Annotated in this window: 63 protein-coding genes (1 of these 63 cut by a window edge); 43 read left to right on the top strand and 20 right to left on the bottom strand. The window is 39.0% G+C overall.

The window, feature by feature from the left end; all coding sequences use genetic code 11:
• Positions 1–31: 31 nt before the first annotated feature.
• From IGJ14_RS10520 to IGJ14_RS10505, 4 genes are all read left to right on the top strand, one after another.
• A complete protein-coding gene (locus IGJ14_RS10520) occupies positions 32–718 on the top strand; it encodes a DUF969 domain-containing protein (RefSeq protein ID WP_023520114.1) in 687 nt (228 codons plus the stop codon).
• A 10-nt stretch (positions 719–728) separates the two neighbouring features.
• Positions 729–1,673, top strand: coding sequence for a DUF979 domain-containing protein (locus IGJ14_RS10515; protein WP_029594256.1), 945 nt, complete (start codon positions 729–731; stop codon positions 1,671–1,673).
• 245 nt (positions 1,674–1,918) lie between these two features.
• Positions 1,919–2,563 carry a pyroglutamyl-peptidase I gene (gene pcp, locus IGJ14_RS10510; protein ID WP_019724428.1) on the top strand — a complete coding sequence of 215 codons (645 nt, stop codon included), beginning with the start codon at positions 1,919–1,921 and terminating at the stop codon, positions 2,561–2,563.
• Between the two features lie 250 nt (positions 2,564–2,813).
• Positions 2,814–4,079 (top strand): hypothetical protein, encoded by a 1,266-nt coding sequence (locus tag IGJ14_RS10505; protein WP_430607737.1) that lies wholly within the window; start codon positions 2,814–2,816, stop codon positions 4,077–4,079.
• Between the two features lie 148 nt (positions 4,080–4,227).
• On the opposite strand, the gene pnuC is transcribed toward IGJ14_RS10505, so the two are convergent.
• The gene (pnuC, locus tag IGJ14_RS10500; RefSeq protein ID WP_019723707.1) at positions 4,228–4,974 is read right to left on the bottom strand and encodes a nicotinamide riboside transporter PnuC; all 747 of its coding nucleotides are present in this window, start codon (positions 4,972–4,974) and stop codon (positions 4,228–4,230) included.
• Between the two features lie 279 nt (positions 4,975–5,253).
• Here pnuC and gloA2 point away from each other — a divergent pair, with 279 nt between their 5' ends.
• From gloA2 to IGJ14_RS10475, 5 genes are all read left to right on the top strand, one after another.
• Positions 5,254–5,634 (top strand): SMU1112c/YaeR family gloxylase I-like metalloprotein, encoded by a 381-nt coding sequence (gloA2, locus tag IGJ14_RS10495; RefSeq protein WP_019723706.1) that lies wholly within the window; start codon positions 5,254–5,256, stop codon positions 5,632–5,634.
• A 91-nt stretch (positions 5,635–5,725) separates the two neighbouring features.
• On the top strand, positions 5,726–6,235 hold the full coding sequence (locus tag IGJ14_RS10490; RefSeq protein ID WP_019723705.1) for a hypothetical protein: 510 nt from the start codon (positions 5,726–5,728) through the stop codon (positions 6,233–6,235).
• An 80-nt stretch (positions 6,236–6,315) separates the two neighbouring features.
• A complete protein-coding gene (locus tag IGJ14_RS10485; protein ID WP_019723704.1) occupies positions 6,316–6,495 on the top strand; it encodes a hypothetical protein in 180 nt (59 codons plus the stop codon).
• A gap of 53 nt (positions 6,496–6,548) precedes the next feature.
• Positions 6,549–7,118, top strand: a complete 570-nt coding sequence (locus IGJ14_RS10480) for a GNAT family N-acetyltransferase (protein ID WP_019723703.1) — start codon at positions 6,549–6,551, stop codon at positions 7,116–7,118.
• Between the two features lie 279 nt (positions 7,119–7,397).
• Positions 7,398–9,302 carry a hypothetical protein gene (locus tag IGJ14_RS10475; protein ID WP_019723702.1) on the top strand — a complete coding sequence of 635 codons (1,905 nt, stop codon included), beginning with the start codon at positions 7,398–7,400 and terminating at the stop codon, positions 9,300–9,302.
• A gap of 174 nt (positions 9,303–9,476) precedes the next feature.
• Here IGJ14_RS10475 and IGJ14_RS10470 read toward each other — a convergent pair whose 3' ends face one another.
• A complete protein-coding gene (locus tag IGJ14_RS10470; RefSeq protein ID WP_010734759.1) occupies positions 9,477–9,992 on the bottom strand; it encodes an LURP-one-related/scramblase family protein in 516 nt (171 codons plus the stop codon).
• Positions 9,993–10,018: 26 nt separating this feature from the next.
• Positions 10,019–10,888, bottom strand: a complete 870-nt coding sequence (locus tag IGJ14_RS10465) for a Cof-type HAD-IIB family hydrolase (RefSeq protein ID WP_019723701.1) — start codon at positions 10,886–10,888, stop codon at positions 10,019–10,021.
• 123 nt (positions 10,889–11,011) lie between these two features.
• Between IGJ14_RS10465 and IGJ14_RS10460 the strand changes: the two genes are divergently transcribed.
• The 4 genes from IGJ14_RS10460 to IGJ14_RS10445 all read left to right on the top strand — a co-directional run bounded on the left by IGJ14_RS10460 (position 11,012) and on the right by IGJ14_RS10445 (position 13,935).
• Positions 11,012–11,692: a uracil-DNA glycosylase gene (locus tag IGJ14_RS10460; protein ID WP_430607734.1), complete on the top strand. Its 681-nt coding sequence runs from the start codon at positions 11,012–11,014 to the stop codon at positions 11,690–11,692.
• A gap of 155 nt (positions 11,693–11,847) precedes the next feature.
• The gene (gene pta, locus IGJ14_RS10455) at positions 11,848–12,828 is read left to right on the top strand and encodes a phosphate acetyltransferase (protein ID WP_010734762.1); all 981 of its coding nucleotides are present in this window, start codon (positions 11,848–11,850) and stop codon (positions 12,826–12,828) included.
• Between the two features lie 113 nt (positions 12,829–12,941).
• On the top strand, positions 12,942–13,415 hold the full coding sequence (tsaE, locus tag IGJ14_RS10450) for a tRNA (adenosine(37)-N6)-threonylcarbamoyltransferase complex ATPase subunit type 1 TsaE (RefSeq protein ID WP_019723276.1): 474 nt from the start codon (positions 12,942–12,944) through the stop codon (positions 13,413–13,415).
• On the top strand, positions 13,408–13,935 hold the full coding sequence (locus IGJ14_RS10445; protein ID WP_019723275.1) for a GNAT family N-acetyltransferase: 528 nt from the start codon (positions 13,408–13,410) through the stop codon (positions 13,933–13,935). The genes tsaE and IGJ14_RS10445 overlap by 8 nt, the downstream gene beginning before the upstream one ends.
• A 123-nt stretch (positions 13,936–14,058) precedes the next feature.
• Here IGJ14_RS10445 and IGJ14_RS10440 read toward each other — a convergent pair whose 3' ends face one another.
• Positions 14,059–14,592 (bottom strand): 3'-5' exonuclease, encoded by a 534-nt coding sequence (locus IGJ14_RS10440; protein WP_019723274.1) that lies wholly within the window; start codon positions 14,590–14,592, stop codon positions 14,059–14,061.
• 153 nt (positions 14,593–14,745) lie between these two features.
• Positions 14,746–15,498, bottom strand: a complete 753-nt coding sequence (locus IGJ14_RS10435; RefSeq protein ID WP_019723273.1) for an exodeoxyribonuclease III — start codon at positions 15,496–15,498, stop codon at positions 14,746–14,748.
• A 105-nt stretch (positions 15,499–15,603) separates the two neighbouring features.
• On the opposite strand from IGJ14_RS10435, the gene IGJ14_RS10430 reads away from it, so the two are divergent.
• The 3 genes from IGJ14_RS10430 to IGJ14_RS10420 all read left to right on the top strand — a co-directional run bounded on the left by IGJ14_RS10430 (position 15,604) and on the right by IGJ14_RS10420 (position 18,088).
• Positions 15,604–16,524 (top strand): Gfo/Idh/MocA family protein, encoded by a 921-nt coding sequence (locus IGJ14_RS10430; protein WP_019723272.1) that lies wholly within the window; start codon positions 15,604–15,606, stop codon positions 16,522–16,524.
• Between the two features lie 70 nt (positions 16,525–16,594).
• A complete protein-coding gene (murB, locus tag IGJ14_RS10425; protein ID WP_430607732.1) occupies positions 16,595–17,500 on the top strand; it encodes a UDP-N-acetylmuramate dehydrogenase in 906 nt (301 codons plus the stop codon).
• A gap of 18 nt (positions 17,501–17,518) precedes the next feature.
• Positions 17,519–18,088, top strand: a complete 570-nt coding sequence (locus tag IGJ14_RS10420; RefSeq protein WP_019723270.1) for a GNAT family N-acetyltransferase — start codon at positions 17,519–17,521, stop codon at positions 18,086–18,088.
• 20 nt (positions 18,089–18,108) lie between these two features.
• Here the strand turns inward: IGJ14_RS10420 and IGJ14_RS10415 are convergent, their stop codons facing one another.
• On the bottom strand, positions 18,109–18,954 hold the full coding sequence (locus IGJ14_RS10415; RefSeq protein WP_019723269.1) for a hypothetical protein: 846 nt from the start codon (positions 18,952–18,954) through the stop codon (positions 18,109–18,111).
• 280 nt (positions 18,955–19,234) lie between these two features.
• On the opposite strand from IGJ14_RS10415, the gene IGJ14_RS10410 reads away from it, so the two are divergent.
• Entirely contained in the window at positions 19,235–20,746 is a 1,512-nt protein-coding gene (locus IGJ14_RS10410) for a flavocytochrome c (RefSeq protein WP_019723268.1), read from the top strand.
• 53 nt (positions 20,747–20,799) lie between these two features.
• On the opposite strand, the gene IGJ14_RS10405 is transcribed toward IGJ14_RS10410, so the two are convergent.
• The 6 genes from IGJ14_RS10405 to IGJ14_RS10380 form a co-directional block, all read right to left on the bottom strand.
• Positions 20,800–21,786 (bottom strand): NAD(P)H-quinone oxidoreductase, encoded by a 987-nt coding sequence (locus IGJ14_RS10405; protein WP_019723267.1) that lies wholly within the window; start codon positions 21,784–21,786, stop codon positions 20,800–20,802.
• 2 nt (positions 21,787–21,788) lie between these two features.
• Entirely contained in the window at positions 21,789–22,439 is a 651-nt protein-coding gene (locus IGJ14_RS10400) for an NAD(P)-binding oxidoreductase (protein ID WP_010734773.1), read from the bottom strand.
• Between the two features lie 143 nt (positions 22,440–22,582).
• Positions 22,583–23,197: an ECF transporter S component gene (locus tag IGJ14_RS10395; protein ID WP_019723266.1), complete on the bottom strand. Its 615-nt coding sequence runs from the start codon at positions 23,195–23,197 to the stop codon at positions 22,583–22,585.
• Positions 23,198–23,213: 16 nt separating this feature from the next.
• Positions 23,214–23,765: a phosphopantothenoylcysteine decarboxylase gene (gene coaC, locus IGJ14_RS10390; protein WP_195339216.1), complete on the bottom strand. Its 552-nt coding sequence runs from the start codon at positions 23,763–23,765 to the stop codon at positions 23,214–23,216.
• A 13-nt stretch (positions 23,766–23,778) separates the two neighbouring features.
• The gene (locus IGJ14_RS10385; RefSeq protein WP_019723758.1) at positions 23,779–24,507 is read right to left on the bottom strand and encodes a phosphopantothenate--cysteine ligase; all 729 of its coding nucleotides are present in this window, start codon (positions 24,505–24,507) and stop codon (positions 23,779–23,781) included.
• On the bottom strand, positions 24,504–25,493 hold the full coding sequence (locus IGJ14_RS10380; RefSeq protein WP_019723759.1) for an acryloyl-CoA reductase: 990 nt from the start codon (positions 25,491–25,493) through the stop codon (positions 24,504–24,506). The genes IGJ14_RS10385 and IGJ14_RS10380 overlap by 4 nt, the downstream gene beginning before the upstream one ends.
• A gap of 230 nt (positions 25,494–25,723) precedes the next feature.
• Here IGJ14_RS10380 and IGJ14_RS10375 point away from each other — a divergent pair, with 230 nt between their 5' ends.
• From IGJ14_RS10375 to IGJ14_RS10345, 7 genes are all read left to right on the top strand, one after another.
• Entirely contained in the window at positions 25,724–26,266 is a 543-nt protein-coding gene (locus tag IGJ14_RS10375; RefSeq protein WP_019723760.1) for a helix-turn-helix domain-containing protein, read from the top strand.
• 17 nt (positions 26,267–26,283) lie between these two features.
• Complete coding sequence (locus IGJ14_RS10370; protein ID WP_010734779.1) at positions 26,284–27,369, top strand: ABC transporter ATP-binding protein; 1,086 nt, start codon at positions 26,284–26,286, stop codon at positions 27,367–27,369.
• An 11-nt stretch (positions 27,370–27,380) separates the two neighbouring features.
• Positions 27,381–28,187, top strand: a complete 807-nt coding sequence (locus IGJ14_RS10365; protein WP_019723761.1) for an ABC transporter permease — start codon at positions 27,381–27,383, stop codon at positions 28,185–28,187.
• A complete protein-coding gene (locus IGJ14_RS10360; RefSeq protein WP_019723762.1) occupies positions 28,184–29,014 on the top strand; it encodes an ABC transporter permease in 831 nt (276 codons plus the stop codon). Before IGJ14_RS10365 ends, IGJ14_RS10360 begins: the two co-directional genes overlap by 4 nt.
• Positions 29,011–30,084 carry an ABC transporter substrate-binding protein gene (locus tag IGJ14_RS10355; protein ID WP_019723763.1) on the top strand — a complete coding sequence of 358 codons (1,074 nt, stop codon included), beginning with the start codon at positions 29,011–29,013 and terminating at the stop codon, positions 30,082–30,084. The genes IGJ14_RS10360 and IGJ14_RS10355 overlap by 4 nt, the downstream gene beginning before the upstream one ends.
• Positions 30,085–30,400: 316 nt before the next feature.
• Positions 30,401–30,748 (top strand): type II toxin-antitoxin system RelE/ParE family toxin, encoded by a 348-nt coding sequence (locus tag IGJ14_RS10350; protein ID WP_019723764.1) that lies wholly within the window; start codon positions 30,401–30,403, stop codon positions 30,746–30,748.
• On the top strand, positions 30,748–31,023 hold the full coding sequence (locus IGJ14_RS10345) for a helix-turn-helix domain-containing protein (protein WP_229048851.1): 276 nt from the start codon (positions 30,748–30,750) through the stop codon (positions 31,021–31,023). Before IGJ14_RS10350 ends, IGJ14_RS10345 begins: the two co-directional genes overlap by 1 nt.
• 222 nt (positions 31,024–31,245) lie before the next feature.
• On the opposite strand, the gene IGJ14_RS10340 is transcribed toward IGJ14_RS10345, so the two are convergent.
• From IGJ14_RS10340 to IGJ14_RS10330, 3 genes are all read right to left on the bottom strand, one after another.
• Positions 31,246–31,389 carry a putative holin-like toxin gene (locus tag IGJ14_RS10340; protein WP_019724701.1) on the bottom strand — a complete coding sequence of 48 codons (144 nt, stop codon included), beginning with the start codon at positions 31,387–31,389 and terminating at the stop codon, positions 31,246–31,248.
• 313 nt (positions 31,390–31,702) lie between these two features.
• Entirely contained in the window at positions 31,703–31,849 is a 147-nt protein-coding gene (locus IGJ14_RS10335) for a putative holin-like toxin (protein ID WP_065096901.1), read from the bottom strand.
• A gap of 296 nt (positions 31,850–32,145) precedes the next feature.
• Positions 32,146–32,259, bottom strand: a complete 114-nt coding sequence (locus IGJ14_RS10330) for a putative holin-like toxin (protein WP_229048857.1) — start codon at positions 32,257–32,259, stop codon at positions 32,146–32,148.
• A 783-nt stretch (positions 32,260–33,042) separates the two neighbouring features.
• On the opposite strand from IGJ14_RS10330, the gene IGJ14_RS10325 reads away from it, so the two are divergent.
• The 8 genes from IGJ14_RS10325 to rhaM all read left to right on the top strand — a co-directional run bounded on the left by IGJ14_RS10325 (position 33,043) and on the right by rhaM (position 43,316).
• A complete protein-coding gene (locus tag IGJ14_RS10325; protein WP_019723564.1) occupies positions 33,043–35,868 on the top strand; it encodes a GLUG motif-containing protein in 2,826 nt (941 codons plus the stop codon).
• A gap of 384 nt (positions 35,869–36,252) precedes the next feature.
• A complete protein-coding gene (locus IGJ14_RS10320; protein WP_019723563.1) occupies positions 36,253–36,885 on the top strand; it encodes a response regulator transcription factor in 633 nt (210 codons plus the stop codon).
• Positions 36,886–38,016 (top strand): sensor histidine kinase, encoded by a 1,131-nt coding sequence (locus tag IGJ14_RS10315; RefSeq protein ID WP_019723562.1) that lies wholly within the window; start codon positions 36,886–36,888, stop codon positions 38,014–38,016.
• Between the two features lie 65 nt (positions 38,017–38,081).
• The gene (locus IGJ14_RS10310; protein WP_019723561.1) at positions 38,082–39,017 is read left to right on the top strand and encodes an ABC transporter ATP-binding protein; all 936 of its coding nucleotides are present in this window, start codon (positions 38,082–38,084) and stop codon (positions 39,015–39,017) included.
• 11 nt (positions 39,018–39,028) lie between these two features.
• A complete protein-coding gene (locus tag IGJ14_RS10305) occupies positions 39,029–40,129 on the top strand; it encodes an ABC transporter permease (protein ID WP_430607720.1) in 1,101 nt (366 codons plus the stop codon).
• Positions 40,129–41,259, top strand: a complete 1,131-nt coding sequence (locus IGJ14_RS10300; protein ID WP_195274322.1) for an ABC transporter permease — start codon at positions 40,129–40,131, stop codon at positions 41,257–41,259. Before IGJ14_RS10305 ends, IGJ14_RS10300 begins: the two co-directional genes overlap by 1 nt.
• 265 nt (positions 41,260–41,524) lie before the next feature.
• Complete coding sequence (locus IGJ14_RS10295; RefSeq protein ID WP_019723906.1) at positions 41,525–42,595, top strand: hypothetical protein; 1,071 nt, start codon at positions 41,525–41,527, stop codon at positions 42,593–42,595.
• A 397-nt stretch (positions 42,596–42,992) separates the two neighbouring features.
• Complete coding sequence (rhaM, locus tag IGJ14_RS10290) at positions 42,993–43,316, top strand: L-rhamnose mutarotase (protein WP_019723905.1); 324 nt, start codon at positions 42,993–42,995, stop codon at positions 43,314–43,316.
• A gap of 73 nt (positions 43,317–43,389) precedes the next feature.
• Here the strand turns inward: rhaM and IGJ14_RS10285 are convergent, their stop codons facing one another.
• Positions 43,390–45,330, bottom strand: coding sequence for an ABC-F family ATP-binding cassette domain-containing protein (locus IGJ14_RS10285; RefSeq protein ID WP_430607717.1), 1,941 nt, complete (start codon positions 45,328–45,330; stop codon positions 43,390–43,392).
• 215 nt (positions 45,331–45,545) lie between these two features.
• On the opposite strand from IGJ14_RS10285, the gene IGJ14_RS10280 reads away from it, so the two are divergent.
• Positions 45,546–46,202 carry a redox-sensing transcriptional repressor Rex gene (locus IGJ14_RS10280; protein ID WP_010734798.1) on the top strand — a complete coding sequence of 219 codons (657 nt, stop codon included), beginning with the start codon at positions 45,546–45,548 and terminating at the stop codon, positions 46,200–46,202.
• Between the two features lie 252 nt (positions 46,203–46,454).
• On the top strand, positions 46,455–48,698 hold the full coding sequence (locus IGJ14_RS10275; protein WP_195339219.1) for an ATP-binding cassette domain-containing protein: 2,244 nt from the start codon (positions 46,455–46,457) through the stop codon (positions 48,696–48,698).
• Positions 48,699–48,749: 51 nt separating this feature from the next.
• Here the strand turns inward: IGJ14_RS10275 and IGJ14_RS10270 are convergent, their stop codons facing one another.
• The gene (locus tag IGJ14_RS10270; protein ID WP_019724229.1) at positions 48,750–49,100 is read right to left on the bottom strand and encodes a thioredoxin family protein; all 351 of its coding nucleotides are present in this window, start codon (positions 49,098–49,100) and stop codon (positions 48,750–48,752) included.
• Positions 49,101–49,378: 278 nt separating this feature from the next.
• On the opposite strand from IGJ14_RS10270, the gene IGJ14_RS10265 reads away from it, so the two are divergent.
• Complete coding sequence (locus IGJ14_RS10265; RefSeq protein ID WP_430607714.1) at positions 49,379–50,302, top strand: permease; 924 nt, start codon at positions 49,379–49,381, stop codon at positions 50,300–50,302.
• A gap of 10 nt (positions 50,303–50,312) precedes the next feature.
• Positions 50,313–51,152 (top strand): TIGR03943 family putative permease subunit, encoded by an 840-nt coding sequence (locus IGJ14_RS10260; protein WP_019724227.1) that lies wholly within the window; start codon positions 50,313–50,315, stop codon positions 51,150–51,152.
• 158 nt (positions 51,153–51,310) lie between these two features.
• Here IGJ14_RS10260 and IGJ14_RS10255 read toward each other — a convergent pair whose 3' ends face one another.
• Positions 51,311–51,784 carry a threonine/serine exporter family protein gene (locus tag IGJ14_RS10255; protein WP_019724226.1) on the bottom strand — a complete coding sequence of 158 codons (474 nt, stop codon included), beginning with the start codon at positions 51,782–51,784 and terminating at the stop codon, positions 51,311–51,313.
• A gap of 15 nt (positions 51,785–51,799) precedes the next feature.
• Entirely contained in the window at positions 51,800–52,552 is a 753-nt protein-coding gene (locus tag IGJ14_RS10250) for a threonine/serine exporter family protein (protein ID WP_023520080.1), read from the bottom strand.
• Positions 52,553–52,776: 224 nt separating this feature from the next.
• On the opposite strand from IGJ14_RS10250, the gene IGJ14_RS10245 reads away from it, so the two are divergent.
• From IGJ14_RS10245 to IGJ14_RS10215, 7 genes are all read left to right on the top strand, one after another.
• Positions 52,777–53,166: a TetR/AcrR family transcriptional regulator gene (locus IGJ14_RS10245; RefSeq protein ID WP_019723840.1), complete on the top strand. Its 390-nt coding sequence runs from the start codon at positions 52,777–52,779 to the stop codon at positions 53,164–53,166.
• Between the two features lie 3 nt (positions 53,167–53,169).
• Positions 53,170–53,550: a hypothetical protein gene (locus IGJ14_RS10240; protein ID WP_019723841.1), complete on the top strand. Its 381-nt coding sequence runs from the start codon at positions 53,170–53,172 to the stop codon at positions 53,548–53,550.
• A 283-nt stretch (positions 53,551–53,833) separates the two neighbouring features.
• The gene (locus IGJ14_RS10235) at positions 53,834–54,553 is read left to right on the top strand and encodes a DNA/RNA non-specific endonuclease (RefSeq protein ID WP_010734807.1); all 720 of its coding nucleotides are present in this window, start codon (positions 53,834–53,836) and stop codon (positions 54,551–54,553) included.
• Between the two features lie 258 nt (positions 54,554–54,811).
• Positions 54,812–55,078 carry an IreB family regulatory phosphoprotein gene (locus tag IGJ14_RS10230; RefSeq protein ID WP_002290885.1) on the top strand — a complete coding sequence of 89 codons (267 nt, stop codon included), beginning with the start codon at positions 54,812–54,814 and terminating at the stop codon, positions 55,076–55,078.
• Positions 55,075–55,506 carry a Holliday junction resolvase RuvX gene (ruvX, locus tag IGJ14_RS10225; RefSeq protein ID WP_019723844.1) on the top strand — a complete coding sequence of 144 codons (432 nt, stop codon included), beginning with the start codon at positions 55,075–55,077 and terminating at the stop codon, positions 55,504–55,506. Before IGJ14_RS10230 ends, ruvX begins: the two co-directional genes overlap by 4 nt.
• A gap of 21 nt (positions 55,507–55,527) precedes the next feature.
• Positions 55,528–55,833: a DUF1292 domain-containing protein gene (locus tag IGJ14_RS10220; protein WP_010734809.1), complete on the top strand. Its 306-nt coding sequence runs from the start codon at positions 55,528–55,530 to the stop codon at positions 55,831–55,833.
• A gap of 150 nt (positions 55,834–55,983) precedes the next feature.
• The gene (locus tag IGJ14_RS10215; RefSeq protein ID WP_065096778.1) at positions 55,984–56,418 is read left to right on the top strand and encodes a GNAT family N-acetyltransferase; all 435 of its coding nucleotides are present in this window, start codon (positions 55,984–55,986) and stop codon (positions 56,416–56,418) included.
• A 62-nt stretch (positions 56,419–56,480) separates the two neighbouring features.
• Here IGJ14_RS10215 and IGJ14_RS10210 read toward each other — a convergent pair whose 3' ends face one another.
• A protein-coding gene (locus IGJ14_RS10210; RefSeq protein WP_195476052.1) for a 2-hydroxycarboxylate transporter family protein crosses the window boundary here: on the bottom strand, positions 56,481–57,283 show its 3' portion. Its footprint extends 520 nt past the window's final position; the window shows 803 of its 1,323 coding nt (coding positions 521–1,323); its start codon lies off the right edge, out of view; it ends in the stop codon at positions 56,481–56,483.

Raw genomic sequence — 57,283 nt, 5'->3', positions numbered from 1 at the left:
AAATATCATGTAATTTTTAGGAGGAAAACGGATGGAAAATTATCTTAGCCTTTTAGGCGTACTGATTGTTATTCTTGGTTTTGCTTTCAAGTTAGATTCGATCTTGATCGTCATGGTTGCGTTAGTCGTGACCGCATTTACTGGTGGATTAGGTCTTGAAGGTATGCTAGAAACATTAGGTACAAGTTTTGTGAATAACCGAGGAATGGCAATTTTTATTATCATTATGTTAGCAACTGGTACGTTAGAACGCAATGGTCTGAAGGAGTCTGCTGCAACGTTGATCAAACGTTTCAAGAAAGTGTCAGCTGGAATGATCATCGATATTTATGGTGTTTTCCGAATGATCTTTGCAGCTTTCAATGTCAGCTTTGGTGGGGTTGCCGGCTTTGTACGTCCAATCATCATGCCAATGGCGTTAGGTACCGTTGAATCAAAAGGATTAACCGTCAATCCGGAACATGAAGAGGAATTAAAAGGAATGTCTTCAGCGATGGAAAATATTTGTTGGTTCTTTGGTCAAGTACTATTTATCGGTGGGGCAGGTGCTCTATTAGTACAATCCACATTAAAAGACTTAGGCTACGAAGTAACTCTTGGTCAGTTGGCACTGGTGCAAATACCAGTCGCAATCACAGCTCTAGTCGTGGCGAGTGTCTATTTCTATTTAAAAGAAAAGAAATTAGCGAAGAAATACTATTCAGGAAAGGAGAAATAAGATGGATTTTTTGACCTTTTTTACAAATTCTGAAGTATTACTAAGTGAAAAATTATTAGAAATCTTATATATCCTGATGGGACTAGTCTTGATCTATACGGGTCTTCGTAATGCCTTTGATAAAAGTAACCCGCATCGATTTGGTTCTGCCTTTTTCTGGACAGTTTTAGGAGTCGTGATTGCTGCTGGACGTTGGATATCTCCAACTTACAATGGAATCTTGATTTTCGCGATGACGATCCCAGCAATCACCAAAAGAGTGAGTAAAGGTGCAAGTCGTTTGCCATCAAAAGAATACATGGAAAAGATGTCAGATAAGTTAGGGATGAAAATCTTTATTCCGGCATTGAGTATTGGGATCTTTGCCATTTTATTCGCACTATTCACTGATTTAGGTGCTTTAGTCGGTGTAGGTGTTGGGGTATTTGTAGCGATGTTGATCTTGATGTTCTTTTCAAGAGATAATCGACCAACGACTTTCTTGGATGATGCTTCAGACATGTTAGGTACAGTCGGTCCTTTAAGTATGTTACCGATGCTATTAGCTTCATTGGGTGCGGTCTTCACGAGTGCAGGCGTTGGTACCGTGATTTCTAGTGCAGTCGGTACGATCGTTCCAGAAGGAAATGTCAATATTGGTATCATCATCTATGCGCTAGGAATGGTTCTATTTACAGTGATCATGGGGAATGCTTTTGCGGCAATCACCGTCATGACAGTCGGAATCGGTGCTCCTTTTGTCTTTAGTCAAGGGGCTAACCCAGCATTGATCGGTATGGTCGCGTTGACATGCGGTTTCTGTGGAACGTTGTTGACACCGATGGCTGCTAACTTCAACGTGGTACCAGTGGCGATGTTAGAAATGAAAGATAAATACGGCGTGATCAAGAATCAACTATTCGTTGCTGTATTCATGCTGGTTTTCCAAATCGTGTATATGATTTTATTTAAATAAGTTTATTGATCGAAAAAGAATCAACGATTTCCATAAGATATGGGGAAGATTGATTCTTTTTCTGAACAGCTAAGCGTTTCATTATTGAATGTTTTTTGTTAAAATAGACAGACACTGAGTCACTCTATTTTGAATGACTTAACGTGTTAAATATAATAGTGATGAACAATCAATTTTTGTTGTTTAAATAAATCTTTGAATGATGAAATGAACGATCATTTTATAGAATAATGGAGGAATGAAAAATGAAAGTACTCGTAACTGGTTTTGATCCATTTGGTGGAGATAAAGTAAATCCTGCCTATGAAGCAGTCAAAAAAATGCCGTCTGAAATTGCCGGTGCAGAAATCATCAAATTAGAAGTTCCCACTGTTTTTGGTAAAAGTGGTCAAGTCGTAAAAGAAGCGATCCAAGAACATCAGCCAGAGATCGTGATTTGTGTGGGGCAAGCGGGTGGACGTTCAGCAATTTCTTTTGAACGCGTAGCAATCAATCTAGCTGAAGCGCGTATTGCAGATAATGAAGGCAACCAACCATTTGATACGCCGTTAGAAGCAGATGGCCCAGCTGCTTACTTTACTTCATTACCAATCAAAGCAATGACAAAAAATGTCCATGAACATGGTTTACCAGCATATATTTCTTATACAGCTGGTACGTTTGTTTGCAACGACATCATGTATCGATTGTTACACTTGATCGAAACAGAGTTCCCAACGATTCGTGGAGGCTTTATCCATGTGCCATTCTCACCAGATCAAGTCATCGACCGCCCTGTAGGGACACCGGCAATGTCACTTGATGATATTGCGGCTTCATTGACTTATGCGATAGAAGCGGCAGTCAACAACAAAGAAGATATTTCAGGTAACGCAGGAACAACTCACTGATAGTTAGCCGAATCGAAGCAAATGGTAGATGAGGTCTAGGACGTTAGGCATCTTGTGCCCATACAAACAGATAAATGGTGTTCCAGAAGCTGACCTCCAACAGTAAGATCAAGACACTGCTGTCACAGCCGCAGCTTCACGTATGAAAAAAGCGAAAAGCCGAAAATAGCTCACATTATTTTCGGCTTTTTTGTTGCTCTTTGAACGTATTTATTTTTACTCTCTTTATTTAGAAAGGCAGGTGAAAGGTATGAATGAAAGTTGGCAAGCAATTTTTGACGAATGGTTCCCAAAAGAAATCAAGCAACACTACCCAATAAAAATCTCCAAACAATATACAAGTAGCCAACGATGGGAAATCTATGAACGATTGACGAAACAACAACGAATCGTCATTGATCAACATCGTCGTTATTTGATCCACTCGCGTTTTTTGGAAGAAAACTATTTAGCAGCAACGGATTGGATTTTTTCTGACTTTAAGATCAATCCATTTTATCGCACATCACGCAGACAACAAAAACTTTATTGTGAATGTGGCCGTGAACTGAAAGTCCAATATATCGTTCGTTCACCTAAAACGGGTAAGGAATTAAAACTAGGGATCAATCATTTTGCAGAACACTTGCACGTTAGTCCAACAGTTGCCGTGTCGATCAATCAGGGAATGACTAAAGTGGATCTAGCGCTGGATGAGATCCTTTGGCTGAAACAACAAAATATTGCCTTTCCTGAACGACTCTGGCAAGAATATTGTCTAATGTTGTATCATAATCGTCGGCTGAAACAACCAATTTTACCAGATAAAAAGCGAACTACACGAATCGCCGAATTTCGTCATGCCCAGTTACCGATTTATCTGGCAGACTATCAAGCAATGGAAAAGTACATCCAACAAGTTAGCTATCAGGCAAAAGAAAAGCCGAAAAAAATCCTTGAGAAAAAATCATTATTTGAGGATTTTTCAGAAGAGTTGACTAAAGATGTTGAAGCGTTCTTGACTAACTATCAACTATTTCTCCAAAAAGATTGGTCGTCTGTTTCATTGGCAGAGACAAGCCAACCATCTGTCGCTTTTTTTGAAGAGTTCATCGCTAATCTACGAGAAGGATCGAAGAAAGAAGCTGTAGACGTCGACCGATTAGCAAAAGAACAGCGTTTTATCCAACCGAAAATTTATCACTTAGTCTGGCAACAGTATCAACGCTATGGATTTACGACCGGTTTTTTCGATAGTATTCCTCGTGTGATGAGAAATGGTTTTCTAAAGATTTTACGCAAAGAACGCGAAGAAAAACAGCAAGCTACAACAAAAACTGTGACAGAAACTGAATGGCAAGAACTTGCAAAGAAAATCAAAAAACAATCAGTCGCCTCTTTGATCCAAGAATATGAACAAGCAGACTATGTATTTACTTCAGAACAACAGCTTGCATTAAAAAAGTTCCAAGAATTGGAATCAGTGATACAAACGATGGATGGAGACATTAGAATGTTGCTCAAGGATTTGATTTAGTTGACTCGAACCGCTGAGAGAATCTTGGTATGACGATACCTAGAACCAAGCGAGAAAAGTCCCATCCTATTTTGGGTGACTTTCTCGCTTTAGTAAGAGGTTTGAAAAACAAACCAATTTCTAGTACAAGTTTATTTATTGTTTTCCATCAAGAAACATGGTGCGAAAAATATTCTGCTTCCATGCGCTGCATACGCACTCTTTCTTTTTTGTTGTACCAAGGGGAGACAGTAAAAGCTAATAAGTCATTGATCAAGTAAACAGAGCTATTGATAAACATAGCTAAACTAGCAGATCCATGGGTATAGGAAACATACCATAAGACCATTTGTGCAAGACCAGAAGCAAGCCACCAATAATATTGATTGTTGTAGCGAAGGAAGCTAATGATACCAGCAGAAAGACTGATTGAAAAAGCAATAGCATCGATCCAAGGACGAGGATCATCTGTGTACGTACCAATCAAGTAACCTGAGACCAAGTAAACGAAAACAGTCCCGGTTAATGCAATCAACCAACTTTTTCCACTAAATTCTCGAATTTTGGAAGCCATATTATGATTCCATTCTTTACTTAATAAAACTGGGATATCTAATGTGACCATATAGGCAATTTGCTCGCCGATACTCAAGTAGTTTTTGGCAGAAAAACCGACGATGATAAAACAAATGGCAGAGAGAATTCCTAGAATACCGTTGACTGATTTGGCGGCATTGATTGATAAAATGCACAACACCCCCAGATTTGTCCCGATAAAGGTAATGATCGACAACCAAGTGATTGGCTGATTCACAAGAGTCATGACTTGGCAGCCTAAACTAAAATAGAATAGATAATAATTCTGTTGAGGCCAGCCTTTTAATTGATGGAACAAAAATCTGAAATAATTACGCATAAATAAAAACTCCTTTAAACACAATATATAGTGTTCGATTATTTTTAGAGACACAAATTATTGTATTCCTTTGAAAAAATATTTCTAGTCTTTCATTTTAAAAAAATATGTGTTATTATTCGATTTGATTGTTTTCTGAAAAACATTTACTTTCCAAACGACGAAAAGCAGGCGGCCACTTGATGTGGTTCCTGTTTTTTTGTGTAGCGGGAGAAAAATCTTTGCTATGTCTAAAACTATTGATAAGATAAAGGAAACAAAAAGATTGGAAGTGTGAGAATGAATTTAACAACGGTTCACCATGTTGCGATCATTGTGTCAGATTATCAAAAGTCACGTGCTTTTTATGTTGATTTGTTAGGTTTTGAAGTTATCCGTGAAAATTATCGAGAAGACCGTGACGATTATAAGTTAGATTTAAAACTAGGGGATATGGAGCTTGAGATTTTCGGTATCAAAGATGCACCTAAAAGACCGAGTTATCCAGAAGCTTGTGGTTTGAGGCACTTAGCGTTCAAAGTGGAACAAATCGAAGAAACAGTCGAGGAATTACAAGAATTGGGTATTGAAACTGAACCGATCCGTATTGATACCTTTACAGGTGAAAAAATGACTTTCTTTTTTGATCCAGACGGGTTGCCGTTAGAATTACACGAATAAAAGTAACAACTTTGTCACTTTTTCTTCCGTTCATTCGATTTTTCTCTTTTCTATTTCTTGTTATTCTAGAAAAAAACGAGGAGAGAGTGGAATGAAAAAAATAATCATTGCAACATCGATTGCTATCATTGTTAGCTTAGCGGCTTCGTTAGGACTATTGGATGCAAACTTTTCTTTTGATGACATCAGTGACCAAGAATATCAAATCTCATTGCAAAAGGCAGTAGCTATTTTGCGAGATGAGTACCATGAAGAGAAAGTCAGCCGTATCCAGTTCAACCAAGTAAATGAAGAACAAAGTAATAAAAAGATGTATGAATATATTTTTCATACGCCCGATCGAGTGATCACGGTGAACCCAATCTCAGGAAAGACGATGGTAGTTGAGGAAAGTCGGCAAGAACTAGGGCAATTGTTTCACTTGAAAGCAATCCATCAAGTGAAACATCCACAGGCAGCAATGAAAGAAGCAGTCCATAAAGTCGGGAAACATCACGGAAAAGCAAAAAGTTGGGAAATCACGACAAAAAGTGGTCAGTTGTATTATTGTGTAGCCGTAGATGGAACCAATCATTTAGAAGACGTATTGATCAGTGCTTGAAGGAGAAGTGGTTTCACTTCTCTTTTTTTCTAGTTAAGAGTAATCTAAAAGTGTAAAATAAAGAAGGGATTGAGGGAATCATGCAAAAAATGATTTGTCCAAACTGTGGAAAAAAATTCACCTATGAAGAAGTTAACCATATCGTCGAACACGTAAAAAAAGAGATGCCGATCGTTTGCCCTTATTGTCGTTTTGAAGCAAAAACAATCGTTTCGAATGGTTATTTCGTGACACAAAAAATTGAAGATTATTTGAATTAGCTGTTTTGCTCTGAGATTTCATTGTGTTAAAATGAAAAAAAGGAGTGTCAGAAATGATTCGTAATGCAAAAAAAGAAGATGCGGCAGCTATCGCTCCGCTTATTTTAGTTATATTGAAAGATATGGAACTACCGTTTCTTTTGAAGTACGGTGAAGAAAAAACATTGGAGATCTTGGAAGAAGCCATTACAGATCCAGACTATCGCTACAGTTATACAAGAGGGATCGTTGATGAGCGAGAAGGCAAAGTAGCAGGGATCGTTTACGGTTATACAGACGAAGAAGAGCCAATCATCGATCAGCCGTTTGAAAAATATTTACAAAAGCACGGTATCCATGAACCTGTTCAAATGTTTACGGACAAAGAAACGTTTCCTAACGAATGGTACCTAGAGTCGATTTGTGTTGCAGAAGAGTTCAGAGGTCAAGGCATCGGTTCGTCCTTGCTCGAAGCGTTACCAGAAATCGTAAAGAAATATAAACGCCAAGTGATCGGCTTAAGTGTAGATAAAGGAAACCCGAAAGCTCGAAAACTGTATGAACGCCATGGATTCAAAGTAGTAGGGCAACGAATGATCAGTGGACATCTTTATGATCATATGCAAAAGAAAATTACCGAGTGATATTTTTAGTCAATTGTTCATTAACCGATTAATAAAATAAGGCATGCCTGAAAAGGCGTGTCTTTTTTTTACCTAAAAAGTGAGGACAATCACATAAAATAAAGAATAGCAATAATAGAGCATGAGAATCATACGTTATGTTTAATGATAAATCTATGAAATTGATGTAATTTTCGGGAATGTTTTCAGAAAACCATTTCTTTTATCACTTTTTAGGACTATAATAGCAAATGTTTTTATGTTATTAAATTTCATATATTGATGAAAAGAGATGAAATAATGTTTAAGAGTAAGTTTGTGAATCTTTCCCTAATTTCTGTTTTGTTACTCCATTTAATTTTCCCGATCCAAGTAATTGCCGAGACATTTCTTCCACAAGATCCAGGAAGTGTTTATGATGATTTAACAGGTGATTATGGGATATTGGGGATTGCTTCTCAGTTCCATGTATTCGCAAAAGAGAAGACCACGATCAATGCGCATACAGAGGGTAATGTAGCAACGGGTGTGTTATCAGCCACGAATAATTTCGGCACCTCGATCACTACGGGAGATTTAAACAACGAGATCAATTATGCACAGGTTATTGAGACTATTAGTAGTTCAGTAGAAACTTCTGCTTCTGATACTCGAGTGAATGAATTTATTGTGGGTTCGGGAAATGTGGTCACGAGTGAAAATGATAAAGTAGTGGTCAATGGAACGAGATTGGATCATTTAACACCAGATGAGTTCTATCAAGATCAACCGGGTTCTCAATATATTGATTTTGAAAAGGAATTTGAACAGTTGGTTGAAGCTTCAAATAAACTGATGTCATCAGACGCAGCAAAAACATATACAACTGCTGATTTTCCTGACATGAATAATCGAGTGATTGATTGTACAGCTGTTGAAGGAGATGGGTCTTTAATCATCAATGTCGATGCTTCTGTTCTCGCAATGAACACACCATTACGAATCAATAATCCTGAGGAAAAAGTGATTGTAATAAACGTAGTGAATACACCAGCAGATTTCACCGTACACTCACAAATTCAATATAATAATCGGACAAACCATCAAACAGAAGATTTTTCTGATGCCAATATTTCTTGGAATTTTGGGACTGGATCAGAGAAATTGACAATCGATGCACCATTTCAAGGGACGATCATTGCGCCTTGTTCGGATATCACTGTCAACCAAAGTCAGGATGGAACGATCATCGGGAAAAATGTTACTTTGAACGCAACAACAAATCGTTGGGATCCAAATGAAATCTTCCTTGCAACAGACACGGATGATAACACGAGTGAAAGCAGTACAGAACCAAGCACGAGTGAAAGCAGTACAGAACCAAGCACGAGTGAAAGCAGTACAGAATCAAGCACAAGCGAAAGTAAGAGTAGTACAGAATCAAGCACAAGTGAAAGCAGTACAGAACCAAGCACGAGTGAAAGCAGTACAGAGCCAAGCACAAGCGAGAGTAGTACAGAATCAAGCACGAGTGAAAGCAGTACAGAGCCAAGCACAAGTGAGAGCAGTACAGAACCAAGCACGAGTGAAAGCAGTACAGAACCAAGCACGAGTGAAAGTAGTACAGAACCAAGCACGAGTGAAAGCAGTACAGAATCAAGCACAAGCGAGAGCAGTACAGAACCAAGCACGAGTGAAAGCAGTACAGAACCAAGCACGAGTGAAAGCAGTACAGAGCCAAGCACAAGTGAAAGCAGTACAGAACCAAGCACAAGCGAAAGCAGTACAGAATCAAGCACAAGCGAGAGCAGTACAGAACCAAGCACAAGTGAAAGCAGTACAGAAACAACCACGAGTGAAAGCAGTACCTATCCAGGTAAAAATGGGAAGCAATCAGATACAAGTACCACAACCAATACCACAACAAGTAGTTCTAGTAGTGTTTCATCAACAAACGAGTCTGACAAGCCTGTTATCAGTGGAGATGGGACAGTTGAAAGCGATGAATCAGGTACGATGCAAATGAACGATAGACGTGAAAATAAAGTAGCGCTAGCCGTTGAATCAAACACCAATAATGATGATCCTTCGACCAAGAATGAACAATCACAAAATCAAGAGCTTTTCCCTAAAACAAATGGGGAAAGAAATAATTTGTGGATCATGGTAGGTGCAGTGCTTATCTATGTAGTGACACTTCTTTTCTATAGAAGAAAACATGTGTAAAAAAAAAAACGAAGCTGTGACATCGATTGTCTGATTCCTTTAAACCTGAATAAACGATGTTCCAGAAGTAACTCCTTTAAAAATAAGCCAGAAAACTCCAAAAATTTGAAAGACAATTTTCGGAGTTTTCTGGCTTATTTCTCGGAGCTGGACACTTCTGTCACAACCTTGTTTTTAGTTGACATCAAAGCGATAAGAAAGGGGTGTTTCTTTGTCTTTGTTTTTTCGATAGAGCCAATAATCAAGGACAGCAGCAATACAGATACAGATAGGTGCATTTTCTTCACAAGGGATATCAAGGACATAATAATCACCGGTAAAGAGGGTTGCTTTGTCCATTTCCATGATTGGTTCATTGAAATGCTGGATCTGATAGCGATGGTTATAGATATCTCCTTGAACAGTCCAATGCAATCGGCGAATATAATAAAAATCTCCTGGCCAATTGAAAATCTTTTGCATCGTACCGACTTTTTCGAAATCTTTGTAAAGTTCAAAGCGTGTCCCAAATGTCAGACTGATTTGTTTGATATGTGCGACTAGATCACCATTCATGGCATAAAGAGACAAGGCATCTCCTTTCGTTCCCCAGCGGCCGACCATCAAAAAAAGTGATTTGCCTTTTTCGTCTTTGACGATCGTCCGAGTAGCACGACTCAGCTGTTTTTCCTGAATGAAAAATTCTGACATATTTGTTCCCCTCTTTCTTCAAACAACTATAGGTTTTCGTTGATTGCGCGTAAGATGGCTTTGCCAACACCTGATTCAAGATTCGTGTCTGTTAAGTATTTAGCGTAATCTTTGACTTCGATCTCTGCATTTCCCATGGCGAAACTAACGCCAGCGTTTTGTAACATGCTGACATCGTTAAAATTATCACCGATCGTCATAACTTCATCTAAAGCGATCCCTCGTTCATGAGCGACTTGGGCAACTGCGATTCCTTTTTGGGCATTTTTATGATTGACTTCAAGATTGTTTTGACCAGAAGAGGTCACTGCTAGTTCGCCTAAATTACTGATTTCTTTCCCTACAGGGCCTAAAATACGTGGGCCTTCAGTATGGAAACAGATGATTTTTAAGACTTCAAGTTTTTCATCAAGTAATAATTCACGTATGCTGTCAACATAAGTGATGTGTAAGAGTTCAAGATTGGCTGAAGCCATGGCGATCGCCATTTTGTAAGTCAAATGGGGCATATGGGTCGCAATGGAAGAAGCAAAGCTTTCGATCCTTTTTGGTTGGCTTTCCGAATACAATCCTTGGTTTGTCGCTACCTCGTAGTAAATACCATTTGCATCTAGAATATCCATGACTGTCATGGCTTGGGGACTTGGAATTGGCACTGTAAAAAGCGACTTGCCGGATTTGTCAAAAACTTGCGCGCCATTCAAAGTGATCATCGCACAATCGATTCCTGCTTCATCTAAGGCTGCTCGTGCTTCTTGTGCGTTCCGTCCAGTAGCGACCATAAATTCAATGCCCAGCTCATTTGCCATGCGGATTGCTTCAGTATTTTCTGTTGAGATACTCATATGTGCATCGAGTAAAGTGCCGTCCATATCAGAGGCAATTAATTTGATCATGTGATTACCGTTCCTTTCCTTTTCTCCCTCCTAGTTTAACATACTAATACGAAATACGATGGAAGATTTTGACTTGTTAACAAATAATTTGTGAGTTATTCTGGAAAATAGGAGGTGGGAAATTTGAAGAAAATCATCCACAATAGTTGGCAAGAAGTATTAGCTGATGAATTTGAAAAAGATTACTATCAGCAGTTGAGAATTTTTTTAAAGAATGAGTACGCAACTCAAAAGATCCATCCGGATATGTATCATGTTTATGAAGCGTTAGAGCTGACTCCCTATGAAGAAGTCAAAGTCGTGATTCTAGGACAAGACCCTTACCATGGAGTAAATCAAGCGCATGGGCTTTCTTTTTCCGTCCAACCAGGAGTAAAAACACCACCGTCTCTAGTCAACATCTACAAGGAATTGAGGAATGACTTGGGGATGGAACCAGTTTCTCATGGGAATTTAGTGACTTGGGCCAAACAAGGTGTGCTGCTTTTGAATACTGTACTAACTGTCAGAGAAGGGCAAGCTTATTCACATCGAGGAAAAGGATGGGAACAATTGACTGATGCGATCATAGAGAAGCTGAATGAACGAGACAAACCGATCGTGTTTATTCTTTGGGGGAAACCTGCACAAGAAAAAATGAAAATGATCGATAAAAGTCGACACATTATAATAACAGCCCCACATCCAAGCCCATTATCGGCACATCGTGGCTTTTTCGGCTCAAAACCATTTTCAAAAACGAATGATGCGTTGCTTGCGTTGGGAGAAACGCCAATTGATTGGCAACTGCCTAAAACAGTGTAGTGATACAGCGCTTTCCTGTTATAGTGCAGTTTTTCCGGATTATGTGAAAAACTTAATTATTATCCATTATTTGACTGATACAGAAATTTAAAACTGTTCTTTTTTTTGATAATAGTGTATCATGGTAGTTAATAAAAATAACTGGGGGTCATCTTGTGGAATTGTTTGATAGTTTAAGATTTAAAATTGTACGTCGCGGCATCAAAATCGTGTTTCCAGAAGCAACGGATGCAAGAATTTTAGGAGCAGCAGCACGTTTAAAAGCAGAAGAATTAGTTGAACCGATTTTGATCGGTAGTAAAGAAGAGATTGAAGCAGCAGCAAATGCACGTGGTATCCAAACATCTAACTTCACGATCATCAATCCAAATGATTATGAAAAATGGGATGAAATGGTCGAAGCTTTTGTTGAACGCCGTAATGGAAAAGCAACAAAAGAACAAGCAGAAAAAATCTTAAAAGATGTCAATTACTTTGGAACAATGCTTACATATATGGGCATTGCTGATGGTATGGTTTCTGGAGCGATCCATTCAACCGGAGATACAGTACGTCCAGCACTACAAATCATCAAAACAAAACCAGGTGTAAGTCGTACAAGTGGTGCTATGATCATGGTTCGCGGTAGAGATCAAGAAAAATATGTCTTTTCTGACTGTGCGATCAACGTGAATCCAAACGCACAAGAATTAGCTGAAATTGCTGTGGAATCAGCAAAAACAGCAGAACTATTCGATATCGATCCAAAAATCGCGTTGATGAGCTTTTCAACAAAAGGTTCTGCAGCAGCTCCTGAAGTGGATAAAGTCGTTGAAGCAACAAGAATCGCGAAAGAATTAGCGCCTCAATATACGATCGATGGCGAATTACAATTTGATGCTTCTTACGTTCCAGCAGTTGCACAATTGAAAGCCCCTGATTCTAAAGTGGCAGGTCAAGCAACAGTCTTTGTTTTCCCTGAATTACAATCAGGAAACATTGGCTACAAGATCGCTCAACGTTTTGGTAACTTTGAAGCAATCGGACCAATCTTACAAGGATTGAACAAACCAGTAAGTGACCTTTCTCGTGGCGCTAATGAAGAAGATGTCTACAAATTAGCGATCATTACAGGTGCGCAAACATTATTAGATTAATCGAACAGTAGATCTAAAAGAAAAGGGCTAGGGAGCTGAGGATTCCTGACTCTTTTCTTTTTTTTTGTTGGATTACACGTTATACTGACAAAAAAGAATGAGGAGAAGTGAAGATGATTGAATTAACAAGTGTAGCGATGACGGATCAATTAGCAGAAATCATTGGAAAAGTCGCTCATCCAGGAGATAATCTAGTCTTGACCGGCGACCTAGGTGCTGGAAAAACGACTTTGACAAAAGGAATTGCGAAAGGACTAGGTATTGATCAAATGATCAAGAGTCCGACCTATACGATCATTCGCGAATATACACAAGGAAGATTGCCTCTATATCATATGGATATTTATCGTGTTGCTGCTAGCGGGGCTGATTTAGGATTGGATGAATATTTTGAAGGCGACGGACTATCGGTCATCGAGTGGGGAAATCTATTAGAAGATGCTTTACCTGAAGATTATTTGGAACTGATTATCGAAAAAAGTGATACAGAATTAGAGAAAAGGTATGTGAAATTCCAATCATATGGATCGAATAGTCAAGAATTTGAAAGACGTATCTGTGAAGCATGGGCGAACTCTCATGGCTAATGACGTTGAACTGACGCTAAAAGAAGCGGATGGATCAGATGCTCGAGGATTGATGGTGATGTTACGGCAAGCGAAACGAGAGACGGATTATTTTGTTATGGATGAGCATTCACTTGGTATGAGTGAAGAGGTACTTGCAACTGAAATGTCTCGAATAAAAGAAAGTACAGAACACTTATTATTTTTAGCCTGTGCCAAAGAACAGGTGGTAGGTGTCGTTTCTGTTGCCCCGAAACCTGACTTACCGCAACGTGGCGAAATAGGGATCAGTATCTTGAAAGAATATTGGGGAATGGGGTTAGGTACGATTCTTTTAGAAGAGGCAATCATTTGGGCTACAGAAAATGCACGATTTAGTACGTTGGTTCTTGACGTATTGGCGGCCAATCAACGAGCCATCCATCTTTATCAAAAAATGGGGTTTCAAGAAGAAGGCCAGAGTGCTGACTATTCGAGAGAACAAGGTCAATCTTTGCCAATACTCAAGATGAAACGAACGATTGAGCATGAAATAAGCTGAGTTTACAAACAAAGAACCTGAAAAGCGGACGACTGCTTTTCAGGTTCTTTACTTATTGCAAAAGATGATTCATTAGTGCGTAAGGAACATTAATGAATCATTCGATTACTTTAGCTAATTGAACTATTTCACTGTGACTAATTTTTTCAATGGGTCTGTCCCAAAATATTTTTCCTGATATAACAAGATTTCCGCACAAGCTCGACTATCTTCTAACGCATCATGGTGATTTTTCAACGTGATATCTAAATTTTTACAAACCGTATTCAAGCGATGATTTGGCATCTCTGGAAACAAGCGACGGCTTGTTTTGACGGTACACAATGAGAGATAGTTCGGTTGAGGCAACTGATAGTAATCTAAACAACCAGCCAATACTTTTGTATCGAATGCGGCGTTATGCGCTACGACTAATCGGTTTTTTTGGAAATATTTTCCGATCTTCTGCCAAACATCTGGAAATTTAGGTGCCTGTTGGACATCTTCGGGTCGGATGCCATGGATCTGGATGTTACGCCAGAAAAATGGCGTTTCCGGTTGGATCAAGGTATAAAATTCATCGACAATCTGACTGTTCTCCACTTTGACAAGGGCTAAGGAGCAAGCACTATGGGATTGGTGGTTCGCAGTTTCAAAGTCCATCGCGATAAAATTCATTTTCAAATAAGCCTCCTTTAAAAAATAAACCATAACATAGATTCGTAAGAAAAGAAATAACTTTTTTCAGACTATGTATAAAGTAAATATGGTGCCAGTTAAGGATCAAGGGAAGAAATCGGGGCAACCCAATTTCTTCCGTTGCTGTCCTTACTATTTGATAATCAATTCGACAGGGCAGTGGTCACTACCTAGAATCGATGTATGGATTTTTGCATCAACCAAACGAGGTGTCAAATCTTCACTCGTCAAGAAATAGTCGATACGCCAACCTGCATTGTTTTTTCGAGCATTGAAACGATAACTCCACCAAGAATAGACACCTTCTAACTCTGGATAGAAGTAACGGAAAGTATCTACAAAACCATTATCAAGTAAATGGGACAATGCGTTTCGTTCTTCGATCGAGAAACCAGCACTTTTCTGATTGGTTTTCCAATTTTTCAAATCGATGTTCTCATGGGCGACATTTAGATCCCCACAAACGATCACCGGTTTTTGTTTTTTCAACTCTTCTAAATAATCATAAAAAGCAGATTCCCATTCTAAACGGTAATCGAGACGTTTCAATTCATTTTGTGAATTTGGTGTATAGCATGTCACTAAGTAGAATTCAGGATATTCTAACGTGATCAATCTGCCTTCTTGATCATGGACATCAATGCCCATTCCATAAGAAACGTTCAATGCAGGTTCTTTGGCAAAGATCGCTGTACCTGAATAGCCTTTTTTGACCGCATAATTCCAATATTGATGGTAACCTGGTAAATCCAAGTCGATTTGACCTTCTTGTAACTTTGTTTCTTGCAGACAGAAAAAATCCGCATCAAATTCCTTAAATGTTTCTAGAAAATTTTTGTTGACGATGGCTCTTAAACCATTGACATTCCACGAAATCAGTTTCAAAAAAACACGCTCCTTTTTCTATCAAGTCTGTGCGATTATATTGTACCTCATTTTTATTAAAAATAGTGTAAGATAAGAGTAATAACAGATAGCAGGAGGGAAACCATGAAAATTGGCGTAGTAGGGGTTGGTAATATTGCCGAAAAAGCATATTTACCCACATATGCAGAGAAACAAGGAATGTTTGATTTTTATTTTGCGACACGTAATCAGGTAACGAAAGATCGTCTGAAGAAAACCTATGGATTTACTCATTTGTATGAGTCACTGGATGACTTAATTGAAGAGGAAATCGAAGCATGTATGATCCATGCGGCAACAAGCGTCCATTTTCAATTGGCAAAAAAATGTTTGGAACATAATATCCATGTTTATATCGACAAGCCTTTAAGTGTCAACCTGAAAGAAATCCAAGAGTTACAAGAATTGGCAGAACAACACCAAGTGATTTTAATGGTGGGCTTCAACCGACGATTCGCCCCAATGGTCGAAGAATTAAAAGCGATTCCAGAAAAACGGTTGATCCAGTTACAAAAAAATCGCATTGCGGCAAAAGAAACGACCGCTTTTGTCATTTACGATCTATTCCTACATTTGGTGGATACAGCTGTTTATTTATTGGACGAACCATTGATCAAAGCAACTTCCCATATCCGAGAAAAAGAAGGATTTATGGAAGTAGCGATGTTGCAACTTGAAACCGCGAACCAAATGGCGATCGTGACGATGGATCTTGTAAGTGGTGCGAATACTGAAACTTATCAAGTGACGAGTAAACAAGGAACCTACGAGTTGAGTGATCTGACAGAATTAGTTATCCGTAAACCAGATACGGTGGAAATGAAAAAATTTGGTGACTGGGAAACAACGCTGAGTAAACGTGGTTTTGTACCAATGGTCGAACGATTTTTTGAAGAAATCCAACAACCGACACCAAATAATGAAAAGTTGAAACAAACCAACATTTATGAGAGCCATGCACTTTGTGAGGAAATGCTGAATAATCTTTATCGTCATCAGCTTTGAGCAAAACTGGCAAGATTGTTTTAAGCGTGATAGAATGATGGGGACGTTTGAAAAGAAAGGAAAGTCCTCAGTGAATAAAGAAGAAATCGTTAAAAAAAATCCAGAATTGAATCTGTTGCTTGATGAACCGCTAAGCCATTATACATTTACTAAAACCGGTGGACCGGTAGATGTTTTAGCTTTTCCAAAAACAAAAGCTGAAGTTAAGCAGTTAGTTGATTATTGTCGAGAAAACCAAGTGCCGTGGTTGGTATTAGGAAATGCAAGTAACTTGATCGTCCAAGATGGTGGGATACGTGGCGTGGTCATCATGTTGACGGAGATGAATCAGATCCGTGTAGAAGGCACGATGGTGATTGCAGAAGCAGGGGCAAAATTGATCGATACGACATATGCAGCCTTAGCAGAATCTTTGACAGGATTTGAATTTGCCTGTGGGATTCCTGGAAGTATCGGCGGTGCAGTCTACATGAATGCAGGAGCTTACGGTGGTGAGATCAAAGATGTATTTGCAGAAGTCGACTTATTATTAAGTGATGGGACGATTCAAACCCTGTCAAATGAAGAAATGGCCTTTTCTTATCGACATAGTGAATTACAGAAGATGGATGCCATCGTCTTAGAAGCTCGTTTCCAATTGACCCCTGGTGATCATGAGATGATCAAAGGACGAATGGACGAATTGACAGAATTGCGTGAAGCGAAACAGCCATTGGAATATCCCTCATGCGGTAGTGTCTTCAAACGACCTGTAGGACACTTCACAGGACAGTTGATCCAAGAAGCAGGATTACAAGGCTTGAAATGGGGCGGCGCACAGATCTCAGAAAAACATGCCGGCTTTATCGTCAATATCGATCATGCAACAGCGACTGATTATACAGAGTTGATTGCCCATATCCAAGAGGTGATCAAAGAGAAGTTTGATGTCACATTAGAAACAGAAGTACGGATCATTGGTGAAAAAAGAAGTTAAAAGAAAGTAGGTGGTGTGATGTTGGATAAGCAATTGCCCTATGCAGAGATTTGGATGACACGGCCACTTCATGAAGAATTGCCTTCTTATCCCTTGAATGAGCAGTATCGCTTTGAAACTTATCAACCAGGAGCAGAGCAGGATTGGGCTATCATTGAAACTGCGGTCGGTGAATTTGACTCTGTGGAGAAGGCATTGGCTTACTTTGAAAAAGCTTTTGCCCCTTATCCAGAAGAACTAGCAAAGCGCATGTATTTTGTGGTCGATGAACAAAATGAACGCATTGCTACATGCACTGCTTGGTGGAAGCTTCGTGAGAAAGAATATCCGCTTTTTCATTGGTTAGCGGTCAAACCTGAGCATCAAGGAAAAGGGATCGCCAGAAGTTTGACGATCGAAGTGCTTCGTTGTTTCCAACAAGTAACGACACAAAGCCCGATCTATTTACACACACAGACGTGGAGTCACCCAGCTATCAAACTTTATCAAAGCTTAGGCTTCACGTTCATCTCTGAAAAATTTGATGGAAGTGTGAATCCGGAGTATCAAAAGGTATTAGAGATTTTATCCTCGAAAACAAAAAAATAAGGAAGAGCAAACGCTCGACCTTATTTTTTTTGTTTATTTCCAGCAGTATCCATCCGTGTAGTCACGCCTTTTCTTCTAGGGATGAAGTTCCGGATGAAGGTGAATTTCCGATAATCGTTTTGTGTATAAAGATAGCCGAAGATGCTGAAAACAAGGGCTCCGATAAAATTGACGAATAAGTCTTTCATCGTATCTAAGATCCCAATGTCCAAGTACCCGTCTGCCATGACATACTCTTTGGTATTGCCATTGTCATCTTTGTATGTGACCGTTGTTTTTTGGATGTCTTTGATCTTATATACGGTGTTGCCATCCTCGCTCAATTTGACACTGTTGATCTGATCAACATAATTATCTTTTTGCATATCCATCTGTAAGACTTGATCCGCAGAGAATTCGATAAATTCCCAAAATACACCGACAGTCATGGAAAAACAAAATGACACTAGTGCGACTAGTAATGGCGTCAGATTCATTGTTTTCGTATTTTTGTTCAAGAGGTAGACAAGAGAAAAGCCAACACCGCCAGCAAGAAAGCCGCTCAGTGCATGTAAAGCTGTGTCCCATAGTGAAAAGTAGCCATAAAAGTCACTTAATTCACCCAAGACAGTGGCACTGAAAATAAAGGATAAGATAATGATTTCCAGTGTGTTAGGGATTTGGATCTTTAGTAATTTTTCTAGTAAATAGGGGATTTCAAACAATAATAACGTCAATAATAAGAGCATGATGTTCCCCATGTTTCGGTCGATCAGTTGGTCCACTAGCATGACCACTACAATGATACGTAAAATAATATAAATCGCATGGGTGACCTTCCCAGCAGACTTACTTCCTTTGGAAAAAAAATGTTTGATAACTTTCATAAATGAACTCCTTCGTGTTTCATATCGATTATACTTGTCTAATGAAAAAAGCCCAAATCTTCTGTTTGTATCAAAAGAAAAAAATTTTTTTATTTGGCTATTTATTCAAGAAATTCAGCTGTTTTTCGATAGTTACTAACGAAAACTTGGAAATTTGAGATATTATTGGTTATTTATAAAAGAAAAAGATAGCGGTAGTCGAAAAAAAATAAATTGTTGGTTGAATTTGTGAATGCTATCACTTATGATGGGATAAGTGTTAAATTTTAGGAGGACAACTATGAAGAAAACAATTAAAGGGTTACTGACAGTTACAGCAATTTTTGCCTTAGGTGCCTGTACGCCTGATGAAAAAGAATCTGCATCCAGTAGCTCTTCCACAAAAGAATCAACAGAAGTATCATCCGGAGCGTCTGCTCAAACTTACACAAATCCAGCTGATATGAAAGAAGAATATGATTTGATCATCGTCGGCGGAGGAGGAGCTGGTATGGCAGCTGCAATCGAAGCAAAAGATGCAGGCTTGAATCCAGTCATTTTTGAAAAAATGCCAGTTGCTGGTGGAAATACATTAAAATCTTCAAGTGGAATGAACGCATCTGAAACAAAATTCCAAGAGGAAGAAGGTATCACTGATTCGAACGACGCCTTTTATGAAGAAACATTAGCAGGTGCGAATGGCACAAATGATAAAGAAATGTTACGCTATTTTGTCGATCATTCGGCTGCTGCAATCGAGTGGTTAGATGAAAATGGCATTAAATTAGATAACTTGACGATCACTGGTGGAATGAGCGAAAGACGAACACATCGCCCTTCTGATGGTTCTGCTATTGGTGGCTATTTAGTCGATGGGTTATTACGAAATGTCCACGAACGCCAAATCCCGATTTTTGTAAATACTGAAGTGACAGATATCCAAAAAACGGGAGATACAGTTAACCAAGTAACAGTCCAAGTCCAAGGGGAAGAACCAAAAGAAATCACTGGTAAGGCTGTAGTTGTTACAACTGGTGGATTCGGTGCGAGTGAGGAATACATCCAAACTTACCGTCCAGATCTGGAAGGATATGTAACAACGAATCAAGTGGGATCAACAGGCGATGGTATCAAGATGATTGAAAAATTAGGCGGTCAAACGGTCGATATGGATAAGATCCAGATCCATCCAACGGTTCAACAAGACGAAGGATTCTTGATCGGGGAAGTGGTACGTGGTGAAGGAGCGATCTTAGTCGATCAAGATGGCGAGCGTTTCGTCAACGAAATGAATACACGAGACAAAGTATCAGCTGCAATTACTGCATTGCCAGAAAAATCTGCTTATTTGATTTTTGACCAAGGGGTACGCGATCGCGCAACAGCCATTGAGTTTTATGATGAAAAAGGTTATGTAACTGCAGGTGAGACGATTGAAGAATTGGCAGAGAAAATCAACTTACCAGCAGAAACATTAGCACAAACAGTAACAACTTGGAACGAAGAAGTTGCCAATCAAGACGATACAGCATTTGGTCGTACGACAGCCATGGAGCATGATCTGTCTAAACCAAACTACTATGCGATCAAAATCGCACCTGGTATCCACTATACGATGGGTGGAATCAAAATCAATACGAACACAGAAGTTGTGGATAAAGACGGACAACCGATCACTGGACTTTACGCAGCAGGTGAAGTCACTGGTGGCTTACACGGTGAAAACCGCATCGGCGGAAACTCTGTAGCGGAAATCATTATTTTTGGACGTCAAGCAGGACAACAAGCAGCAAAATTTGTCTCTGCACAATAATAGAAATGATATGAAAAGAGAACCTAAGGCGCACATGCCTTGGGTTCTCTTTTTTAAGATTCACTGACTGTCAAAATGATTTTTCCAACGTTTTTGTTAGCTTCCATATATTCATGGGCTTCTTTTACTTCTGATAATGGAAAGGTTCGATCAATGATTGGACGGATCGCTCCGGTTTCAAAATAAGGATCGATGTTTTTCATAAACTCTTGAGTCAGTTTTGCTTTGTATTCATCACTTCTTGGTGTCAATAGCGTACCAATCAATTGGATTCTTTTTTGTAGCAAAACGCTTAAATCAAGAGACTCGACTGTTGTGCCTCCTAGTGTGCCAATCAAGACCCAACGACCATCTACAGCAATCGATGCCAGATTTTTTTCCCAATAAGAGGCACCGATGAAATCTAAGATGACATCAACGCCATGCCCATCAGTCATCTTTTTTACTTCCTCCGCGAAATCTTGCGTTTTATAGTTGATTACTTCATCTGCGCCTAATTCTTGGCAAAAGGCTAACTTTTCAGCTGAACCTGCGGTAACGATGATGCGTGCTTGCGAATATTGTTTGGCTAATTGGATCGCTGCAGTACCAACGCCACTTGCACCAGCATGGATCAAGACAGTCTCATTTTTTTGGAGTTTTCCTAACCAATACAAGGTTTGATAGGCAGTCAAGAAAACTTCAGCGATACCAGCGGCTGATACGTAGTCAAGGGAATCGGGCAAGAGGATTGCTCGATCTGCTGGGATTACGGCATATTCTGCATAGCCACCTAAATTCACTAGACCATAGACTCTCGTTCCAGTTGAAAACTCAGAACGGTCACTTGCGTTTTCAATGACTTCCCCAGCAACCTCTACACCTAAGATCGGGTAAGGCGCTTGGAGTGCAGTATTTTCGCGACGCATGATATCCGTACGATTGACCGCAGCGGTGTGGACTTTTAACAATAACTCCCCAGCTTTTGGAATAGGTCTAGGGACATCCACTTCAGTCAAAACATCTGCTGAACCGGGATGTTTTATAGAGATTCCACGCATGATCAAGCCTCCTCAACAAGTTGTTTGATGGCATCCGATACTGTAGCTGATCCTTCAGATAGAACAACAGTTGTTTTTGAGATGTTTGGTTGATCCACTAACGCTGCTAAAACTTCTGCTACCGTTTTTCTTGTAATCGATTGAGCTGGTTTTTCGTCTGGTTTGGTCAATTGGATCGAAGTGACCTCCTCGTCGTTCGTCAAAGCTACAGGTTGTAGTATGACATAATCTAATGATGTCTGATTTTTCAACCATTCGTCTGCATAATATTTGGTAATATAATAATCAGTCATTGACTCAGGCCATTTTTCACGGTTATCCGCAAAAGCTGCACTGATCATCAAATAACGAGAGATATTTGCTTGCTCTGCTGCGATCATTGTTTTGATTGCGCCGTCTAAATCAACTTGTAAAAGATTTTTTCCTTGAGAACCAGCAGCAAAGATGACGAGTTCACTCTCTTGAAAGGCTTCCGCCATTTTTTCTGAAGACCAAGTTAAATCAAAGGGAACATAGGCGATATTTTCTTCATCATAAATCGCTTGGTTGGCAACATCTCGTACACCCGCGTAAACTTGATGTTCGGTTGTTCCGAGTTTTTGGATCAAATGACGCCCAATTTGTCCGTTTGCTCCTACTACAAAAATATTCATTTTCTTCATCCTTTCGCTACATATCTGTATCAATCATGGTAACACCAAAAGATAAAAAATTCAGGACTAAACACTTATCGACAAAAAAACCAAAAAAGAGCTAACATACCGCATTACTCTTTTTTGGTTTTTTAATCCGATCATTAACGAATCATTCGTAGTAAAACGGTAGATACCGCAGCTGTGACTAAACCAGCGACGATTGCTTCTGGTACGCCACTAGTAAAGATGACCGCTAAAACTGCTGAATAGACTGCATTGATATTTGTCCCAAGAACCTGTGCATAATCTTGTTGGAATAGAAAATAGATCAAGTTCATCACTAAGATCGTATTGGTCAGAGAACCAGCGATCCCTGCGAGAAACAATGAGAGCGGACTAACTTTGTTTTTTGTCAATCGCTGTATTCCTTTATACACGAAATAAGGAACAACACCGATCAGGATTCTAGGTATCAAGGCAATGATCAAGGCTTTCCAGCTTCCTTGTTCTGTGCCGATCACCGGAATAAACGGTGAGAAAACAAAAGACAACGGTGTTGGTATGAACGTACTGCGAATCAGACTGATCAAACCAAATGTGCCACCGAGAAAGGCACCTAGTCGAGGACCTAAAATAATTGAAGCGACGATGACAGGGATATGCATCGTTGTTGCGTTGATCGGCCCAATCGGAATAAATCCGAGAGGCGTGACAGCGAGTAAGATCATAATTGCTAAAAACATAGCAGTTAAAGTAAAGTTTTTGGTATTTTTCATCATAACTCCTTAAATACTAGACCGACCTCTGATTCAGCAGAAGTGTGACTTGGTCGATAATGATTTGGTTATCCGCTAAAGCACCTTTTCCGTAATCGCCACAAGCTAAGAGGGATTCTCTAGGTTCAATCTCTTGATAACCGATTTCTTTTAGCGTCGTTAAATTTCTTTGATTGATCGGATGTTGGTACATATTAGTATTCATCGCCGGTGCAATCAATTTTGGTGTTTCCGGTAAAAGTGCCATGGCAACAGTCGATAAGAGATCATCCGCTAGACCATTCGCTAACTTGCCGATAATATTTGCAGTGGCTGGTGCAATCAAAAACAAGTCTGCTTGTTTGGCTAGCTCGATATGGTTGATCACTGAAGGATCGTTTTCTTGCATAACGTCTGTATGGACAGCACGTTTTGAAAGGGATTGCAATGTTAAAGGTGTAATAAATTTGTTACTACTTTTTGTCATGATGACATCGACTTGATAACCGAGTTTGACTAGTTGATTTGTGATATCTGCACTTTTATAAGCAGAGATACTGCCCGATACACCTAGTAGGATTTTTTTCATCGTGAATTCCTCCTTATTTTAGAATCGCAGTGACGATACATTTTGCAATCTCTTGCTTCGTATCGGCTTCTATGACCTCACCATTTTTAGATAATAAATAGCCATGGTGGTGTGTTTCACTGACTTGAGTCAAGTCGTTGGCCAAAACATAATCGGTTTGATTGGTGATCAAACTTTTTTTAGCTACGTCCAATAAGTGTTCTTTCGAGACATCGACTAATAATTTAAAACCAACGATGACAGCATTTGGTTGCCATTGGCGTAACGAACGAATGATCTTCGGTGTTTTCTTCAAGGTCAAAAAGAGATAGTCCGTATCAGATGAAATCTTGGCTTCTTTACTAGCGGTTCGTTCTGTTTCTGCCAACCATGACGGCAGTGAATCAGGGGTCAATGCCTCTTTACTCAAGCGCTCAGCAAACTGTTGTTCAGAAAGACTGAAAGCCGGTGTGAAATCACTGACCGCCATGCTATGGATAATGGCATCATAGGTATTTTCTTGCATCAATCGTTCTAACGTATCCAGTAAGTCTTGTGTAGAATCAATGAGATGGATCGTCAAAAGTTTAGAAGCAGTAGGTTTTACAGCAGATCGTGTCGTTACATAGTCGATCGTCACAGTCTCGTGAACAAGAAAGGCTTCTGCGATGGCTTGACCTAAACGTCCAGTCGAATGATTCGTGATCGAGCGGACTTGGTCGATTCGTTCGCTTGTGCCACCGGCTGTGATCAATACCTTCATATTGTTTCACCTACAGTGACAAGTGTTCTTCCTTGGTGTGTCCCATCAAGGATTTTTGTGGTTGTTTCTTCCAATTGATCTAAGGTGATCTCATTGACGACTAAATGATCAGTTACAGATAGGTCTGCTAGTTGTTGCCAGATATTCAAGCGTTTCTCATGTGGGACATTGACTGAATCAATCCCGATCAACTGGATATTGCGTAAAATAAAAGGTAACACTGTTGTTGTCAATTTGATGCCACCCGCATTGCCGCAAAGAGCAGCTGCGCCATCATAAGCAATCAAAGGCAATAATCGTGTGAGCTGTTCGCCCCCAACAGTATCGATCACATAATCGACTTGTTGTTTGTCTAACGGTTTATTTTTTTCTGGTAGAAAGGCTTCTGGATGAACGACTTGAGTCGCCCCTAGTTTCTGTAGCCAAGTCTTTGCTTCTTCTTTACGAGAAAATGCGGTGATTTGCTGAAAGCCCATTTTATGCAACATGGCAATTGCCACACTACCAACTCCGCCAGAGGCACCAGTGACGATTACTTTGTCCTCTGCTTTCATTCCTTGGGTAAGTAAAGCATTCACGCAAAGTGCAGCAGTCAAACCAGCGGTGCCTAAAACCATTGCCTGACGTAGGGTCATCGTTTCTGGAAGAGGGATGAGCCAATCTCCAGTTACTTTCTGGTAATCGCTATAGCCACCAGGTTGACTAACGCCCAACCCATAGCCGGTTGCTAGAACTTGATCTCCTGGTTGAAATCGTTTGTCCAAGCTTTTCATGACGACACCAGAAAAATCAATTCCGGGAGTCATTGGATAATGACGAATCACTTGGCCATGTTCACTACAAGCTAACGCATCTTTATAATTGACATCTGAGTAAGCGATTTTTACCCAAACTTCATTATTAGTCAGCTCAGGAAATTCTTTGTCAACGATGCTTGTATGAAAAGTAGGCTCGTTGTTTACTTGAAACTGTTTGAATGTATTCATTAGATAGAAGGTACTCCTTTCGAAATTTTCCTTAATCATACCATAAAGCGTTTCATTTTCTAGTAGTTTGCTGATTAATTTCTTCTAAAAAAAAGTTGAGATAACCGAAAAAGTACAAAGGAAATTCAAGCAAAAGGGTTGTTTTTTCAGAGGAAATTTGTATACTAATACAGGTGGTAGTAAACTTGGAGTTTACTATTAGAAAACTTCGCATAGGGGGACAGTGACAAATGGAAATTGGTGAGAAGTTACGAAATCTGCGTATCCAAAAAAACTTGACACAAGAAGAATTAGGGGAGCGGACAGATTTATCAAAGGGCTATATCTCACAACTTGAGCGGGATTTAAGTTCGCCATCGATGGAAACATTTTTCTCAATCCTTGAAGTATTAGGAGTTACCCCAGAAGCTTTTTTTCATCAAGAAACACCCAACCTTCAAATCGTTTATACGAAAGAAGATCGAACGGTCTATTATGATGAGGAAAATGGTTACGAACTGGAATGGTTAGTGACAGATTCCAACGAAAAAGAAATGGAACCAGTTTTATTGACATTCGATACAGCTGGTGAATATAAAACCTTTGAACCTTCACTCTCAGAGACATTTATCTTTGTCTTAGAAGGGGAGATCGCGCTAAGCTTGGGTGAGCGAGAGTATGTAGCAAAAAAAGGTCAATCGATGTACTATCAGGCAACGACACACCATCAATTACGCAATCATCAAAACAAACAAACTAAGGTATTGATCGTCGCAACCGAATCATACTTGTAATATAGGGGGCAGAAAAAGTGGGAAAACCAATCATATCATTCGATCAGGTCGTAAAAAGCTATGATGATGAAACAATTTTGAAGAATGTCAGTTTTGAGATCGAACAAGGAAAATTTTATACATTGTTGGGGCCTTCTGGTTGTGGGAAAACAACGATTTTACGAATCATTGCAGGATTTACGGAAGCAACCGAAGGAGATATTTATTTTGAAGGAAAGCGCCTAAACGATCTACCGGCAAATAAGCGCCAAGTCAATACGGTTTTCCAAGATTACGCCTTATTTCCTCATATGAATGTATTTGATAATGTTGCATTTGGATTGAAAATCAAAAAAATGCCTAAATCAGAAATCGAAAAAAAAGTCAAAGACGCATTACGTATGGTGCAATTACCTGGATATGAAACGCGGGAGATCAGCGAGATGTCAGGGGGACAACGCCAACGGGTGGCCATCGCGCGAGCTATCGTCAATGAGCCGAAAGTCTTGTTATTGGATGAACCGTTATCAGCCTTGGATCTAAAGTTACGTACTGATATGCAATATGAGTTGCGCGAACTACAACAACGTTTAGGGATCACCTTTATTTTTGTGACGCATGATCAAGAAGAAGCGTTAGCAATGAGTGATGAGATTTTTGTGATGAACAAAGGGAAAATCGTCCAAAGTGGTACTCCTGTGGATATTTATGATGAACCAATCAATCATTTTGTGGCAGATTTTGTTGGTGAAAGCAATATCGTCAATGGCGTGATGATTGAAGATAACTTGGTTGAGTTTGTTGGCAAACAATTTGAGTGTGTCGATGGTGGGATGCGCGTCAATGAACCAGTTGAAGTCGTACTTCGTCCAGAGGATTTAACGATCACAACACCGGATAAAGGGAAATTAGTCGTGACAGTTGACACTCAGCTATTTCGTGGTGTCCATTATGAGATCATTTGCTATGATGAGCAACAAAATGAATGGATGGTCCACTCAACGAAAAAAGCGCGCGAAGGGAGTCAAGTCGGCTTAGCCTTTGAACCAGAAGATATCCACGTTATGCGTTTCAATGAGTCAGAAGAAGACTTCGATGCACGTTTGGAAAGCTACGAAGAATAGGGGGAGAGAATATGAGAACAATGCGTAGGATCTATTCCATCCCTTATGTTTTGTGGCTTGGATTATTTGTGATTGCGCCTGTTTTGATGATCATCTATCAATCTTTTTTTGATATGAGTGGTCAGTTTACATTAAGCAATTATGCTGCGTACTTTACTTCAGGAACTTACATCGCCATGACGATCAATTCGGTATGGTATGCGTTCTTGATTACATTATTCACATTGTTGATCAGCTATCCAACAGCTTATTTTTTAACGAAATTGAAACATAAGCAATTATGGTTGATGTTGATCATTTTACCGACATGGGTCAATTTATTGTTGAAGGCATATGCCTTTATCGGGATTTTCAGTATCCATGGAAGTGTCAACCACTTTTTCGAGTTTGTCGGCATTGGCCCACAACAGATTTTATTTACTGATTTTAGCTTCTTATTCGTAGCGACATATATCGAGATTCCTTTCATGATCATGCCGATTTTTAATGCTTTAGAAGAAATGAATCCTTCATTATTGAGTGCTAGTAAAGATCTAGGAGCAAGTAATTTTGAAACATTTCGCCGAGTGATTTTTCCTTTGTCATTGAACGGCGTGAAAAGTGGGGTACAAGCAGTTTTCATTCCCTCACTATCACTTTTCATGTTGACACGTTTGATTGGTGGAAATCGAGTGATCACGCTAGGTACAGCGATCGAACAGCATTTCTTAGTGACGCAAAATTGGGGCATGGGTTCAACGATCGGCGTGATTTTGATCATCGCTATGTTCGTTGTGATGTTACTAACTGGTGAGAAGAAAAAAGGAGGTCGCTCATGAGAAAAAAATTCAAATGGTCGTATCTCTATCTAACAGTTGTCTTTCTATTATTGTATTTACCGATTTTTTATTTGATTTTTTATTCCTTCAATGAAGGCGGAACGATGAACAGCTTTACCGGCTTTACTTGGGAGAACTATCAAGCGGTATTTGAGGATACACGACTCATCATCATCGTATTGAATACATTTATGCTGGCGTTCTTATCGGCTTTGATTGCAACGATCATCGGGACATTTGGCGCGATGGGGATCTATTACACGAAAAAACGTCAAGCACGAACGGCGCTATTGAGCATGAACAATATTTTACTTGTTTCTCCCGATGTGATCATCGGTGCGAGTTTTTTGATTTTCTTTACGCTAATCGGCTTTGGGTTAGGCTTTCAAAGTGTCTTGCTTTCCCATATCGCTTTTAGTATTCCTATCGTTGTTTTAATGGTCTTACCAAAATTGCAAGAAATGAACGATTCGATGGTGGATGCTGCGAGAGATTTAGGAGCGAATAATTTCCAAGTCGTAAAAAATATCATTTTACCGTTTTTATCTCCAGGAATCATTGCCGGTTATTTCATGGCGTTCACATACTCTTTGGATGATTTTGCGGTCACTTTCTTTGTAACAGGAAACGGCTTTACTACTTTATCCGTTGAGATCTATTCAAGAGCGCGGCAAGGAATCAGCTTAGAGATCAACGCATTGAGCGCACTTGTCTTCTTATTCTCAATGGTATTAGTGATCGGTTACTACTTTATCAGTAAAGAAAACCGACCAAAACGATTGAAAAAAAATCGCCGCAACCGTGAGGAGGTGGCTCGTTTACGATGAAAAAATTACAATCTTTGCTGATCGGTATTATCTTGATCATTGGTGTATTGCTTGTCAGTGTTAGACAATTAGAAAAAGCGAGCGGAATGAGTGGAGCGAAAATCGTGACCATTTATAACTGGGGAGACTACATCGATCCTAGTTTGATCACGAAGTTTGAACAAGAATCCGGTTATAAAGTCAATTACGAAACATTTGACTCGAATGAAGCCATGTTTACCAAGATTCAACAGGGCGGAACCAATTATGATATTGCTATTCCTAGTGAATACATGATCCAAAAAATGATTGAAGAAAAACTTGTCATGCCTTTAGATCATAGTAAGATCAAAGGCCTGAACAATATCGATGATCGCTTCTTGGATTTGGATTTCGACCCTGATAATAAATATTCGATTCCTTATTTCTGGGGAACTTTGGGTATCGTGTATAACGATAAAGTATTCGACGAAGAAGAAATCAAGCATTGGGATGACCTTTGGAAACCAGAATTGAAAGACAGCTTGATGTTGATTGATGGAGCTAGAGAAGTGATGGGCTTATCTTTGAATAGTTTAGGGTATTCTTTGAATAGCAAAGACATGACCGAACTGAACGAAGCAGCTCAAAAATTGAATAAAATGACGCCAAATGTCAAAGCAATCGTTGCAGATGAGATCAAAATGTATATGATCAACGAAGAGGCATCAGCTGCTGTGACTTTCTCAGGTGAAGCAGCAGATATGATGTATGAAAATGAACATTTACATTATGTGATCCCAACAGAAGGCTCAAATCTTTGGTTTGATAACATCGTCATACCAAAAACAGCTAAAAACCAAGAAGGCGCCTATGATTTCATCAACTTCATGCTCGATCCGGAGAACGCCGCTCAAAATGCAGAATATATCGGCTACTCCACACCAAATAAAGCTGCCAAAGCATTGTTACCAAAGGAAATCTCCGAAGATGAACAATTCTATCCATCGGATGAAACGATTTCGCATCTTGAAGTTTATGAAAATCTCGGTTCAGAATACTTAGGAATCTATAACGATTTATTCTTAGAGTTTAAGATGTATCGGAAATGATGGTAAAACTCAATAAAATTGGGAAAAAATCAAGGAACAAAAACCGTTGTTTACGTACTTTTGAAAGCTCAGTTTTCCAAATTTCTACCAGGAGCGCCTTTTTAGGCGCTTTTTTTGTTTTGATTTAAGGATAGCAATATAGATTAAAATAATAGTCTTTAATTAGCGTAATTGATTGTGTAAAGGATAAATCAACCATGAAAAGAAGGGAAAAATAAACATGAAATTTTGATTTGCCTAAAGAAAAAAGTTTTTAACAAATAGTAGAGAAATATAGCTAATTCGCTATATAGTGATAGGGTTAGGAGGAAATAAGTTGAATCATCCTAAATTTAAGTGGGACGATGAATTTGAAAGATTCCTTGATTCATTGAGTGACAAGGAGGCTACAAAACTTTTATCAATCATTGATAAAATTGAAAAAACAGATATACATACAGCTATGCGGCAAGAGTGGGTAAAAAAACTGGAGAGCAATCTGTATGAAGTGCGAGCAAGTATAAGTAGTAATGCTTTAAGAGGGATACATTTTCAAAGAAAAGGGCATGAATATTTTATTACTCATGGGTTTCGAAAGAAAGCAAATAAGCTTTCCAGACGAGAGTTAGAAAAAGGTAGAAAGTTGCGAGACAATTTTTTAAGTAAGAACGAGAGGTGGATATGATGAGTCAAGTACAAAATTATATAAAAAAAAGAGCGGAAAAAAGTGAAGAATTTGTGCATCTAATGGAAATTGAAGAAGCTAAATTAGATGTTGCGTTAAAACTAGCAGAATTAAGGAAAAGTGCTGGATTAACACAAAAACAATTAGCGCAAAAAATTGGGAAACCTCAATCAACCATTTCACGAGTTGAAACAGGTGAAATGAATCCTAGTATTGAGTTAGTGATCGAACTAGCACAAGGATTGGATAAAAAGCTTGTCATAAATTTTGAGTAATCGTTTTTTAAGTCGGAATCTATTCGTCCAGTCAATTAGTTGTCTCCATAAATCCTTCTTGTATATCAATCAGAATTGAAGAAGAAGCCGAAGCTGTGCTATAATAAAAACGAAAAAAGGAACTGCGTCAACAGTTCCCTTTTGACAGCACCGCTAAAAGCTAGTGGCAAGTGTAATAGTTAACTCAAAGAGAAGTAAACCATCGGCTCGCTAAAGTGACGGTTACTTCTCTTTGTCATTTTTCAGCATTGTAACAACCAAACCAACTAAAGCAACGGTAAACATACCGAAAGCTATAATTGTTTGCATTATTTCATATGCGGACAAAAGGCTTCTCCTTTCTTCGATTTCAGTACTTATCTCCATAAGCACCAACACCTTTTTCGAAGTCGCCACCGTCATTCAACTTTACTGTCTAAAAAAATATAGCATATCGCCCTAGATAGAGTCCTTGAACTTTAGATAAACACGGATGTTTTTTTTGAAAAATTTGTATGTTCACTTAAAATACACTTAATCAGAAATCAGAAATCAGAATTGAAGAAGAAGCTTGAACTGTGCTATAATAAAAACGAAAAAAGGAACTGCGTCAACAGCTCCCTTTTGACAGCACCGCTAAAAGCTAGTGACAAGAATTAGATATTTTTATAGAAATAGCCGATCCTCGCTAAAGTGACGGCTATTTCTTTTTGTCGTTTTTGTTGGTCAAGGTTAGGATGCCAAAGATCAAAGTAGCGGTAAATGAACCGAAACTGATCATTAGCCCTAACGCTGTTTCAACAGACAAAAGGCTTCTCCTTTCTTCGATTTCAGTACTTATCTCCATAAGCACCACCACCTTTTTTGAAGTCGCCACCGTCATTCAACTTTACTGTCCCAAAAAGTATAGCATATCGCCCTAGATAGAGTCCTTGAACTTTAGATAAACACGGATGTTTTTTTGAAAAATTTGTATGTTCACTTAAAATACACTGAATCAGAATTGAAGAAGAAGCCGAAGTTGTGCTATAATAAAAATGAAAAAGGAACTGCGTCAACAGTTCCCTTTTGACAGCACCGCTAAACCCGGTGACAGAATTTTATGCTAATTTGGAAATAGTCGTCTCCGGGAAAAAGTGACGGCTATTTCTTTTTGTCATTTTTTAGCATTGTAACAACCAAGCCAACTAAAGCAAGGGTAAACATACCGAAAGCTATCATTGTTTGGATTGTTTCATATCCAGACAAAAAGGTCAGTTACTTAGAATTAGAAAAATGACACTATCAATTTAAGCGATTACGTCCTTTTCAATGGGCTCATATTTTGAATATCTAAAAAATAGTTAGTTGTTTATCTGTATCTGCGTAAATCAATTGCTAAGAAAAAGAAAGCAATCAGAAAATACATCCGTGTATTTTCTGGTTGTTTTTCTTTTTTTCTTATTTTTGTCAGTTAAAAGATCCGAAAATACTATCAAAATAAAATAACAAAACAAAATTGTTTGTTTTATGATTGATCGAATCATCATTCATGGTGGTTATCGGACACCTTCGCTTTTGATTGCCTGAGTTAACAATGATTAACCTTATCATTTTATTAGGAGTAAAATTTACAATGTGCAAGTTGGCGGTTGTTTTTTCTATTTTTAGGAAACATTATAATTATCATTCTATGAAACGAAGTAAGAGATCGACAAATTAGTAATTAAACTGGAAGCCGTTAAGAAGATGTTGAAAGTTCTCTCGATTCAGAGAGGGACATACTTTTATTTTAGTGGAAAATAAAAAAGATTTTTTTTTACATAACAATGTTTTAATATCTTGTGTTTCCTTATTGGTAAAAAAGTAATAACAAGAAGTTTCATGAAGTAAACATGAACTTTCATATCATAAATAAAAAAACATTTAGTTATAATATAATTAGAGTTATCTAATTATAGGTGCTTCTTAGATAGTAAAAAAGTTCATTTATCAAATTTTTTATGAGATAATTTGTACATAAATTAAAATATGGTTAGATAATGAAGGGCGGACATATTTATGATTAAACTGAACAAGAAAAAACTTATTGCAAATATACTTTTAAGTTCAATGGTGTTAACGCAAACAGTACCGACTTTTGCAAACGTTTTAGAAGATATTGATCCAGTAAGACATACAGTTATTGAAGAAGAGCCAATAGACGAAGAAAAAGAAAGCTTTGATGATGAAATCATAAATGAAAAAGTGTCTTCCGAGGAAGTCGTGGTTCTGGAGGATGATCGTCATGTGGCGGTAACTGAAGAAGACGACCATGTAACACTCGAGACAACCGATCAACTGGTTGAAGTGCAACAGACAGTGATGGAAGAAATGGAAGCGCAAAACGAAACGATCATTGAATCGTACTTTTCTGGAGCAGGTGATGGTTCTCTCAGCTCGCCCTTCCAAATCACCACTGAAGCTGAATTGAATGAAATGCGAAATGATCTCGCGGCGCATTACCAATTGATGAATGATATTACACTCACTTCAGATTGGATACCTGTTGGATATGGGACAACTTTAGCAACAAAATTTACTGGAAGTTTTACAGCTGAACCTGGAACAGTGATCCGTAATATGATAGTGAATACTGGGGTACAACTTGGGGATCTGCATAATCGTGGGTTCTTCGGTGTGACAGACGGTGCAAAGATTTCTGGGATCACATTAGAAAATCCTCGGGTTGTGGGAGGGCTCTACGGAAATAATGTTGGGGGATTGATTGGTCAAATCAATGACCTATCTAAAGGACCAACGACCGTCACTGATTCTACTGTTATTGGTGGAAGTATTGAAGCAAGTGGGAATAACATTGGTGGACTAGTTGGTTATATGGCGAATACTGTCGCAGGTACTACGATTGCGCGCTCATCTTCTTCAGCAACGATAACAGTTAATGCCAATCCTTACATGTATCCTCAAGCTGTTGGGGGGCTGATCGGAGTAAATGGAAATACAGTTGTAGATAGTTATGCCACAGGAAATGTCACAGCGAATACCACCAATACTGGAGGACTAATTGGTCTGAATAGCTGGGGTAAAGTCAGTCGCTCGTATGCTACTGGGAATATTGACAGCCCGGAAAGTGAAAACGTGGGAGGGTTGATTGGTGGACACGACTTCTACAGTACAGTAGTCGATTCCTATGCGACAGGCGATGTCATTGGGAGAACGAACGTCGGAGGATTTATCGGGGCCATTCATCCTTATGCGATTGAAGTAGCACGCAACTATAGTACAGGACATGTAACTGGCATTGAAGCTGTTGGCGGTTTTGTCGGTAATGCCGGCTCTCTAACAATCAAAAACAGTTATGGGATGGGGGATGTCACTGGAGAATCCGATGTCGATCATTTCGGTTTAGGTGGAACGAATATCAATAATTACTACTATAATAACTCTGAAGCTTTATACGGCGGGGTTCCAGTTGGCGGTCAAGTGATCGAAGATGTCATTGAACCTTTAGATGTCATTGAATTGCGCACGCAAGCGACTTATGAATCAAATGGTTGGGATTTCGGTAGTACTTGGGTGTGGGATACTGCGACAAATTATCCGAAGCTAGGACTAGGTAACGAGATGGATACTTTACCGATCAATGCGTTAGGAGAAACGCTTCAAGTGCCATATGGTGGAGCAGAAACAAAGATTCCACTTACTGATGTCTTTTCTTTATTCGGACGAGGTGGAAATCCAGATGATTATCTTTTTGAAACAGATGCGGATGGGGTAAACATTTCAGCCGATGGTATGGATTTGATCTTGGAAATTTCTAGTGTTGGGATTTATGAAGTGACTGCTACACCAATCAGTCGTATCACTACATTAGAACCTGGACAGAATTGGAATAAAGCAATGATTGAAGTGACTCCGGCTGAGATCATTCTAGAAAAAGGGACAGTTTTTGCTCGTTCATTCAATGGAACGACTGAAATTGATCATTTCGATATGCCGACGTTAACTGGGTTGGCACCTGGAGATGAGGTGATTTGGCAAGAAGCAAGTTTCCAATATACGAATAGTGCTGCTGGAACGAATACGATCGAAGGAGCGAACTGGACCATTGATTGGGGCACGGTTAACCTTTCCAACTATGAGGTTACCGGCTTACCGACTATTGGGAATCATGAGTATCTGGTCACAGATATCTTTGATGTCGAAGCAATCACGAAAGCAGCCGGTGCATTTCTGAGAATAGATGAGGAATTAGCAAAACAAAACAATACCCATGAAGTGATCACGATTGCGGATACTGCACTTCTACACCATGACGATACCCCAGATACACCAGGCGAGCACTGGTACCATGACCATGCGGAAGAATTGCTGCAAGATGTGACCTACCTGATTTACGACATAGATCCACAAGCCAATCCGCTTGCGCGAGTCGTTGCATACGCAGATGGTGTACCAGCAGTAGATGGCGTATTTTTGGGATTGAGTGCAAACACAACGTATTGGATCACTGCGATTTCAGACGAGAGTACCAACTTTTTACAAGGGGAAGAGTCTGAACCCATTATGCTTACTACAGCGCAGTCGGGAGGCAATGGCGGAGATTCCGGTGGAAACACGGGGGGCACTGGGAATACTGGAAATGGCGGGAATAACATCAGCGCTCCTTCTGGCAACAATCAGTTAGGAAACAATCAAACCGGCACGACTCCAATTGGTGGAAGTGGTAGTGGCAGTGTGGCGACAAATGTTGCATCAACAAGAAATAATGGCAGAGACAGCAATCTACCGAAAACTGGCGAAGTAGCTAGTGCATTCGCATTACTTGGTTTTGGCGCGGTAGGTACAGCTTTAGCTAGCTGGCTGAAGCATAAAAAAAATAATTAAGCGATGACATAAAGATTGAGCTAATTGTGTATAGCGTCAAGAAATCTTTCTATGAACCTAGAATTTTATTTTCTATTTTTTAGGTTTTGGACTATTTCTGAGAACTAACATGATTGTCTCAATCTTTTTTTTGTTGATTAAAAATGGATAGGGAAGATCAGTGAGTAGTCATCCGACAGACAAACGCCGACTACGGGCTCAAACTTCTATTTGCTGATTCTTTCGAGTATACTATAAGAAAAGATCAAGTACGAGAGGCAAAAGAAATGAACTCATCAAAAAAGATAACACATGCGAAGACTACTTTGTAAGTAGAAGCCAACACTTTTTGATTTGATTGCTTGTTACTCCTACTTGCTCAAAATAAAAAAATGGAGAATCACTATGACAAACATTTTATTAGTAGATGATAGTGCACTGATTACAAGCGGCTTAAAAATCATTTTAGAAAGTACAAACGATTTTCAAGTAGTGGGTATTTGTCATGATGGGCGTTCAGCTATTGCTTTTTGCGAAAAAAATCAAGTCGATCTTGTATTGATGGATGTCCGAATGCCGGCAATGGATGGCGTCACTGCTACGCAACAGATTACGGAAGAATATCAGATACCTGTCATCATTTTAACTACGTTTGATGAAGATCGTTACATAGAGGAAGGGATACGCAACGGTGCAAGTGGTTACTTGCTGAAAACAACTCCTCCTGAAGCGGTGATTCAAGCAATCAAAAGTGTGTTACAGGGACAAACGATCCTTTCGAAAGAAATCCTCGTGAAGGCAACGCAACAATTAGGTAACAAGAATGATCAAGAAGCAGATCTCTCCTTACTGACGGAACGAGAGCAAGAAATTGCCTACTTAGTCGCAAAAGGAATGACGAATAAAGTGATTGCACAAACACTATTTTTAAGTGAAGGTACTGTCCATAACAATCTTTCAATGATTTTAAAAAAACTGAACTTGGATCATCGTACGCAATTAGCGATCTATGTTCTCACGGGTGAGGTCATGACGTAGATGCAAGCAATCAAATTATCGATCAACTTGCTATCGATCATTGGTTTGATCGGGTTGATGATCTATCAAACATCCGCTACTATTTTGATGTTTGTCATTAGTTTAAGTATGGTATGGTTGACATTTTTTTTCTTAGGCGAAAGTTTTCAGAGACATCGGCCTTGGTTTGTTGCTTTGCAATTGATCAGTGTTCTATTGAGTTTGATTTTTGTCGAACAAGCGATTTTTCTATTGCCACTTTCCTTGCTGCAAGGTTATTTTTGCTTCCAAAAATCATGGTTACTTTTAGTCGTAGCCTTGATCAATTATAGTGTTGGCAGCTTTTTTCTCTCTGAGTCACTTTATTTTCTCTTTGTACTGTGGGTAAGTGGGATGATCAGTATCGTTTGGTCTGCGGAAAAAATGATGAAACAACAAGAAGAGTTAACTACTTCTTCCGATTTTTTACGGATTGAACGAAACAAGTTATCAAAACTTTTTGCACAAAGCACTCTGAATGCTGAAGCGATGCAAAAAGAAGCAACGTTAGTAGAAAGACAACGGATCATTCATGAAATCCATGACCACCTGGGGCACGACTTAACGAGTTGCTTGATCCAAATAGAGGCGGCAAAGGTCATCAATCGAGAACAACCGGAACAAGCGCATCAATTATTGAGTCAATCTGCTGATCGCTTAAGAAAGTCGATCAACGAAGTGCGCAACGTGTTACATGACGAGCGACCAAAGAATGAAACCTTGAACATCAATAAAGTAAAGGCAGAACTCCAACGTTTCTCCGAGACTCACCAGATTATCGTGGATTTCCAATATAGCGGTTCCCTAGATAAAATCAGTCGTTTTCATTGGCAGGTATTAGCGGCAAATTTGAAAGAGTTTTTGACGAATACGTTGAAATATAGTGAAGCTTCAACGGTTACGGTGCGTTTGCATGTGTATCAAAAATTTTTACGATTTGAATCGAAGAACAATGGAAAAAGGGCATTGGACTATCGTAAAGGCCTTGGGATCGTAGGAATGGAAGAACGAACAGCCGTATTGAACGGCAAATTGTTGATTGATGGAACGGATGGTTTTCACATCACCACGATATTACCTTTTGATGAAGAACATGAGATTTCTAATTCGTAAATCATGAGAAACTGTACTATTACAGTTTCTCTTTTTTTTATAAAATAAAGAAAAGGAGTGATTGAATGAATATACTCAGTGTGCAAAAATTGACTAAAAAATTTGGGCAGAAAATTGCTGTGGACGGTGTGTCATTTGAAGTACCTGAAGGAACGATTTTAGGGTTGTTAGGACCAAATGGCGCAGGAAAGTCAACCGTTATCAATATGATTACTGGTTTATTGAATAAGACATCTGGAACGGTTCAGTTGTTTTCAGAAGAGATGACCGAGGGAAAAAGAGAGCTTAGGCGAAATTTAGGGGTAGTTCCGCAAGAGTTAGCGATTTATTATGATTTGTCTGCTGAAGAAAATGTCCGCTTTTTTTGCGGGCTTTATGGAATCAGGGGAGAAGAACTAAAAAAGAATGTGGAAGAGGCATTGAGAACGGTTGATTTGTACGAACGAAGAAAAGAGCGACCGAGTGCGTTTTCTGGTGGGATGCAACGACGATTGAATATTGCAATGGCGATTGCCCATCGGCCTGCTTTACTGATCATGGATGAACCGACAGTGGGGATCGATCCGCAATCTAGAAATTATATTTTAGATGCAATTGAAAATATGAAAGAAAATGGTACAACGATCATCTATACGAGTCACTATATGGAAGAAGTCGCACGTTTGGCAGATGAAATCGTCATTATTGATAAAGGTCAAGTGATTGCTATTGGTAGTGAAGAAGAATTGGTAAATCTCGTCACGGATAAAATCAATCTGCAAATCACTGTGGAGAATCCAGAGGCACTGGATTTAGAAGAAATCAATAATATTAACGGGATCATCAATGTTTCACTCGACAAACAGCAAGTACAGATCGTGACGGTACTTGAAAGCAAATTATTGAATCAAATATTAATGATACTGATCAAGCAAGAAGTTAGAGTAGTCGATGTACTGCAACAAGCTCCAGATTTAGAAACAGTATTTCTTAGTTTGACTGGACGTAATCTACGTGATTAGGAGGAGTGAGTATGAATGAAAAAATAATTATCCGGACCCTGATACAAAATTTTCGTGAAAAATCCAATTACATTTATTATCTCGCTTTTCCGATCACGTTGATGTTTATTCTAGGGGCCGTCCTCCAAGGTGTATTCAATAATGACGTAACCTCTGATATGGAGCCATTGACGGTACAATATCAGGTAGACGATCAAGAAGTCCGTGAAATATTCCAACAAGTAAGTTCTTTTGCAGAAGGTGCTATTCATTTTGAAGAAGTGACAAATGAAAAGGAAGGATTAGCAAATATAAGACAACAAGAAGCTGATGCTTACTTACATTTTTCCGATCGCATCGAAGTGCAGAGTCGGGAATTGACCAATGTAGAAAAAACAATCCTACAAAGCTATCTAGTAGAAATCGTACAGGAAATCAAACGACAAAGTTTCATTATGGAACAGCACTTGCCACCAACTACTGGCCTAGTTTCAGCAGAGCAGTTTACAGAGGCGATTGTCGTCGATCAAGAAAATCAACGAGAAAGCGCATCTTCCTACCAATACTATGCGATTGCTATGATTAGTCTATTTGTTTTATATTTTTCTGAAATTGGTCTGAGCATGTTTCGAGAAGCACGACAGCATGGAACAGTGCAAAGAGAACTAGTCACGCCACTTAGCCGTAAAACAATCATTTTTTCGACATTTTCTGGACACTTCATATTTGGCATGTTGGTAGTGTTGGTCTTGATGCTCATCTCTCAATTTTTATTTGATGTTCCATGGTATTTAAGTTTTGGCTTTTCTTACCTAAACTTAATCGCACTTATGGGCAGTTTTCTCGCACTCGGTTTATTTTTAGAAACCATTGGAGACCGTGATGAAAAAAGAATTGGTTCTGGCATTACCCAGATAGTTATTCAACTCACTGGATTTTTAGGTGGTGCCTATTTTCCAACGAATGAAACGATGATGGGATTGTCACCATTAGGTTGGGTTTTAGCATCTGTCAGAGAAAGTTTGTGGACCGACAATCCCTTGCAATGGTTAGGTATCTATGGGAATTTTGGGTTATTGTTTGTTTTACTCATGTCGTCAGTCGTCATTTTAGATAAAAGGGAGGTATTCTAATGAGAGATATCGTTTGGATCGTTAGAGAACGGTTGGTTCTTTGGAAAAATCGACCATTGCAAATCTTGTTTCTTTTAGGAATTCCTTTCTTGAGTGTCGTCCTTTATCTTTTTGCTTATGGAGATCAAGAAACGAATCTACTGACGGTAGGGGTAGTCGATCAAGATCGCTCATCCTATAGTGAATTGCTTATTGAAAGTTTGGCAAAACGAGTCAGCGTTCAGGAAATTGGTTCAGTAGAAGAAATCGATCAAGTTCTTTCACGGCAAAATGCGGTGGCAGTTATCACGATCCCTAAAGGCTACCAAGAAAATGTTTCTGAAAATACGAAAATTTCTCTCCGGACATTCCAAAAAGGAGAGTTGTTGGAGAATGTCGACCGGTTGATCCAACGTGCGTTAGCAGAAGTTTCTAGTATCCATTTGTTAGCAGAAGCTGGAGGGGAGAACGAACCGCTTGAACGCTTGAAAGAATCGACAGAAATCGAGATCAATCAAGTAGATCAAAGCACAACGACCGAACGAATGTCGGTGCAAATCGTTGGCTTTTTGTTGATGATGTTTCTTTTCCAAGCAGGTAATTTTGGAACAACGACGATTCAACAAGAACGACGAAATAAAATTTATACACGTTTGATGACGACTTCGGTAGCTAAAAGCACATATTTTATCGGGACAACGATCTTTGCGACATTGGCTATGCTGATCCAAGTGATTTTAGCTGTTGTCGTCATGACAAGTCTATTCAACATCGACCCTGGGTTAAGTGCTTTTGACTTGATGGGCCTACTAAGTCTATTTAGTTTACTAGCGGTAGGTTGGTCGATCGCGATTGGTGTGCTTGCCCCAAGTACAAGTGTGGCAGCAGCTCTACAAAGTATTTTGATCACCGTCACAAGTTTACTATCGGGTGCTTTGATCCCCCATGAGGTGATGCCAGAATTGATGCAGAACGTGTCGATGATTACTCCGCAATATTGGGTCTTGACGATTATCAAAAACCTTCAATCCGGACAAACATGGGGAGCTAACAGCAGGGAAGTGCTCATCTTGGTCATTTATATTCTATTCTTTCTAAGTTTGGCGATATATGGATATACGAGAAGAACGAGGCAAGAAGTATATAGCTGAGCAAAAAAGCGTGAAGCAATTCATGATGGATACGCCAAATTAAAAAAAAAAAAAGAGACCGGTACAGAAGTATTTAACCTCGAAAAATAAGGCGTCATCCACGGAATTTGTGTTTCAAATTTTTGTGGATGGCGCCTTGTTTTTGAAGAGGTTAAGTTCAATAAAAACGTCAAGTCTTTTTTTTGCATGTATAAGAAAAGAAAGGCGAACGAATCGATTTACAAACTGTATACTCATTTTATCAACAGAAACAAGGAGGAATATTATGGGAATCAGCCAACGTATCAGGAATATCTTTAGTCAAAATCAGGAACCAACATTGACGATTGAAAATCAACAAACTTCTTTTAATGAATTTGACAAAACGGTCAAAGAAGAAGTAGAGAAAATTCTAAAACACCAGATACCTGACGGGGATTGGTCAAGTAAGGAAGCTGCCATCATTCGCCTCCAACAAGCAGAAAAAATTGCAATCAACTGCAAAGACAGTGGACAAAATGAGTTGACTAATCAAATAACTAAGTATTACGATAAAAAATTCTATGTATCGGATTATATACATTTATGGTTAAGTATCGATAAAGAAAAACTTGAGCAATTTAAACAACAGAAAAATCGAACAATCGATGCAAATTTCGATGCTAGTGTACTTACGAAATTAGTTCAGTCATTAGAAGAAACCGTTGATATACGAAAGGGAATCCTCCAGTTCTGTTTAAAGAACCCAAAGTACAATCGACTGCTGAAGGATGAGGTAAGAGAGGAAGTGAGCCACCGAGCGAAACCTAGCTTTTTTATGCTTGATCCGATGATCCAAGAATATTTGAAAGACATGGAAAAGCAAGAAGCCGCTATTCCATCAACGAATGTTCAAGAAGATTCATTGACTAACCTGTCATCAGAGAGCGTATTAGAAAAAAATGATCGTCTGAAACAAGAACAGGATGCTAGACGAGTGGGTGTATTTGAAACGGTGATGGTTCAAAATAGAAAAATGACCATCCTAGAAAAAAACAAAGAGCCCCAAGAATTAGGAACAGCGTCATCAAAAGATGATCAGAGTCAAAAAAAACAGTTATCATCAGTGCTAGATGCGAGCAAGAATAGTGCCAGACAAAAAAATAAGAAGGCTATTATCATCGCGAATAGGAAAGTAACCATTTATCAAAAGAAACAAAAATCAATGAATAATAGAAGAAGATTCGTCTTTATTCGGAACCAACTAAGAAAACTTAATTTCAGAAACCGAAAAAAAATAAGTTTCTTAAAGCAACAAGCAAAAGCAAGCAAGAAAGTAAGAAGTAGACGAACCGATTACTTTAACTACCTTAGATAAGGGGAAAACAAGGTGTAAAGTTTATCCTATGGAATGATTATTTTATTAGTAAGTAACTAAAGTACTTGGCATTTTACTTTGTCTTAATGAATTATCCTAACAAAAGACAAATATTATAGTGAAAATTCTTCAAACTTTTCTTCTATTCTATATACATACCAACCAACAACCCTATACTTTTTCATTTTTACTCCTCAAGTAAAAATAAACTCCTAGACCGCGGCCACCCACCGCGGTCGCTTTTTTGTTCTATGATGAATTCCTGTGAATCTGCCACCGTTATCCTTATTTTTTGCTATTGTAAACGCTTGCTTTAAATTGGAAAATAAAGAAGTAAGAACCAACAGATAATTGCTAGGGTCGAGCAGATCTAACAATCAGTGAAAGGGGAATAAAAATGATCAAAAAAGCAGTAAAAATGAAGTTGTACCCAGGATACGAAGCAGAGTACCTCAAAAGACACAATGAATTGTGGCCGGAGATGCGTGACATGTTGGCTGAACATGGTGCGCGCTCTTATTCGATTTTTCTTGATCCAGAAACAAATACTCTCTTTGGGTATCTAGAGATTGAAGATGAAGAAAAATGGCGCCATGTACCAGAAACAGCAATCAATCAAAAGTGGTGGGTGTTCATGGAAGATCTGATGGAAACAAATCCAGACCATTCTCCAGTAACTGTCGAATTGAAACATGTTTTCGATTTATATCAACAAGTCTAAAGTAAAACCGCTGAAAGCAGGATATAAAGCCAGCTTTCAGCGGTTTTACTTAAAAAGGATGACAGGAGCGAGTCTATTGATTATTTTCGATTTCTTCTAACTCAAGACTCAAGTTTTCCCACTCAGATAACTTTTCTTCTTGTAGTTGATGTGCTTCATCAAGCGCTTGATTTAATTCATTCAATTTGACATGATCATCTAATACAGCAGGAGAAACCATCTGTTGTTCGAGTTCATCCACTGTTTCTTCTAGTTGAGCCATATCTTCTTCGATTTGCGTGATTTTACGTTGCAAGCTCCGCATGATCTTTTGTTGCTCTTTGCTTTGGAAGTAAGTGGATTTGTTTGTTGAAGGCGTGCTGACCTCAGGTTGTTCAGCTGCTAACAGTTCCGCAATTTCTTCTTCCTCTTTTTTCTTTTCTAAATAATAATCATAGTCCCCCAAGTAGACTTTGCTTCCGCTTTCTGAGAGTTCAATGACTTTAGTGGCGATACGATTGATGAAGTAGCGGTCATGAGAGACAAAGAGTAGTGTCCCTTCATAGTCGATCAATGCGTTTTCCAACACTTCTTTATTGTCGATATCTAAGTGGTTGGTTGGCTCATCTAAAATCAAAAAGTTCTCTTGATTCATTGCTAGCTTAGCTAACGCGACACGTGCTTTTTCCCCACCACTTAAAAGAGGAATCGTTTTTTCAACGTCTTCACCAGAAAATAAAAAAGCGCCTAAAATCGAACGGATATCTTTTTCTGGAACGGTTGGATGTTCATCCCACAATTCAGCTAGAATCGTTTTATTAGTGTGCAGTTCCGCTTGTCCTTGGTCGTAATAACCAATGCTGACATTCGTACCAAGTGTTTCTTTTCCACGGATGAAAGGCAACTGTTGGATGATCGATTTTAGTAAAGTGGATTTGCCGATTCCATTTGGTCCCACTAATGCGATTGCTTCTTGACGACGGATATCCAAGTTAATCGGTTCAGATAGTACCGTTCCATCGTAGCCAATAGCGGCATCTTCTACTTGCAACACAACATTTCCCGAAGGTTTCGCCACGTTGAAGAGAAAATGAGCTTGTTTCTCATCTCCTTGTGGACGGTCTAACCGTTCCATTTTTTCTAATGCCTTTCGACGACTTTGGGCACGTTTTGTCGTTGACGCACGGACAAGATTTCTGGCAACAAAATCTTCGAGTTTATTGATTTCTGTTTGTTGTTTTTCATAGGCTTTCCAATCAGAAGCTAATTGTTCAGCTTTCATATCTAAATATTTGGAATAATTTCCTTTATAGTGACGCATCTTTTTCCGACTTAGTTCATATACCTCAGTCGCCACTTTATCCAAGAAATAACGGTCATGGGAGACAATCAGAAGGGCACCAGTATAACTTTGCAAATAGTTTTCCAACCAAGCAAGTGTTTCGATGTCCAAGTGGTTCGTTGGCTCATCCAGGATCAAGATATCTGGATGTTGTAAAAGCATCCTAGCTAAAGCTAATCTTGTTTTTTGACCACCAGATAACGTATCGATTCTTTGCTCGTAAAACGACGGATCAAATTTGAATCCATGCAATACAGAGCGAATTTCATTTTCATAACTATAGCCGTTCTTATCAGAAAAATCATGCTGCAATTTATCATATTCTTTCAAGAAGGATTGATAAGCCGGCGTGTCAGGAGTGCCTTCACTGATAAATACTTCAAGGTCACGCATCCGCTGTTCCATCAAGCGCACTTCTTCAAATGCTTTTAGCATCTCATTCCAGACGGTTTCAGTGGAATCTAATCCTGTATCTTGGGCCAAATAACCAAGGGTAGCTGTTTTATTTTTTGCGATATTACCTACATCTGGGGCTTCAATGCCAGCAATGATTTTTAATAATGTCGATTTACCGGCGCCGTTACGTCCGACTAAAGCGATACGTGCGCCCGTTTGGATCTCTAAGTGGATATTTTCAAATAAAATCTCAGCGCCAAAATGGCGAGCGATTTGATTGGCTTGTAATAGTATCATCGAATCCTCTTTTCTACTTTGTGAATTATCCTAGAATTTCATGGACTTTTTCTATTGTAGTCTACCACAAATTCATAGTTACTGCGAGGTTCTGAGAAGCTAGGAAAATGAGAATAAGAATAAAAATTCACAATATACAAGCAACGAAATTGATTTTTTTGTGTAAGTACTGATATGATGTATAAATCGAGAAGAAATACAGTGGAGGTAATGAAGTGAAAGACCATGTAATTCCAAAGGCAACCGCAAAACGCCTGCCTTTATATTATCGTTATTTAAGAATCTTGAATAACGCAGGTAAGAAAAAAGTTTCATCAACTGAACTAAGTGAAGCAGTCCAAGTAGATAGTGCAACGATCCGTCGTGATTTTTCCTATTTCGGCGAACTAGGAAAACGTGGTTACGGTTATGATGTAGAGGACTTGATGCATTTCTTTGCAAAAACCTTGAATGATGACCAATTGACGAACGTTGCATTGATCGGGGTCGGTAATCTAGGAAGTGCCTTGTTGAAATATAAGTTTCACCAAAGTAATAGTATCCGTGTCAGCTGCGCTTTTGACGTGAACCCAGAAATCGTGGGTCGGATCGTTGATGGTATCCCCGTTTATCCAATGGATGACATGATCGAACAAATCAAGATCCAACAAATCGAAGTGGCAATCTTAACGATACCTGCCGAAAAAGCACAAGAAGTTGTGAATCGTTTGACAGAAGCTGGTGTCAAAGGGATATTAAACTTTACATCTGCTCGACTAAATGCACCATCCGAAGTATTGATCCAAAATGTCGATTTGACGAACGAGTTACAAACGTTGATCTACTTCTTGCATTCCGATGCGTCCTTGCATGAGCATGACGACAACGAATAACCGGAAATAAAGAAAAGTTAAACGATCGATGACAAACTATTTTTCTATTCACTAGAAAAAATAGTTTGTTTTTTTATGATTTTTTTTAGAAATAGATAAAAATAAGTAATATTTTCCTTCATTGGCGTCTCTTCAATTAGGAGGCTGATAGGTGAACAACTGAAAGCTTCGAAATTTATTATAGTGATACATTGTTTCTGTGTTATAATAATACTTCACCAAAAAAATCGAGGGAATACGGGAGGATCAGCAATGCAGGAATATATCAGGATACATAATGCCAGACAGAACAATCTAAAAGGGTTTGATTTACAAATCCCAAAAAGAAAGATCACGATTTTTACAGGTGTCTCCGGTTCGGGAAAATCTTCCATCGTTTTTGATACGATTGCCCAAGAAGCGGGAAGACAACTCAATGAAAATTTCTCTAAATTTGTGCAGAATTTCTTACCTAAGTATAGTCAGCCAGAAGCAGATGCCATCGACAATTTATCTATGGCTGTCGTTGTAGATCAAAGCCGTTTAGGTGGGAATTCGCGTTCAACACTAGGAACGATCACAGATATCAACCCACTGATCCGCTTGCTTTTCTCTCGTATTGGCATTCCCCATTTAGGCCCCGCTTGGAATTTCTCATTCAATGATCCTCACGGCATGTGCCCAGCGTGTGAAGGGATTGGTCGGATCGTTGGATTAAATCTAGACAAAGCGTTAGATTTAGAAAAATCGTTGAATGAAGGAGCGATTTTACTTCCAGGCTACAAAGTCGGATCTTGGTTATTGAAGTCTTTCACGAACACAGGTTTTTTTGACAATGATAAGCCATTAAAGGATTATTCAACAGAAGAAATGGAAAAGTTCTTGTATGCTTCAGGAGAAAAAATCGATTCGTTGTATATGGAAGGGATGAGTTCGACCTATGAGGGATTAGTGGCACGTTTCAATCGTTCCAATATCAAAGGGGGCAATGAGAGCTCTGCCGCGACCCAGAAAAAAATCGCAGCGTTCATGGATGAACAAAGATGTCCAGAATGTCAGGGAAAACGATTCAATCAAAAGGTTTTGGGCTGCAAGATCAACGGATATTCAATCGCAGATTTCTTAGGGATGCAACTGGATGAACTATTAGAAATCTTACCGGGGATCACAGATGAAATGATCCAACCAGTGTTGAAAAATCTCCAATCACGACTACAAGATCTGATCAATATTGGGTTAGATTACGTTTCTTTAGATCGCGAGACAGCGACTTTATCTGGAGGAGAAAGCCAACGAGTGAAAATGGTCAAGCACTTATCTTCTAGTTTAAATGACGTCATTTATATCTTCGATGAGCCTAGTATTGGGTTGCATCCACGAGATGTTCATCGGTTAAATGAACTATTGATCAAATTGCGCGATAAAGGAAACACGGTCATTGTTGTAGAACATGATCCAGATGTCATCAAAGTAGCAGATCATATCATTGACGTTGGACCAAAAGCAGGAAAAAATGGTGGGTATATCACCTATGAAGGTAGTTACGAAGGGTTACTAGTTTCAGATACATTGACAGGAAAAGCTTTTGGACAAATGACAGATTTCAAACAGGAGCCAAGAAAAACAGACAAGTTTATTGAAACTTCAAAATCGACATTGCATAATCTTAAAAATACTTCTCTCAGAGTACCATTAGGTGTTTTTACAGTAGTGACCGGAGTAGCTGGTTCAGGAAAGAGCAGTTTAGTGAACGGTGTGTTTGCGAAAGAGTATCCCGAAGCAATCAATATCGATCAGTCAGCTGTTGCAGGGAATATTCGTTCCAACCCAGCGACTTATTCAGGGATCATGAACGATATCCGCAAGGTCTTTTCGTTAGAAAATAATGTTTCTGCCGGACTGTTCTCTTATAATTCAGAAGGGGCATGTGAAACGTGTAAAGGACATGGTCATATCAAAATGGAATTATCTTTTATGGATTCTGTAGAGGTCCTTTGCCAAGCCTGTGGCGGTAAACGATTCAAAGAAGAAGTTTATCAATACAAATTAAAAGAGAAATCGATCGATGAAGTATTAGCGATGAGTGTGACTGAAGCGGTGGCATTTTTTGAAGAAAAATCGATTCAACGAAAACTGAAACAAATTTTAGAAGTAGGGCTAGGATATATGACGTTGGGACAACCGTTAAATACATTGTCAGGAGGAGAATGTCAACGGTTGAAACTAGCGAAGGAATTAAGTAAAAAAGGCAATATCTACATTATGGATGAACCCACGACAGGTTTACACATGGCAGATATCAAGAGTATCTTAGAAATCATCGAGCGGTTGGTCAATAAAGGCAATACGGTCATCGTCATTGAACATAACCTGGAAATCATGAAGGCGGCAGATTGGTTGATCGATGTAGGGATCGATGGGGGAATTCGTGGTGGCGAGATCCTTTACGAAGGAATACCAGAAAAAATCAGTACTTGTGAACAGTCGATCACAGCTCATTATTTAACGGGTGTTTAACTAAAAAGAAGTACCAGTCATTTGTTTGCAGAAATGACTGGTACTTCTTTTTTATTGATCGACTAAAGTATCGTAGCTGACTTGATTGCTTGATTCATTTAATTGATCTAAACGTTTTGTCAGTTGTTCAAATTGAATAAAGCGGGCTTGTCGCTCGACTTCTTTTCCAAAATGGAAGAGCAAGATCACTGGTGCAGTAAATGCTTGGAATGTGCCAGCTACTTCCGGCATCTCGAAGGCATCTAAATGATACGCTGGGAAAGTATAATGAGTCAATAATTGTTCCAATTTTGGCACTACTGCATGACAAACACTACAATTGGGTGTAGAAATCGCAAGCACGACAGTCGGTTCTTCTTGGATAGTTTTTAAGACTTCAGTTAAATCATGGGTTTCTTTCATGGTGATAACTCCTTAAGGTTGCTTTTAGCACATCGCTAATTCGATGGTGAAAAAGTATTCAGTCGTATACAAATAGAAAATAGGCAAATGACTCTCTTCTTTTTACCTGAATCTTCATCTTAGCTGTGCTAAAAGTAAATCCTTATGACGGAGATGTCAATAAAAAAGCTTTTTTTGATTTCTTAAACTTATGAAAAAAATTTAAGCTTTCTTGTATTTTATTGAAGAAAAGCGTATATTGATGGGCGAATGAAGTTCAAATGACAAGGAGAAATTATATGTTTTCGTTTATTCCAAATTCGGTATTGCAGATGGGAACGATTTTTTTATCGATCGTTATCGAAGCCTTGCCGTTTGTTTTATTGGGATGTATCATCTCAGGTGCTTTACAAGTATTTTTGACCCCCGAACGTATCAAACGATGGTTACCTAAAAATCGCTTTTTATCGATTATTGTTGGGTCTATTTTAGGTTTTTTCTTTCCTTCATGTGAATGTGGGATCGTTCCAATCGTTCATCAGTTTGTAAAAAAAGGGGTTCCTGTCCACACAGCATTTGCGTTTATGCTCACTGCGCCAATCATTAATCCAGTCGTGATCTTTTCAACTTTTATTGCATTTGGCAATACTTGGAAAATGGCGGGGCTGCGTATGTTAGGAAGTTTTATTGTCGCACTGATCGTAGGTGTCTGGTTGGCCTATATCCAAAAAGGCACAATCTTGAAGTCTTCATTTGATTCAGCGCTGGTTGAGCCTAACTCCCATACACATAAGCATGAGGAAGAGGAAGCAATCGCACCACAGAAATGGGGACATCGAATCCTCCATGTCTTGACTCACTCGATTGATGAGTTCTTCGATACGGGCCGCTATTTGATCATTGGCGGTTTGATTGCTGCAGGGATGCAAACCTATTTACCTACGAGAGTGATGTTGACGTTAGGTTCGACAAAGCTATTAGCCATTTTGATCATGCTAGTATTGGCATTCACGATGTCTCTTTGTTCCGAGGCGGATGCGTTTATTGGTTCCTCTTTGTTAAGTCTTTTTGGAACAGCGCCAGTTGTTGCTTTCTTAGTTTTTGGACCAATGGTGGATATCAAAAACCTATTGATGATGAAACGTTACTTCAACACACGCTTCATCGTTTCGTTGATCGGGCTGATTGCCTTAAGTGTTATCGGCTTTACACTATTTATTTAGGAGGAGAATCATGCTGCGATTTTTGATTTTATCTGGTTATTTTGAAATGATGATGTATCTTCAAGTCTCAGGGCGTTTAGATCAATACATCAATGTCCATTATCGTTATTTGGCAGTATTATCCATGATTTTATCTGCCTTACTAGCCTTAGTTCAGTTGTATCTTTGGGTAAAAGCAGATGGGAAAAAAGGAGTCCATGAGTCCCATGATTCTCACGATCACGGATTATCAAAACCGTATCAGCGTTGGATTGCTTATCTCTTATTAGCCTTGCCGATCGTTGTAGGAACACTGTTTCCGACAGTTAGTTTAAACACAACGATCGTGGAAGCGAAAGGGTTCAACTTTCCACTAAGCAAAGAATCTGTCGGTGATCCACAAGTGCAAACGCAATATTTGAAACCAGATACGAGTATTTATTTCAATAAATCCGACTATCAAGATCAAATGAATGAGTTAAAAGATAAATACGAAGATGAACAAACGATTGCGATCACAGACGATAATTATTTAGAGATCATGGAATTGATCTACAACTATCCAAGCGAATTCATTGGCAAGAAAGTCTCTTATGAAGGCTTTATCTACCAGTCGAAAAATGACAAGGCTACTGATACCTTTCTCTTTCGATTTGGGATCATCCACTGTGTTGCTGATTCAGGGGTCTTTGGATTGTTGACGCATCTGCCAGAAGGAATGACTGTGAAAAATGATGACTGGTACAAAATCGAAGGAACGATCCAAACCGATTTTTATCAACCTTTCAAGCGAGAGATTCCTTCAGTCGTAGTGACGAAAGTAGAAAAAATCACTGCTCCTGAAAATCAATATGTGTATCGTGCATTTTAAATGAACGAAATAAAGTTGTAGTCATGTACAACACAAATAAAAAAGTGATAAGAGATGAAACTCGTAAGAATTTCATCTCTTATCACTTTTTTTATTAAAGCTTGCAAGAATCCCACAGTATGATTGCTCTGTACAAAAAAGATTAAAGCGAGAAACGCTCATTTTTTCTTTCTTCTCTTCAATACAATCGCTTCACGTTTCAGTTTAAAGCTACGGATATTGTGGTTGAATACTTCTGATATCACTAGACCTAAGGCAATCGCTCCAGCAATCATGATCGCTTGAACCGTGAAAAATGCCGCATCTTGATAAGCACCTGTAACTAAACTGCGAACAGCTTGATAGGCTAAGCCTCCAGGAACCAGTGGTACCATACCGGGGATATTGAAAATCGTGACGGGCATTTTTAGTTGTTTAGAAAAAAGATCACTAGCAAAAGCAACGCCTAATGAACCTAGTAATGAACCTAAAGCTGCACCGCCACCCATAGCTAGACACAACCAATAGATCATCCAACCTACGGCACCAGCTAAACCACACCAAACTAAGGCTTTCCTTGGCACATTAGTGATGATTGCAAAGGCAGCGGTCGCTAAAAAGCTAAAAGAAAATTGAATCAATACAGGCCACATGGCTAAAGTCCTTTCTTAGTAGAAGATTTGAAAGATAAAGGCGATTGCAAAACCAATCATCGCCGCAGTCATCATCGCTTCTGCTCCACGAGAAACACCAGAAACGTAGTGCCCCGCTAATAGATCACGAATCGCGTTGGTGATTTGAACACCAGGAACCAACGGCATGACACAACCAATGATGATCAAATCCTGATTGAGACCGATTCCTAAACGCACACTTAAAATAGCGGCAATGCCGATAATCAAAGAGGAAAGGAATTCAGCTAAAAACTTGATTCTAAAAAAACGCAAACTGCAAAGATAAACAATGTAGCCCACTCCCCCAATCGACAATGTGATCGGTAAATCTTTCAATTCGCCACCAAATAAAATCATGATCGTCCCGCTAATGATAGCAGCGCTGATGATTTGTAGCCATACTGGGAACATCCGTCGATCTTTCTCGACTTCTTGTAATGCGCTATATAGTTCTTCCAAAGTCAATTCATTGGCAACATATTTTCTTGAAAGGTTATTGACCTTGACTACTCTTTCTAAATTGATCGTTCGATTGGTGATTTGTTCCATGCGGATCGTCGAAGTCCGATCAAATCCGATAAATAGTCCTGTTTGGGTCACGTAGCTAACTAAACGATAATTTCCAGAAGCAGAAGCGATCCGACTCATCGTATCTTCTACACGGTACATCTCTGCATTACTTTCCGTCATTATTTTTCCCGCCAATAAACAGGTATTAAGCAATAAATCTAAATCTCTTTCTGGCATGGCATTTTCTCCAATAGTTGTTTTCTTGTATTTATTTTACTACAAACAAATTGGAAAACGTATAAAAAGAAAACTTGAATCTCAAAAATCAGCAGTGAAAGGGAAAATAAGAGCCAAGTGAGAGCAATGCTGAAGAGAGCCAAGTGTTAAGTCAACAGTTAGGATAAATCAAGCTTTTTGGTTAATTGTTGACCAATCGTTCAATAATGTGACATAATTAAGTTATGGGAAGAACGAGAGAATTTAATGAAGAGAAAGTTTTACTAGAATCGGCAAAAATATTTGCCAAAAATGGGTATGCAGGGACGTCGATCAGTCAATTGGTAAAGGCGACTGGCTTGCTTCGAGGAAGTTTATACTCTGCTTATTATAGTAAAGCTGGTTTATTTACGACTTGCTTTAACTATATAGCTGAAGATGGAGTGACTGATAATGGGTTATTGATTGATTTATTGATCATCGCATTATTAGAACGTACGGCAGATGACAACGAAGTAAAGAAAGTCGCACAGAAGGTAATCACCGCTTTGGAAGAGAAAAACGAAGGTTCGATTGAAACGATCATTGCTGATCGAATCATGCGTCGAGCGAATCTTACGGACAGGAGGAAGTAGAAAATGGCTAAAGTTGAAATCCAAAATGATCGATTGATCATCAGTATGGAGGGCGTACGAAAACTGTGGGCATTGAAAAATGAAATATCCACACCATTATCCAATGTATTAGGCGCAACTGTGGATGCCGATGTCTGGGAAGATACACCGAAATTTGGCGAAAAAAGAATGGGCGTTGATGCCTATGGATATTATTTTGCCGGAACATTCGTCCAAGATTCAAACAAGGTATTTTATGACCTCAAAAGAAAAGAAAACGCAGTCGTTATCACACTAAAAGATGAAGAATTCAATCGTCTCATCATTGGAGTAGAAGACCCAGAAGCAACAGTCGCGATGATTGAACAGGCAATGAACAAAGCAAGTTTTGTAAAAGAAATTTGAAATAGGAATAGATGTTGAGCGCCTAATTGTCCTATCAAAAAACGTATTCACTTGGTGATAGAATAGATAAGAAGATCAATCGAATCGAGTGATGAAGTTTTAGTAACAACCTAGATTTCCTTTCACGTGGAAATTTAGGTTGTTTATTTTAGGAAATAGACTAAATATGCGTATATAATTTTTGAAGAAGGAATTGTTGAAAGAATTTAAACACTTCTTTATTTAAAAAAAGGGGAACATATGTTAAGATTTATGAAGTTCGACTGAATAAAGGAGTAGATACATGAACAAAAAAACAACCAAAACAATCATAGGAGTCGCAGTTGCTCTTTTAGCTGGTGCATTAGGGATTTCAACGACGCAAAAAGACTCTGATCTCGTTCAACAGCTGACAGGTTTATTTGATTCAAAACCTCAAGTCTCACAAGTGGCGAATGTTCCAGAATACGACGGCACGCACCAAGAAATCGAAATCAATCAAAATAAGCCGACTTTTACAAAAGAAGAACTGAGCTTAGATAAAGGAACATGGGAAAGTTATTCCGATATCGATCGACTGAATCGTGTAGGTCAAGCCAATGCCATGTTAGGAAAAGAGATGTTCCCTAAAGAAAAACGTGAGTCTCTTTATATTGATCCTACAGGTTGGAAACAAAAAAAATTGAGTGACGGACAATGGCTTTACAATCGAAGCCACTTGATAGGCTTTCAGCTAACTGGTCAAAACAATAACATCAAAAATTTGATGACAGGGACTCGTTCGTTGAATACCCCTCATATGCTGGCACATGAAAATGATATTGCCGCATACATCAAAGAAACCAATCATCACGTTCGCTATCGGGTAACACCACATTTTGAAGGAGAAGAACTAGTAGCACGAGGTGTTCAGTTAGAAGCCCAAAGCATTGAAGATAACCAAATCTCGTTCAATGTGTTTATCTATAATGTGCAAGACGGTTATACGATCAACTATCAAACGGGGCAAGCTAAGAAAACATGATCCATAGGCGTTCGTTATTTGAATATTTTGTGAATTTTTTGAAAAAACAGAGAAAAGACTTATTTTTGATTAAATATCACGTATACTGTAAGAAAGTGTACTCATAAATGTTGGAATCGATACAATCAAATAAGAAATCATTATTATTTTTATATTTCCAGCGAAGTTGGAATATTTATTTGTAGTTTTACCACATTTCGAGTAAAATAAAGGGTGTAGAGGGTAATTTGACTACCCTGCGGAAAGAGGTGTAGAATCATGGGTTTTACAGATGAAACCGTACGTTTTGGTTTTGATGATAGTCGTAAAAAAGAAGTCAGCGAAACATTAGCGATCGTTTATCGGGCTTTGGAAGAAAAAGGCTACAATCCAATCAACCAGATTGTGGGCTACTTGCTTTCTGGAGACCCGGCCTACATTCCTCGTTATCGTGATGCAAGGAATCTGATCCGTCGTCATGAACGCGATGAAATCATGGAAGTGATCGTCAAAGACTATCTCTCAAATCATGGAGTGAATCTATGAGAGTGATGGGCTTGGATGTCGGCTCAAAGACTGTAGGTGTCGCTGTTAGTGATCCTTTCGGCTGGACTGCACAAGGCGTAGAGATCATTCGTATCGATGAAGATAAAGAAGAATTTGGATTTGAACGATTGGCAGAACTGGTCAAACAGTACGAAGTAGATCGTTTTGTTGTAGGCTTGCCGAAAAACATGAATAATTCAATCGGTCCGAGAGCAGAAAGCTCAATGGCTTACGGAGAAAAGATCAAAGAAATGTTTTCTCTACCAGTCGACTATCAAGATGAACGACTGACTACCGTCCAAGCAGAACGCATGTTGGTCGAACAGGCAAATACGTCAAGAGCAAAAAGAAAAAAAGTCATCGATAAGCTTGCTGCGGTGATGATTTTACAAAATTATTTAGATGGTTCGGGAAAACAACTATTTTAAAAAATGAAAAGAGGGGTTCTAATGGCAGAACACAATCATACACATGATCATGAAGGACATGAACATATCACATTGGTCGATGATCAAGGAAATGAAACATTATACGAAATCTTGTTAACAGTCGATGGACAAGAAGAATTTGGTCGTAACTACGTATTGCTTTATCCAGCCGGCGTACCGGAAGATGAAGATGTAGAATTACAAGCCTATGCCTACGTTGAAAACGAAGACGGAACAGAAGGCGAATTAGAACAAATCGAAACAGATGCTGAATGGGATATGATCGAAGAGGTCTTCAATACATTCATGGCTGAAGAAGAAGAATAGTATTTAAATAGTGGAGAAACCTTGTCATACCAAGGTTTCTCTTTTTTTATCATTCTTTTGATCAAGAAATTGACCAAGGTTTATTTCCATAGAAAAAACCATACCATCTTTGTCTTAGTACATAACCTTAGAGAAGAAAGGAAGAACAAAATGATAAGAACTGCTCGTGTGGAAGATGCAGAAACCATAAACAAGCTAAATAAGGAAGAATTAGGGTATGAGATACCACTTTCGGAAACGACGAAGCAATTAAAATACATATTGGCACAACCAGAGATCTATGTCGTCGATGTTTATGAGGAAGAAGGGACGAAGAAAGTATTAGGATATGTCCATGCCCAAAAGTATGAAACATTGTTAAGTCCAACGTTGTTCAATATTTTAGCATTAGCGGTTTCTTCAAAAGCCCAACATCAAGGAATTGGCAGACGATTGATGGAGAGTGTCGAGAAACAAGGGAAAGAACGTGGCTATTTTGGAGTTCGACTAAACTCTGGCGAACATCGCAACGAGGCACATCGTTTTTATGAACATATCGGCTATCATTCAACAAAATGGCAAAAACTATTTCTAAAGGAATCATGAATATCATCGTACAAAAAAACTTCTCGAATAAGAATCGAGAAGTTTTTTTACATTCATTCGAATTAAGAGAATAGTTGCATCAAAAATCCTGAAATGATCAAGACGATCGCTCCGCCTAAACGATTGCCCATTTGAGCAAAAGCAATCAATTCCATACGGTTTGCTGCGGATAAGACGGCAACATTTCCTGTACCACCCATTGAATTGTTACATAGTCCTGCTGTGATCGTTGATTCGATCGGATAAAGTCCGAATAGACGACCGACAAAAGCAGATACAAGAGAGATGACGATGACACTGGTCAAGCAAAGTACGACGAATTGCCATGTTAAAGCAGAGGCTAAAACATTCAAGTTCAATAAGGCAATCCCGATACCTGCTAAAACAGCTGCTGTTAAGTTTTTAACAATCAAGTTATTGAACATGATCGCTGCATCTTCATAATATTCAGGAAGAATATTAGTGATTTTACAAATGACTACGATAATGATCATAAAAGCATACGCATGAACTTTCGGTACAAAGTAATTACCGATTTGGCCAAGAATAAAGAAGGTGATCGAAACCATCAAACCAACACCTAATTGAGGGATAGAAGGTTTCACATTGCGTGGTTTGCCGTCGCCTAGATCCCCTTTTTCCATTAGTTTTCCATTACCATTCAATTTGGGCATGGATTGGCCAGCGCGAGCCACTAAAGCAGCACCGATAATGGCAAGGACATTTGTCATTGCGGTTGCAGGGATCAAACGTGAAATAATAGCAGAAGCGTCTGTTCCTAAGACGTTTGCGTAAATAGTTGATAGTGGAACAGCACCAGCACCTACACCACCAGCCATGGCAGGTAAAGAGATATATAATACGG

The organism is Enterococcus sp. DIV1304_2, from assembly GCF_050555445.1.
GTDB lineage: Bacteria > Bacillota > Bacilli > Lactobacillales > Enterococcaceae > Enterococcus_B > Enterococcus_B pernyi.
This window is presented reverse-complemented; position numbering and strand designations above follow the sequence as displayed.

Bases quoted from the DNA above. Each gene is read 5' to 3' on its own strand.
- IGJ14_RS10520 (WP_023520114.1), top strand. From the start codon at position 32: ATGGAAAATTATCTTAGCCTTTTAGGCGTACTGATTGTTATTCTTGGT.
- pcp (WP_019724428.1), top strand. From the start codon at position 1,919: ATGAAAGTACTCGTAACTGGTTTTGATCCATTTGGTGGAGATAAAGTA.
- IGJ14_RS10505 (WP_430607737.1), top strand. From the start codon at position 2,814: ATGAATGAAAGTTGGCAAGCAATTTTTGACGAATGGTTCCCAAAAGAA.
- pnuC (WP_019723707.1), bottom strand. From the start codon at position 4,974: ATGCGTAATTATTTCAGATTTTTGTTCCATCAATTAAAAGGCTGGCCT.
- gloA2 (WP_019723706.1), top strand. From the start codon at position 5,254: ATGAATTTAACAACGGTTCACCATGTTGCGATCATTGTGTCAGATTAT.
- IGJ14_RS10490 (WP_019723705.1), top strand. From the start codon at position 5,726: ATGAAAAAAATAATCATTGCAACATCGATTGCTATCATTGTTAGCTTA.
- IGJ14_RS10485 (WP_019723704.1), top strand. From the start codon at position 6,316: ATGCAAAAAATGATTTGTCCAAACTGTGGAAAAAAATTCACCTATGAA.
- IGJ14_RS10480 (WP_019723703.1), top strand. From the start codon at position 6,549: ATGATTCGTAATGCAAAAAAAGAAGATGCGGCAGCTATCGCTCCGCTT.
- IGJ14_RS10475 (WP_019723702.1), top strand. From the start codon at position 7,398: ATGTTTAAGAGTAAGTTTGTGAATCTTTCCCTAATTTCTGTTTTGTTA.
- IGJ14_RS10470 (WP_010734759.1), bottom strand. From the start codon at position 9,992: ATGTCAGAATTTTTCATTCAGGAAAAACAGCTGAGTCGTGCTACTCGG.
- IGJ14_RS10465 (WP_019723701.1), bottom strand. From the start codon at position 10,888: ATGATCAAATTAATTGCCTCTGATATGGACGGCACTTTACTCGATGCA.
- tsaE (WP_019723276.1), top strand. From the start codon at position 12,942: ATGATTGAATTAACAAGTGTAGCGATGACGGATCAATTAGCAGAAATC.
- IGJ14_RS10445 (WP_019723275.1), top strand. From the start codon at position 13,408: ATGGCTAATGACGTTGAACTGACGCTAAAAGAAGCGGATGGATCAGAT.
- IGJ14_RS10440 (WP_019723274.1), bottom strand. From the start codon at position 14,592: ATGAATTTTATCGCGATGGACTTTGAAACTGCGAACCACCAATCCCAT.
- IGJ14_RS10430 (WP_019723272.1), top strand. From the start codon at position 15,604: ATGAAAATTGGCGTAGTAGGGGTTGGTAATATTGCCGAAAAAGCATAT.
- IGJ14_RS10420 (WP_019723270.1), top strand. From the start codon at position 17,519: ATGTTGGATAAGCAATTGCCCTATGCAGAGATTTGGATGACACGGCCA.
- IGJ14_RS10415 (WP_019723269.1), bottom strand. From the start codon at position 18,954: ATGAAAGTTATCAAACATTTTTTTTCCAAAGGAAGTAAGTCTGCTGGG.
- IGJ14_RS10410 (WP_019723268.1), top strand. From the start codon at position 19,235: ATGAAGAAAACAATTAAAGGGTTACTGACAGTTACAGCAATTTTTGCC.
- IGJ14_RS10405 (WP_019723267.1), bottom strand. From the start codon at position 21,786: ATGCGTGGAATCTCTATAAAACATCCCGGTTCAGCAGATGTTTTGACT.
- IGJ14_RS10400 (WP_010734773.1), bottom strand. From the start codon at position 22,439: ATGAATATTTTTGTAGTAGGAGCAAACGGACAAATTGGGCGTCATTTG.
- IGJ14_RS10395 (WP_019723266.1), bottom strand. From the start codon at position 23,197: ATGAAAAATACCAAAAACTTTACTTTAACTGCTATGTTTTTAGCAATT.
- coaC (WP_195339216.1), bottom strand. From the start codon at position 23,765: ATGAAAAAAATCCTACTAGGTGTATCGGGCAGTATCTCTGCTTATAAA.
- IGJ14_RS10385 (WP_019723758.1), bottom strand. From the start codon at position 24,507: ATGAAGGTATTGATCACAGCCGGTGGCACAAGCGAACGAATCGACCAA.
- IGJ14_RS10380 (WP_019723759.1), bottom strand. From the start codon at position 25,493: ATGAATACATTCAAACAGTTTCAAGTAAACAACGAGCCTACTTTTCAT.
- IGJ14_RS10375 (WP_019723760.1), top strand. From the start codon at position 25,724: ATGGAAATTGGTGAGAAGTTACGAAATCTGCGTATCCAAAAAAACTTG.
- IGJ14_RS10365 (WP_019723761.1), top strand. From the start codon at position 27,381: ATGAGAACAATGCGTAGGATCTATTCCATCCCTTATGTTTTGTGGCTT.
- IGJ14_RS10360 (WP_019723762.1), top strand. From the start codon at position 28,184: ATGAGAAAAAAATTCAAATGGTCGTATCTCTATCTAACAGTTGTCTTT.
- IGJ14_RS10355 (WP_019723763.1), top strand. From the start codon at position 29,011: ATGAAAAAATTACAATCTTTGCTGATCGGTATTATCTTGATCATTGGT.
- IGJ14_RS10345 (WP_229048851.1), top strand. From the start codon at position 30,748: ATGAGTCAAGTACAAAATTATATAAAAAAAAGAGCGGAAAAAAGTGAA.
- IGJ14_RS10340 (WP_019724701.1), bottom strand. From the start codon at position 31,389: ATGGAGATAAGTACTGAAATCGAAGAAAGGAGAAGCCTTTTGTCCGCA.
- IGJ14_RS10335 (WP_065096901.1), bottom strand. From the start codon at position 31,849: ATGGAGATAAGTACTGAAATCGAAGAAAGGAGAAGCCTTTTGTCTGTT.
- IGJ14_RS10325 (WP_019723564.1), top strand. From the start codon at position 33,043: ATGATTAAACTGAACAAGAAAAAACTTATTGCAAATATACTTTTAAGT.
- IGJ14_RS10320 (WP_019723563.1), top strand. From the start codon at position 36,253: ATGACAAACATTTTATTAGTAGATGATAGTGCACTGATTACAAGCGGC.
- IGJ14_RS10315 (WP_019723562.1), top strand. From the start codon at position 36,886: ATGCAAGCAATCAAATTATCGATCAACTTGCTATCGATCATTGGTTTG.
- IGJ14_RS10310 (WP_019723561.1), top strand. From the start codon at position 38,082: ATGAATATACTCAGTGTGCAAAAATTGACTAAAAAATTTGGGCAGAAA.
- IGJ14_RS10305 (WP_430607720.1), top strand. From the start codon at position 39,029: ATGAATGAAAAAATAATTATCCGGACCCTGATACAAAATTTTCGTGAA.
- IGJ14_RS10300 (WP_195274322.1), top strand. From the start codon at position 40,129: ATGAGAGATATCGTTTGGATCGTTAGAGAACGGTTGGTTCTTTGGAAA.
- IGJ14_RS10295 (WP_019723906.1), top strand. From the start codon at position 41,525: ATGGGAATCAGCCAACGTATCAGGAATATCTTTAGTCAAAATCAGGAA.
- rhaM (WP_019723905.1), top strand. From the start codon at position 42,993: ATGATCAAAAAAGCAGTAAAAATGAAGTTGTACCCAGGATACGAAGCA.
- IGJ14_RS10285 (WP_430607717.1), bottom strand. From the start codon at position 45,330: ATGATACTATTACAAGCCAATCAAATCGCTCGCCATTTTGGCGCTGAG.
- IGJ14_RS10275 (WP_195339219.1), top strand. From the start codon at position 46,455: ATGCAGGAATATATCAGGATACATAATGCCAGACAGAACAATCTAAAA.
- IGJ14_RS10270 (WP_019724229.1), bottom strand. From the start codon at position 49,100: ATGAAAGAAACCCATGATTTAACTGAAGTCTTAAAAACTATCCAAGAA.
- IGJ14_RS10265 (WP_430607714.1), top strand. From the start codon at position 49,379: ATGTTTTCGTTTATTCCAAATTCGGTATTGCAGATGGGAACGATTTTT.
- IGJ14_RS10260 (WP_019724227.1), top strand. From the start codon at position 50,313: ATGCTGCGATTTTTGATTTTATCTGGTTATTTTGAAATGATGATGTAT.
- IGJ14_RS10255 (WP_019724226.1), bottom strand. From the start codon at position 51,784: ATGTGGCCTGTATTGATTCAATTTTCTTTTAGCTTTTTAGCGACCGCT.
- IGJ14_RS10250 (WP_023520080.1), bottom strand. From the start codon at position 52,552: ATGCCAGAAAGAGATTTAGATTTATTGCTTAATACCTGTTTATTGGCG.
- IGJ14_RS10245 (WP_019723840.1), top strand. From the start codon at position 52,777: ATGGGAAGAACGAGAGAATTTAATGAAGAGAAAGTTTTACTAGAATCG.
- IGJ14_RS10240 (WP_019723841.1), top strand. From the start codon at position 53,170: ATGGCTAAAGTTGAAATCCAAAATGATCGATTGATCATCAGTATGGAG.
- IGJ14_RS10235 (WP_010734807.1), top strand. From the start codon at position 53,834: ATGAACAAAAAAACAACCAAAACAATCATAGGAGTCGCAGTTGCTCTT.
- IGJ14_RS10230 (WP_002290885.1), top strand. From the start codon at position 54,812: ATGGGTTTTACAGATGAAACCGTACGTTTTGGTTTTGATGATAGTCGT.
- ruvX (WP_019723844.1), top strand. From the start codon at position 55,075: ATGAGAGTGATGGGCTTGGATGTCGGCTCAAAGACTGTAGGTGTCGCT.
- IGJ14_RS10220 (WP_010734809.1), top strand. From the start codon at position 55,528: ATGGCAGAACACAATCATACACATGATCATGAAGGACATGAACATATC.
- IGJ14_RS10215 (WP_065096778.1), top strand. From the start codon at position 55,984: ATGATAAGAACTGCTCGTGTGGAAGATGCAGAAACCATAAACAAGCTA.